Genomic DNA, 41101 nt, shown 5'->3' with positions numbered 1-41101 from the left:
GAGCCGTTCCGGGGCGAGCACCCAGGTGTCCTTGGAGCCCCCGCCCTGGCTGGAGTTCACGACCAGGCTGCCGCGGGGCAGCGCGACCCGGGTCAGGCCGCCGGGCAGCACCCAGATCCGGTTCCCGTCGTTGACGGCGAACGGGCGCAGGTCGACGTGCCGGGGGCCGAGCCGGTCGCCGGCGAGCGTCGGCGAGGTGGAGAGCTTCACGACCGGCTGGGCGATCCAGCCGCGCGGGTCGCCCAGCACCCGGGCCCGCAGCTCGGCGAGCTCCGCCTCGGTCGCCTGCGGCCCGATGACGATTCCCTTGCCGCCGGAGCCGTCCACCGGCTTGACCACCAGCGCGTCGAGGTTGTCCAGTACGTGCGCCCGCTGGTCGGGCTCCTCGAGCCGGAAGGTGTCGATGTTGCGCAGGACCGGCTCCTCACCCAGGTAGTAGCGGATGAGGTCCGGGACATAGGTGTACATCAGCTTGTCGTCGGCGACGCCGTTGCCGACCGCGTTGGCGATCGTCACGTTGCCGGCCCTGGCCACGTTCAGCAGGCCGGCGCACCCGACCATCGACTCCGGGCGGAAGTGCAGCGGGTCGAGCCAGTCGTCGTCGACCCGCCGGTAGATCACGTGCACGGGCTGCTCACCCTCGGTGGTGCGCATCGTGACCCGGTTGTTGCGCACCGACAGGTCCCGGCCCTCGACCAGCTCGACACCCATCTGCCGGGCCAGCAGCGCGTGCTCGAAGTAGGCCGCGTTGTAGACCCCGGGGGTGAGCACGACGACGGTCGGGTCGGCGACCTCGGGCGGAGCCGCCGCACGCAGGGCGTGCAGCAGATGCGTGGCGTAGTCGGCCACCGGACGCACCCGGTGCGTCGCGAACAGCTCCGGGAAGACCCGGGTCATCGCCCGCCGGTTCTCGATGACGTAGCTCACTCCGGACGGGACGCGGACGTTGTCCTCCAGGACCCGGAAGTCCCCGTTCTCGTCGCGGACGAGGTCGATACCGCTGACGTGGGCACGGACACCGTTCGGCGGGTCGACGCCGTGCGCCGCGCGGTGGAAGTGCGAGCTCGACAGCACGAGCCGGCGGGGCACGATGCCGTCCGCGAGCACCTCGGCGGGCCCGTAGACGTCCGCGAGGAACGCCTCCAGGGCGCGCACCCGCTGCACGACACCGCGTTCGATGACCTCCCACTCGTCCCCGGAGAGCAGCCGGGGTACCAGGTCCAGGGGGAACGGGCGTTCCTCCCCGAAGAGGTTGAAGGTGATGCCGGCGTCCCGGAAGGCCCGGTCCAACGCCACCTTGCGGGCAGCAAGGTCGGCGCTGCTCAGCGGCTGGAGCGCGTCGTGCAGGGCGGAGTACACATCCCGGGGGCGGTGGGTCGGGTCGAAGACCTCGTCCCACGCAGCCGCCGCAACGACCTCCGCCGCATACCCCTCGAACAGGTCGGCCACGGGCTGCAGCGTAGGGGTTCCGTGTTACCGCCGCATGACGGCATCGTCGCTGGTCAGACGATCTTCAGCACACGGCGCTTCGGTGCTGGTCCGCCGACTGCCCGCCGGCTGCCCGTCAGCTGACCGCGGACTGCGTGCCGGCTGCCCGTCAGCTGACCTCGGGCTGCGTGCCGGCCGCGTGCCGGCCGCCGAGCACCCGTCGGCCGTCGGGCGACGCCGGGTGGGCCTCACCGCCGGCCGGCGCCGGGCGTAGGCGAGTATGTACCTGCGACCGATGCGACGATGCACCGAATGACGCGGCGAAAGGCGAACGGATGACGACTCTGCTGGTGACCGGAGCTGCCGGATTCATCGGGTCCAACTTCGTCCGGTACTGGCTGGGCACGCACCCGGGCGACCGCGTGGTCGCGCTCGACGCGCTGACCTACGCCGGCTGCCGGGAGAACCTCGCGGACATCGAGGCGGGGATCACCTTCGTCCACGGCGACATCCGCGACCGCGACCGGATCGAGTCCCTGCTGCGTGAGCACCGGGTCGACGTCGTCGTGAACTTCGCCGCCGAGTCGCACAACAGCCTCGCGATCATCCGTCCCGGGGACTTCTTCTCGACCAACGTGATGGGCACGCAGGCGCTGCTGGAGGCGGCGCGCACGGTCGGTGTCGCGCGCTTCCACCAGATCTCCACCTGCGAGGTCTACGGCGACATGGATCTCGACGACCCGGGCGCGTTCACCGAGGACTCGCCCTACCTGCCGCGGACGCCCTACAACGCCGCCAAGGCGGGGTCGGACCATGCCGTACGCGCCTACGGGTACACCTACGGGCTGCCGATCACGATCACGAACTGCTCGAACAACTACGGGCCCTTCCAGTTCCCGGAGAAGGTCATCCCGCTGTTCGTGACCCGGGCGCTGCAGGGCGAGTCGCTGCCGCTCTACGCCTCGACGAAGAACCGGCGCGAGTGGCTGCACGTGATCGACCACTGCCGGGCCATCGAGGCGGTGCTCGAACGCGGCACGGTCGGCGAGACGTACCACGTCGGCAGCGGCATCGAGGCCGACATCGAGACCATCGCGGACATGATCCTCGGTGAGCTGGGCCTGCCGGCGTCACTGAAGACCATCGTGCCCGACCGCCCCTCCCACGACCGCCGCTATCTGCTCGACTCCAGCAAGCTGCGCACCGCGCTCGGGTGGGAGCCCCGGATCAGTTTCGCGGACGGGATGAAGGCGACGATCGGCTGGTACCGCGACAACGAGTCCTGGTGGCGCCCGCTCATCGGGCGCTCCCCGGTCACGGAGACCGCCTGGCAGAGCTGAGCGCCGCGGCCAACCGCCCGGCCCGTCGGCCCGCTCCGGACCCGGCCGGGCGGACGTCCGCGAACATGTGGTCACCGAGAGAGACCATATTGTTACACACCCGCCAGTTGGGTATCTCCCCTCGGCAAGAGTGTTCCCGGCTTCTGATCCCGGGTCGGGGGGAGCTGCCCCGTTTCCTCGGCCGCGCACGGATACCGCTGCGCGCCCGCACGGATCACCGGGAGACACGTCCGTATCCCGGCTGGTCAGGGGACGTGATGCGCAATGGCAACCGCGGTAACGGGCCCGACCGGGTTCCTCGGCCTCCGTCTCGTCCGGGCGCTGCTCGATCGCGATCATGACGAGCCGCTGATCCTGCTCGCCCACACGGGATCCACGGCGGCGATCGACCGGCTCTCCTGTTTCCTGACGGCCACCGGCGCCGGACCGCGCCGGACCGAGGAGCTGCTGCGCCGGGTCCGGGTCGTCGACGTCGACGTCGCACGGCCGCGGCTGGGGCTGACCGAGACCGCCTTCGGGGAGCTGGCCGGCCAGATCGACGTCCTGTGGCACTCCGCCGCGTCCACCAGCCTCAGCGGCGAGCTCGCGGATCTGCGGCGGGTGAACGTCGACGGCACCCGGCACGTCCTGGAGCTGGCGGCCGCCGGCGCGCGCCGGCCGGTCGTCCACCATGTGAGCACCGCGTTCGTGGTGGGCCGCAGATCCGATCCCGTCATCTACGAGGACGACCTGGCCCTGCCCGCGGACGGCTTCGAGACCGACTACGAGCACACGAAGTACGACGCCGAGGTGCTCGTCCACGAATGGTCGGCCGAAGCCGATCGCCCGGCCGTCGTGTACCGGCCGAGCATCCTCGTCACGGACCAGCCGCCGCGCCCCGACCTGCCTGAGCAGACGCTGACGGCCGTCACCCGGGCGATCGTGACGGTCGCCGCACTGGCCGTCGACCGGGGGCTCGGAACCGGCCCGCAGGGGCCGGGCCGTGTGCAGACCATCCGCATCGTGGGCAATCCGCGTGCCAGCTGGAACATGATGCCGGTCGAGGACGCCGCGCGGGACATGGCCCGGATCGCACAGCGGGTCCGCCCGCGCGGGGTGAGCACGTTTCACATCGTGCACGGCGAGAACCTGCCGGTCTCGACCCTGTGCGAGCTGCTGGAGAGCCAGCTCGCGCTGCGGATGCAGCTGGTCGCCGACTATCCGCGGGATCCGACCGCGCTCGAGGAGCTGATCTACCGGATCCCGGGGTTCCCCAGGTACCTGGAACACCGCCATGTCTTCGACGACACCCGGGCGCGGACCACGCTGGGTGAACGGACGTCCGACACCCGGGTCGACCGGGACTACCTGCTGTCCGCGATCGGCGCCGCGACCGCCCCGAAGACTCGCGACGCCCTGGGGGACCAGGACCTCGACCAGGCGCTGTCCGAGCGCCTGCGCGCCGCCCTCGCCCCGGAGGGCGCCCGATGACCGACCGACCGACGACCGGGCGACCGACGACCGGGCGACCGACGACGGGACGGCCGACGACCGGGCGACCGACGATCGGCGTGGCACGAGTCGGCGCACGTGGCACGGCCCCGGTCGGGACCCGCGGCGCGCCGCGACTCGGGACCCGCGGCGTGGCACGGCCCGGCATCCGCGGCGCGGCACCGGTCGGCCGGCCCTCGTACGGCCCGCCGACCTGGCAGCCGGGAACCCAGCCGGCCGCGTTCACCGGGCCGGAGCTGGCGGCGGCCGCACGCCTGGTACGCGAGCCCGCGCACCTGCTGTCGGTGCCCGGCCGGGGAACCGGACTCGGACTCGGAGTCGGCGGCCGGGTCGGCCCCGGCCGCGGATCCGGGCCCACGGTCGTCGCGACGCTGCCGCCGCTGTACCCGGAATGGCTGGGTGACCGCTCGTTCACCGAGGCGCACCAGGTGCGTTTCCCCTACATCGCCGGCGAGATGGCCACCGGAATCGCCACCACCGGCCTGGTCACGGCGATGGCCCGGGCACAGATGCTGGGGTTCTTCGGCTCGGGCGGGCTGGCTCCCGACCGGATCGAGGACGCCGTCCGCACCCTGGCCCGGGATCTGGCCGGCCGGTCGAACTGGGGCGTGAACCTGCTGCACTCGCCCGGCATCCCGGCGCTGGAGGAGGCCACCGCGGCGATCCTGCTGCGGCACCCGGTTCCCCGCATCTGCGCGTCGGCGTTCATGACGATCACGCCGGCCGTGGTCCGCTGCGCGGTGGACGGGCTGCGGCGGGCCCCGGACGGGAGGGTGGTTCGCGCCCGCAGGATCTTCGCCAAGATCTCCCGGCCGGAGGTGGCCGAGCAGTTCATGTCGCCCGCACCCGCGTCGGTGCTGCGAACGCTGGCCGCCCGCGGCGAGATCACCGCCGAGGAGGCGGAGCTGGCCGCCGGGATCCCGATCGCGCAGGACATCACCGTCGAGGCCGACAGCGGCGGGCATACCGACGGGCGCCCGCTGGGCGTGCTGCTGCCCGCGGTGCAGGCCACCCGGGACCAGGTCGTGGCGCGTTTCGGCTACCGCGAGCCGATCCGGGTGGGCGCGGCCGGCGGGCTCGGCACGCCCCAGGCGGTCGCGGCGGCATTCGCGCTCGGAGCGGCCTACGTGCTCACCGGGTCGGTGAACCAGGTGAGCGCCGAGTCCGGGCAGTCCGGGCCGGCGCAGGCGATGCTGGCGTCGGCCGGCATCGCCGACGTGGCGATGGCCCCGGCGGCGGACATGTTCGAGCTCGGCGCGAAGGTCCAGGTGCTGCGCCGCGGCACGATGTACGCGGCCAGGGCCGGTGCGCTCTACGACGCCTATCGCCAGTACCCGTCGCTGGAGGCGATCGACGGCCCGGCCCGGGCCAGGCTGGAGCGGGATGTCTTCGGCGCCACGTTCGACGACGTGTGGGCACGCACCCGCGACTACTGGCAGCAACGCGATCCCGGCCAGCTCGACCGCGCCTCGCACGATCCGAAACACCGGATGGCCCTGGTGTTCCGGTGGTACCTGGGCAGCTCCGGTCGGTGGGCGCTCGCCGGCGACACCGACCGGCGCGCCGACTACCAGATCTGGTGCGGGCCGGCGATGGGCGCCTTCAACGACTGGGTCCGCGGCAGCCACCTGGCCGATCCGGCCAACCGGTCCGTCGTCCAGATCGCGCTCAACCTGCTCGAGGGCGCCGCCGTGCACACCCGTTTCCAGCAGCTGCGTGCCTGTGGGCTCCCGATGCCGGTCGCGCGGTTCGCCCCGCGCCCCCTCGAACCGCGATAGGCCGACGTTCGCGACCAGACGGTGGGAACGGAACAGACGGCGACAGGCCGGCGGACAAGGAGGATGACCAGATGTCGGACGCCGAACGCGCCCCACAGCCCCCGATCGCGGTGGTCGGCGTCGGGGCCATCATGCCGGGATCGACCGACGCCGCGGGCTTCTGGACCTCGATCATCCGCGGCGAGGACCTGATCACGACGGTTCCGCCCTCCCACTGGCTGGTTGACGACTACTACGACCCGGACCCGACCACCCCGGACAAGACCTACGTCCGTCGCGGGTCCTTCCTGCCCACCGTGGCCTTCGACCCGACCCGGTTCGGCATACCGCCCAACATCATCCCCGCGACGGACACGGCCCAGCTCTTCGCGCTGCTGGTGGCCGACCAGACCCTTCGCGACGCCCTGGGCGACCGGTACGAATCCGCCGACCGCGGCGGCATCGGGATCATTCTCGGCAGCGGGAACCTGGAGCTGCTGACCGAGGTCTCCACCCGGCTGGGCCGGCCCACATGGCTGCGGACCCTGCGCGAGCTGGGCTACCCGCCCGAGGAGGCGGAGCGGATCTGCCAGCGCATGGTCCGGGACTATCCGCAGTGGCAGGAGGCCACCCTGCCGGGCGGACTGGGCAACATCGTCGCCGGCCGGGTCGCGAACAAGCTTGACCTGCACGCGGTGAACTACACCGTCGACGCGGCCTGCGCGAGTTCGCTGGCGGCGGTCTCCGCCGGCGTGAACGAGCTGGTCCTGGGCCGGGCCGACATGATCATCGCCGGTGGGGTGGACGCGCTGAACAACCCGACCACCTTCGTCAGCTTCTCCAAGACGCCGGCGCTGTCCCCGTCCGAGGACTGCCGGCCGTTCTCCGCCGCGGCGGACGGGACGCTGCTCGGCGAAGGCGTCGGCATGGTCGCGCTCAAGCGGCTCGCCGACGCGCAAAGTGACGGTGACCGGATCTACGCGGTCATCCGGGGCATCGGCTCCTCCTCCGACGGCCAGGGCCAGGCGATCTACGCGCCGGCGATCGGCGGCCAGGTCCGCGCCGTGCGGGCCGCCTACGCCGACGCCGGGTACGGGCCGGACACGGTCGAGCTGGTCGAGGCACACGGCACGGGCACACCGGTCGGAGATCGGATCGAGGTGAACGCGCTGTCCGAGGTGTTCGGGGCGAGCGGGCGTCCCGATCGGCGCTGGTGCGCGCTGGGGTCGGTGAAGTCGCAGATCGGGCACACGAAATCGGCGGCCGGAGCGGCCGGCCTGCTCAAGGTCGTGCTCGCCCTGCACCACCGGGTTCTCCCCCCGACCATCAAGGTCGGCGAGCCGAACGCCGACCTTGATCTCGAGTCCGGGCCGTTCTACCTGAACACCGTCAGCCGGCCGTGGCTGCGCACAGCCGCCTATCCGCGCCGTGGCTCGGTCTCGAGCTTCGGCTTCGGGGGCATCAACTTCCACATCGCGGTCGAGGAGGCCCCGGATCCGGTCGACCGGCCGGATGGCGGCGCGCCCGGGTCGCCCCGTTCCACCGAGTCGTCCCGTTCCACCGAGTCGTCCCGTTCCACCGAGTCGTCCCGTTCCACCGAGTCGTCCCGTTCCACCGAGTCGTCTCGTTCCACGGTGTCGACGTCCACGCACCGCTCCTGGCCCGGTCCCGGCAGCGAGCTGATCCTGTTCTCCGCCGACACCCCGGAAGACCTCCTGCGGGCCGTCCGCGCGGTCGAGGCGCGCCCGCCGGCCGAGGTCGCCCGCGAGCGTGCCGCGGACTTCGACCCTCGCCACCCCGCCCGGCTCGCGGTGGTCGCGAACACCGCCGAGTGCCTCACCGAGGCGCTCGACCAGGCGGCGAACCTGATCGCCCAGCGGCCAGGGCAGTCCTTCACCAACCCGCGGGGCGTGCACTACGCCGCAGGCGCTCCACCATCCGCGCGGCCGGTCTTCCTCTTCCCCGGCCAGGGCAGCCAGTTCAGCGGGATGGGCGTGGACGTGGCCGTGCGTTACCCGGCCGCGAAGGCGGTCTGGGACCGGTTCGGCGACCTGAAGATCGGCGAACCGGCGAACGGCGACCCCGTGAACGGCAGCGCGGCCGGCGGCAGCGCGGCGAACGGATCGGCGAACGGATCGGACACGCTGCGGCGGATCGTCTTCCCGCCACCGGCGTTCACCGCCGCCGACCGCGCGGCGCACCGGGACGCGCTGACCGCGGCCGCGCAGCCCGCCATCGCCGCCCACTCCCTGGCCCTGCTCGCGGTGCTGGCGTCCTACGGCGTCGGGCCGGCCGCGGTGGCCGGGCACAGCTTCGGTGAGCTCACCGCCCTGCACGCGGCCGGGGTCTTCGACGCGGACCAGCTCATCCGGCTCGCCCACTTCCGCGGTGAGCTGATGCGCCGGACCATCGCGACGACACCGGGCCGGATGCTCGCCGTGTCGGCCACGCGCGACGAGGTGATCTCCGTGATCGACGGGGCCGGGCTCTCCGAGGTGTGGCTGACGAACCACAACGCCCCCCGCCAGGTCGTCCTCTCCGGCTCCGGCGAGTGCCTGGAGGCCATGCGCGAACGGCTCGCCGCCGACGGTGTCACCACCCGTTGGCTGGACACGGCCACGGCCTTCCACTGCCCGCTGGTCCGCGCGGCCCGCGACCCGCTGCGACGATTCCTCGACGACGTGCCGATGCACCCGCCGCGGATCCCGGTGCACGCCGGGCTCGACGGAAGGCCGCACCCCGGCGACCCGGAGCTGATCCGCGACCGGATCGCCGAGCAGCTCACCTCACCCGTGCTGTTCCTCGACGAGATCGAGGCCCTGTACGCGTCCGGGGCGCGGGTGTTCGTCGAGGTCGGCCCCGGTTCCACGCTGACCGGGCTGGTCGGGCAGATCCTCGATGGCCGTGAGCATGTGGCCGTCAGCCTGGACCGCCCCGGGCAGGACGGTGACGCCTCGCTCCAGTCCGCGCTGGGCCTGCTGGCGGTGCACGGCGTGCCCCTCGACCTGCGTCCGGTCACGGACGCACCGCGACCCGCGACGCCGACCCGGAGGCCGGTGATGACGATGGAGATCGACGGAGCGAACTACGGGCATCTGGGCATGCAGACCGGGCCACGCGAGGCCCAGGCCTCCGCCAGCTCCGTCACGGTGCCACCGGCCGGGACCGGCAACGGGCACCGTCCGACGCGCGGCCTGTCCTCGCCGGCACCGGTCACGCCGCCGCAGCCGTCCCCGCCCCGGCGGAGCCGACGCCATCGCCGCAGGCCATGGCACCGCGGCAGACCACGGCGTCTCCGGAGACGATGGCACCGCCCGAAACGATGGCACTGCCCGAGACGATGGCACCGCCCGCGAGCGCGGCACCGCCCGAGAGTATGGCGTCTCCGGAGCCGATGGCACCGCCGGAGGCCATGGCACCGCCGGACGCGAGACCACTGCCGGAGCCCGTTTCGACGTCTGAGCCCATGGCGGTGCCCCGGGCGACGCCGATGCCCGGGACCGTCGACATGTCGGGATCGGCCTGGCCGGCCGCACTCGCCGAGGTGCACCGGCGGACCACCGAGGCGCACACCGCCTTTGCGCAGCTCATGACCGAGGCGCACCTGGAGTTCCTGCGCATGTCGGGCACGGCCTTCACCTGGTTGCTCGCCGGGCAGGACGAAGCGGTTGCCGGGGACGTCCTGTACACCGAGGCTCCGTCCGACCCACCGGCGCCCTCCGCCTCCGTCCCCGCCTCGACACCCGTCGCGGCCCCTGCCCAGGTAGCCCCGGGGCCGGCCGCCCCTGCCCAGGAAGCACCCAGCCCCGCGCCCATCGGCGCGCCGCCCGCCACCCCGACGAGCGCGGCACCGGGTGCGGCGGTGCGGCCACCGGAAACCAGCGAGCCCGCGCCGCCCACGGCGGCACCGGACCCCGAGGAGATCGCGCGGCTGCTGATCGACACCGTGGCCGAGCGGACCGGCTATCCGGTCTCGGTGCTCTCGCTGGACATGGAGATGGAGAACGACCTCGGCATCGACTCACTGAAGAAGATCGAAATCCTGTCCGCGCTGCGCCAGCACGCGGGCGACGCGGTGCTCGACATGAGCGAGGGCGACAACATCGCCGAGCTGGGCGCGGCCCGGACACTGCGCGACGTGGTGGAGCTGATCCGCCGGCACATCGACGAGGCTGCCGGGGGTGGAGCGGGGGGCGAAGCCGGAGCCGCGGCCGGAACCGGCCCGACGACGAACGAGGCGGCCGGCGGCCAGAACGCCCAGGTGGGGCAGTCGAACGGGCGGCAGCCGGCCCCCGACGACCCGGCCGCACCCGCCGCCGGGGGTGAGGCCCCCTTTCAAGGCGGCGGATCCGACGACGCGGCCGGCCTGACCGCCACGGTCGAGGCGCTCGTCCGGGCACCGGCCCCCGGGCTGGCGCTGCCGGGACTGGGCCTGGGACCCCTGGTGATCGTCGACGGCGGCAGCGGGGTGGCCGAGCCGCTGGCGCAACGGCTGCGGGCAGCCGGCCTCGACGCGACGGTCCGGGGCGGCGACCAGCCGAAGCCGGACGGCACGTTGCCCCGGGGCAGTGAGCTGCCCCCGGACGGGGCGTTGCCCGCCGAGACCGGCGGCCTGATCCTGCTCGGCGCGCTGGCCGAGCTCGATTCCACCAACCCGGCACAGCCGGCAGCGGTGGCGGCGCTGGCGGTTCAGGAGGCGTCCTTCCGCTGGGTGCGCGCGGCTGCCGCCACCGCCGCGGCCCGCGCCGGCGTCCTCGTGACCGTCCAGGACACCGGTGGCGACTTCGGGCTGTCCGGCCGCCACGGCGACCGGGCCTGGCTCGGCGGTCTGGCCGCGTTGGCCCGCGCCGCGGGCACCGAGTGGCCGGAGGCGTCGGTGAAGGCCATCGACTGTGAGCGGGGTGGGCGGGACGCCGGCCAGGTGGCCGCCGCCATCGCGCGGGAGCTGCTCTCGGGCGGCGCCGAACGGGATGTCGGGCTGTCGGCCGACGGCATCCGCGTCGCCGCGCGCACGGTGCCGGCCCCGCTCGCGACGTCCGGGGCAGACCGGACCGGGGAGAGCCCGCGGGCGGGGCTGCGCCTCGGCCCCGACTCGGTGGTGGTCGCCACCGGCGGGGCTCGCGGGATCACCGCCGCCGCCATGCTGGAACTGGCGCGGCGCTACCGCCCGCGGCTGGCGCTGCTGGGTCGCACCAGGCTGACGGACGAGCCGGCGGGCCTGGCGGCGGCGACGGACGAGGCCGGGCTGATCAAGCTGTTGGCGTCCCAGCGCGGTCCGGAGGTGGGACCGGCGCGGATCCGCGCCGAGGCGCGCGAGGTGCTCGCCGTCCGCGAGGTGCGTGCCACCCTCGCCGCGCTCACGGAGCTCGGTGTCCCCGCCCGCTACCTGGTCGCCGACGTGCGCGACGCCGACGCGGTCTCGGCGGCGCTCGGCGAGATCCGGCGGGAGTGGGGGCCGGTGACCGCGTTCGTCCACGGCGCCGGAACACTCGCGGACAAGCTCATCGCCGACAAGTCGGACGAGGCGTTCCACCGGGTTCTCGCCACCAAGGCCGGTGGCCTGCTGACCATGCTCACCCAGCTGCGGGACGACCCACTCGACCTGATCTGCCTGTTCTCCTCGGTGACCGGCTGGTTCGGGAACGCCGGCCAGTGCGACTACGCGATGGCCAACGCCACTGTGGATCAGGTGGCCTCGGTGCTCGCGGCGGGCGGGGATGCCGCGCGCCCCGGCGACGGCCGGGCGGGCGATCGCGGCGATCACGGCGATCACGGCGATCACGGCGATCACGGCGATCACGGCGATCACGGCGATCACGGCGATCACGGCGATCGGGTGGTCCGGTCGATCGCCTGGGGGCCGTGGGCCGGGGGCATGGTCGACCCGCTGCTCGCCGGCGTCTTCGCCCAGGCCGGTGTCGCGGCCATCCCGGTCGCCCGGGGCGCCGCCGCCTTCGCCGACGAGATCGCCCGGCACCGGCCGGATCCCCGGATCATGATCGCCGCGTCGGGCCCGAACGCCACCACCGTTGATCATCTGGAGGGCCTCGACCGGTCCGGCGACACGGCCGACGGTGACGGCTGGGCGAGGGCCGGGCTGCTGGGGCAGGTCACCGTGCGCCGGCAGACCCATTCCTGGCTGTCGGACCACAGCCCGGCCGGCACGGCGGTGGCGCCGCTGGCGCTGGCGCTCGACTGGCTGGCGCGGGGGGCACGGGCCAGCACCCGCGACGTCGAGTCCGGCCTGCTCCTGCGGGATCTGCGGGTGCTGCGCAAGGCCTCGCTCCCCCACCTGGCCGACCAGGGCCACCACCTGCTGGTCCGCGCCGACACGACCGAAGCGGCCGGCGCACCCGACCGGGCGGGCACGCCCGGCCCGCCGGAGCTGGTCCTGCGGCTGTACGGCGATGACGGCGCGCCCCGGTACTCCGCGCGGCTGACCCACCAGCCCGACCGCGGACGCGGGCCGTCCGGGGCGGCCGGCTCCACCGACGGTTCCTGGCCGACTCCGGACGGGCTGATCCCCGGCGGCGGGGATCACGACCAGACCCGCATCTACGCCGAGGACGCCCTCTTCCACGGCCCCCGTTTCCGGGCCATCACCCAGATGACGGCCATGTCCGAACAGGGCGCCGAGGCCGTCGTCGTCGGGGTCGACGCGCTGGACTGGGGCGGCGGCGCCGACTGGTATCTCGACGTCGCGGCCCTGGACGGCGGGATGCAGCTCGCGGGTGTCTGGGCGTGGCGGGTGCTCGGCGGCGCCCTGCCGGTGGCCGTCCGGGAGTGCCGCATCCACCAGCCCGGCCTGCTGACCCGGCCGGCCCGCGCGGTCGTGCTGGCGGCGGGGATGAACGGCGACAGCGTCACCTTCTGCGATGTCGCGGTCGTCGACGACGACGGTGCCGCCCGGATCGAGCTGATCGGCGTGGAGCTGGTCCTGCGGCCCGACCGGGTGAAAACCGCCCAGGGGGTTCGCCCACGGGTCCAGGGCTGACGTTGGCCCGAAGAGCTGAGGATTCTGGTCGTCAGCACGCCAGAATCCTCAGCTCTTGTCAGATGGCAAAGCCAGTCTGGACGGCGGCCCGCGGCCGCGGTCTAGTCGACGACGCGCAGCGCGGCCGGGACGTCCATCCGGCGCACGCGCCGCGCGGCCAGCAGGGGGCCGCCGCCACCGTCAGCACCCCGAGCAGCAGGCTGGTGGCCACCGTGCGCGCGGACAGGGTCGCCGGGATCCCGAGGTCGGGCAGGGTCTCGGCGACCAGCACCTCGACCGTGTACCGAAGCGCCCAGTAGCCGGCGAGCAGGCCCAGCAGCGTCCCGAGCAGGCCGACCAGCGCGCTCTCGGCCACGGTCAGGCCGAGCACGGTGCGCTCCGGCAGGCCGAACGCCAGCATGGTCGCGTGCTCGCGGCGGCGCTCCTCCATCGCGATCGTCATCGCGTTGTAGGCGATGAGCAGGGCGAGCAGGAGCACGACGAGCTCGGCGATCCGCAGGATGCCGACGAAGTTGCGCAACAGCGAGCGGATCTCCTCGGTACTCGCCGTGGCCGGCACGACGGCGCCCACGCCCGGGACGGCGAGGACCGCCCGGGTCGCCGCCTTCTCGTCGTAGCCGGGCGCGGGTCGGACCATCAGCGAGTTCGTCGCACCGGTGAGGTTGAACGCACCGGCGGACCCGCTGTCGAGGAACACCACCGAACGCACCGGGAACGCGTGGATGCCGGCCACCCGCAGCGGCGTGTCGACGGTCCGCAGCCCGCCGTCGGCCCGGGCCGGATGGCGCAGGGTCAGCGTGTCCCCGGGCTCGACACCCAGGTCCTCGGCGGCCTTCTGGGCGATGAGCAGTCCGCCGGTGGGCCTGCCGTGGGTCACTCGAGGGGTCCACATCGCGTCGTCGTAGGCGAAGATGTAGGTGAGCACGTTCACGCCGGCACCAGCGCCCGTACCCGTACCCGTACCCGCACCCGCGCCGGCGGGCAGGAGCTGCCCCGGCAGGGCCAGGCCGGTGTCGACCTCCGCGACCGCGGGCAGGCGGCGGACGGCGGCGACGGTCGGCCCGTCCACCGGTTCCACCGCGGGCAGCGTCACCCGCAGCCGGTCCGCGGCGCCGGTGGTCAGCTCCGCCTCGGCGCTGTCGGTCGTCCGGTTGAACGTGTCGAGCTGACCGGTGAACACGACCAGGGCGGTGATGGCCGCCGCGATGCCCAGGGCGGTCAGCAGCGTCCGGCGCGGGGTACGGGCCAGGTTGCGCACCGGCATCCGCCGAATGCTCCCGCCGGGGGACGGCAGCCGCCGCGCGGCCCGCACCAGCGCGCTGGAGCGGCCGGCGACCGCGCTGACCCGGATCGCGTCGACCGGCTCGGAGCGCACCACCCGCAGGACCGGCCCGACGGCGGCGAGCAGGGGAAGCAGCAGCCCGATGACCGCGGCGCGGGCGAAGATGGAGGGCTGGAAGTCGGTGTGCCAGTCGGGCAGCGGGCCGATGTCACGCATCAGCGAGCCCATGGCGGCGGCGACCAGGAGGCCGACGCCGAGGCCGGCGACGACACCGAGCACCGCCACCTGCACGCCGAGCAGCAGCGGCCGCAGCGCGAGCAGGCCGGGACGCACGCCGAGCGCCATGGCGATGCCGATCTCCCGGCGTTGGGCGTCGACCGCCCGGCCGATCAGGTTGAACGCGGCGAAGACCGCACCGGCCAGCACGAGGACGGCCAGCACGTCCCACAGGCGCTGGTCGCTGTCGATCGCGTCGTAGAGGAGCTGGTAGGACGCCAGTTCGTCCCGGTTCGTGACTGTGGCGCTGACGTCCGGGAAGCTCGCGGCCAGCGCTGCGGACAGTTGCGCCCGCACGGCGTCGACGTCGGTGCCCGGGCGGACGGTGAGCACCACGTCGTTGACCCGACCCGGCAGGCCGGCCAGCCGCTGCGCGGTCGGGAGCGAGGTGAACAGCGCGGCGAACCCGGTCTGGGTGATCAGGCCCGGCTGCTCCCCCGGCAGGACGAAGTACTCGGGCGACTGGCCCTGCCCGACATAGGTGACCTCGGTGCCGCCGCTGATCCGGACGGTTCCGGTCGCCGGCAGGTGGTTCGCCCGCCCGAACGTGCGATCCAGCACGCCGACGGGTCGCCCCTCCGCGGCCGCGGACGCGGACGCGCCGCCCGCGGCCGCGCCGAGCCCGTGGCCATCCTCGACCCCGACGGAGTCGACCGGCGGCGACGCGGTCAGGTCGGTCCCGACGACCTCGCCACGCGCGAGGACGTCCTGCCCGCCGGCGGCGACCTCGACCTCCGTCGGGAAGATCAGCCGCTCGACGACGCCGGCCACATCCGGCGCGCTCGGCAGGGAGCGGACGAGACCGGCGAGCCGGCCCTGCTCGACCGTGCTCCCGGCGTCCAGGTGCGCGCGCACGTCGTGGACGTGGAGCTGGGCGAAACTGGCGTCGTAGGACTGCCGCCGCCACTGCGAGGAGCTGGACAGCCCCGCGTACAGGCCGGTGCCGAGACCGATCGTGACGGCCAGCGCGAGCACCAGCAGCCAGCGCTGGCGCAGGTCCCGCCACGACCAGCGCACCCACAGCGCCACCGACCCGACCGCCGCCGACCGGTCCCCCGTCGATCCGACCCCCACGGCAGGCCCGCCTACCAGCGCAGGTCGGACACGGGGATGGACCCGTCGGGCGGCGGGCCGTCAGCCACGATGTGGCCACTGGACAGCTCGACCACCCGGTCGGCGACCCGGGCGATCTCCCGGTTGTGCGTGACCACCAGGACCGTGCGGCCCGCGTCGGCCTGTGCCCGCAGCAGGGCGAGGATCTGCACACCGGTACCGAAGTCCAGCTCACCGGTGGGCTCGTCGGCGAGCAGGATCGGGTTGCCGGTCGCCAGGGCGCGCGCGATGGCCACCCGCTGCTGCTCACCGCCGGAGAGCTGGTGGGGAAAATGGTCGGCTCGATGCCCCAGGCCCACCTCGGCCAGCAGCCGCTCGGTGGTCTCCCGGGCCTGGCCGCGACCGGCCGCGTCGGCGCCGAAGCGGACGTTCTCCCCCGCGGTCAGCGCCGGGAACAGGTTGAACGACTGGAACACGAAGCTCACGGTCCGGCGCCGGACCTCGCGGCGGCGGCGGCGGGAGGCACCGGCCAGGTCGGCCCCGTCCAGCGTCACCGTGCCGTAGGTGGGGGTGTCGAGGGCGCCGACGAGGTTGAGCAGTGTCGTCTTCCCACAGCCCGACGGACCGAGGATGACGATGAAGGCGGCGCCCTCCACCCGCAGGCTCACCCCGGCCAGCGCGGTGACCGCCGACTCACCGGCCCCGTAGCGCCGTCCGACCCCGTCCAGCGCCAGCCGGGCGCCGGACGTGCCGCTCCCGGGGCTGTCCGTATGATCCGCAGAATCCACGGAATCCGGGTGATCCGGGTGATCCGGGTGATCAGCGTCGCCACCGTTCCAGCGCACCGGCCCCCCACTCGCCAGCCTGCGAACCACTCACAGTAAGCAGACTTTACGTCACGCTGGGTAGTCGATGCTCGGGTGTGGCGGCCCGCTGTCGTCCCGGTCGGGTCAGGCTGCGGCTCAGCCTGGTCGGGCCGCGACCTCGGCGTAGAGGCGGGCGGTCCGCTCGGCCACCGCGGCCCAGCCGAACTCGGCGACGGCCCGCTCCCGGCCCGCCCGGCCCATCGCGGCGGCGCGGGCGGGGTCCGCGAGCACCTCGTTGACGGCCCCCGCCAGCGCCGTGGGGTCGTCCGGCGGGACGAGCAGACCCGTCGAACCGTCCGCGACGACCTCCGGGATGCCGCCGACCCGGGAGGCGACCACCGCGGTGGCGCAGGCCATCGCCTCCAGATTGACGATGCCCAGCGGCTCGTATACCGACGGGCAGACGAACACGGTGGCGTGCGAGAGCAGCTGGATGACCTCGGGCTTCGCGAGCATCCCCGACAGCCAGACCACGCCGCCGCGGCTGGCGCGCAGGCCGTCGACCAGCTCGGTGACCTCGCGGTGCAGGTCCTCGGTGTCCGGGGCGCCGGCGCAGAGCACCAGCTGGGCGGCAGGGTCGATCGCCGCGGCGGCGCGCAGCAGGACCGGCAGGCCCTTCTGCCGGGTGATCCGGCCGACGAAGACGACATACGGGCGGTCGGGGTCCACGCCGTACCGCTCGAGGACGTCGGTGCGCGGGTCGGGGGCGTACTCGTCGGTGTCGATGCCGTTGCGGATGACGTGGACGCGCGCCGGATCGACCGCGGGGTAGGCGTCGAGGATGTCGGTGCGCATGCCGTCGCTGACCGCCACGACGGCCGCCGCGGACTCGATCGCGATCCGCTCGCACCAGGACGACAGCGCGTACCCGCCGCCGAGCTGTTCGGCCTTCCAAGGCCGGCGTGGTTCGAGCGAGTGCGCGGTCATCACGTGCCCGATGCCCTCGACCAGCGAGATCAGGTGCCCCGCGAGGTTGGTGTACCAGGTGTGGGAGTGCACGACATCGGCACCGCCGGCCCGGTTGACCGCCGCGGCCATCGACAGGTCCATCGAGGCGATCCGCAGCGCGTCGTTCGCCCCGTCGAGGGCGGGCCAGGGCCGGTGCGCCCGCACCGCGGCCGTGCCGCTGCCGCCCCCGGCAGCGGACGGGAGCGGGTCACCCTCGTAGTGGACGGTCAGCTCCACCAGCCGGGCCAGCTCGCGGGCGAGGTACTCGACGTGTACCCCGGCACCGCCGTAGACGTTCGGCGGGAACTCCCGGGTGAGCAGCGCGACGCGCATCCGCTTCTCGATCCTCCGCAGGCTCGGCAGGTATCACAGGTTTCGACGGGACGACGGGACGACGGGACGCCGGTCAGTCGGCGATCGTGACGCCCTTGCCGACGACGGTCACGCCACCCGCACTGACCTGGTAGCCACGATCCAGATCGTGCTTCTTGTCGACCCCGACACTCGCACCCGGAGGTACGACGACGTTCTTGTCGAGGATCGCGTCCCGGACCACGGCGCGCCGGCCGATGACCGTGTTGTCCATCACGACCGCGTTCTCCACCGACGCCCAGGAGTTCACCCGGACGCCGGGTGACAGCACCGAGCGCCGCACGGTCCCACCGGACACGATCACACCGTTGCTGACGACGCTGTCGATGGCGACACCCACCCGCCCGGGCGCGTCGTGGACGAACTTCGCCGGCGGGACGGGCGGGACGTTGGTGTAGATCGGCCAGTCGCGGTTGTACAGGTTGAACACCGGGTCGAGCGCGCACAGATCCATGTGCGCCTCGTAGTAGGAGTCGAGCGTGCCGACGTCGCGCCAGTAGCCGCGATCGCGGGCGAGCGCCCCGGGCACCTCGTTGGAGGCGAAGTCGTACACCGCGGCCATGCCCCGCTCGACCAGCATCGGGACGATGTTCCCACCCATGTCGTGCAGGCTGTCGGGGTTCGCGGCGTCGGCGCGCAGGACGTCGATCAGCACGTCGGTGGTGAACACGTAGTTGCCCATGGAGGCGAAGATCTCGTCCGGGCTGCCCGGCAGCCCCGGCGGGTTCGCCGGCTTCTCCAGGAACTCGGTGACGGTGAGCCCGTCCGGCGCCGTGCTGATCACCCCGAACTCGCTGCCCTCCGAGCGGGGAACCCGCAGGCCCGCGACGGTGACACCGGCCCCGGTCTCCAGGTGCTGGGCGACCATCTGGCGCGGGTCCATCCGGTAGACGTGATCGGCGCCGAAGACGACGACGATGTCGGGTGCCTCGTCGTGGACCAGGTTGAGCGACTGGTGGATGGCGTCGGCGCTGCCGGCGTACCACTGCGGGCCGAGGCGCTGCTGCGCCGGCACCGGGGTCACGTAGTTGCCGAGCAGGTTGCTCATCCGCCAGGTGGTGGTGATGTGCCGGTCCAGGCTGTGGCTTTTGTACTGGGTCAGCACCGCGATGCGCAGATATCCGGCGTTGACCAGGTTCGACAGCACAAAGTCGACCAGACGGTAGATGCCACCGAAAGGCACAGCCGGCTTCGCCCGGTCAGCGGTCAACGGCGCCAGCCGCCGCCCCGCGCCACCTGCCAAAACAAGACCCAGCACCCGCGGGCTGCGCATTTTTCGGCCCGGCTTCCCCTCGTACGCCCGGATCCGGGATGGATCCGACCCGGCAGGGACCGGCCGTTCGGCAACCGGACAGGTGCTCTGGTTACGCCGATTTCCGGTCATCCCGGAGCCTACAAGGGCGTGAGGCCGCCAGTAGCTACACGTCAAAAGAGTTAACCGATCCAGCCGTCCCCTGTCATCGACGGGAGGACGGCTGGATCACACCGGCAGGGAGATCAGACGTTGAAGCCGAGCGCCCGCAACTGCTCGCGACCGTCGTCCGTGATCTTGTCCGGGCCCCACGGCGGCATCCAGACCCAGTTGATCCGGACGTCGTTGACCAGGTTGTCCGGCCCGTCGACCAGGGCCGAACGGGTCTGGTCCTCGATGACGTCGGTCAGCGGACAGGCCGCCGAGGTCAGCGTCATATCAAGGGTGACGGTGTTGTCGTCGGCGATGTCGATGCCGTAGACGAGGCCGAGATCGACGACGTTGATCCCCAGCTCGGGGTCGACGACGTCGCGCATGGCCTCCTCGACGTCGTCGAACGACGCCTTCTCCACGACCAGGTCCCGCTCGGCGGCCTGCGCTGCCGCAGGTGCCTGCGCCGACTCTGCGGCCGCGGGCGCCTCGCTCACGGGCGCCTCGCTGGCGGACACCGCGCCCGCGGAAACCGCGTCCGCGGTCTCCTCGGCGGTGGCGACGGAATCACTCATGGCTACTTCTCCTGCTCGGGGACGGCGGCCTGGACGGCGCCGGTGGCCTGCGCGGTCGCATCCTTCCAGGCCATCCAGGACAGCAGCGCGCACTTCACCCGGGCGGGGTACTTGGACACACCCGAGAACGCCACCGCGTCCTCCAGGACGTCCTCGTCACCTTCCTGGGTGCCGCGCGACTGCATCAGGGCCAGGAACTCACGTTCGAGCTCCAGCGCCGCCGCCACCGACTTCCCGATCACCAGGTCGGCCATCACGCTGGCCGAGGCCTGGCTGATCGAGCAGCCCTCGCTCTCATAGGAGACGTCCGCCACGACACCGTCGGCGACGCGGACCCGCAGGGTCACCTCGTCCCCACAGGTCGGGTTGACGTGGTGCACCTCGGCGTCGAACGGGTCGCGCAGTCCACGGTGGTGCGGGTTGCGGTAGTGGTCCAGGATGATCTCCTGGTACATCGAGTCGAGCTTCACCTCAGGAAGAACCTCCTGACCTGGTCCAGGCCTTCCACCAGGGCGTCGACCTCGGCGGTCGTCGAGTAGAGGTGGAAGGACGCCCGGGTCGTCGCGGGCACGCCGTAGCGCAGGCAGACCGGCCGGGCGCAGTGGTGCCCGACCCGCACGGCGATGCCCTGCTCGTCGAGGATCTGACCGACGTCGTGCGGGTGCAGCGGGCGGTCGTCGGAGTCACGCAGGACGAACGAGATCGCCCCACCGCGGTCCTGCGCCGTCGGCGGGCCGATGATCCGCAGGCCCGGCACGGCCGACAGCGCGTCGATGGCGTAGGCGGTGACCTCGTGCTCGTGCGCGGCGATGGCGTCCATGCCCAGCCCGGTCAGGTAGTCGACCGCCGCGCCGAGCCCGACCGCCTGGGAGATCATCGGCGTGCCGGCCTCGAAGCGGTGCGGCGGGGCCGCGTAGGTCGAGGCCTCCATGGTGACGACCTCGATCATCTCGCCGCCGCCGAGGAACGGGGGCATGACCTCGAGCAGCTCGCGCCGGCCCCACAGCACACCGATGCCGGTGGGCCCGCACATCTTGTGCCCGGTGAAGGCGAGGAAGTCCACCCCGAGCTCGACGACGTCGATCGGCATGTGCGGCACCGACTGCGAGCCGTCGAGCACGGTGAGCGCACCGACCTCACGGGCCCGGGCGACGATCTTCTCGACCGGGTTCACCGTGCCCAGGATGTTGGACTGGTGCACGAAGGAGACGACCTTCGCCCGCTCGGTGATGATCTCGTCGAGGTGGGCCACGTCGAGCCGGCCGTCCTCGGTCAGCCCGATCCAGCGCAGCGTCGCGCCGGTGCGCGCGCACAGCATCTGCCACGGCACCAGGTTGGAGTGGTGCTCCATCTCGGTGATGACGACCTCGTCGCCGGGGCCGAGGCGGAACCGTGCCGCCTCCGCCCCACCCGACACCGCGTTGCTCATCGCGTAGGCGACGAGGTTCAGCGCCTCGGACGAGTTCTTCGTGAACACGATCTCGCGGCGGTCGGTCGCGCCGACGAACGCGGCGATCTTGTCCCGCGCCTGCTCGTAGAGGGCGGTGGCCTCCTCCGCGAGCACGTGGATGCCGCGGTGGACGTTGGCGTTGTGCCGCTCGTAGTAGGCCCGCTCGGCGTCGAGGACGGCCAGCGGCTTCTGCGACGTCGCGGCGCTGTCGAGGTAGACCAGCGGCAGCCCGTCGTGCACGGTGCGGGCCAGGATCGGGAAGTCGCGACGGACCCGCTCGACGTCGAAGCCCGAGGTGCTCGCCGCGACGGTACCCGGCTGGCGGGTCTCGATGATCGTCATGACACCGCCGCCGGCTGCGCGATGACGTCCGTGGCCTTGACGTACCGGTCGTAGCCGGACTCCTCCAGCTTGGCCGCGAGCTCCGGGCCACCCGCGTCGACGATCCGCCCGCCCGCCATGACGTGCACGAACTCGGGCTTCACGTACCGCAGGATGCGGGTGTAGTGGGTGATGAGCAGGATGCCCGTCTCCCCCTTGGCCCGCACCGCCTCGATGCCACCGGAGACGATGCGCAGCGCGTCGACGTCCAGGCCGGAGTCGGTCTCGTCGAGGATGGCGATCTTCGGCGCGAGCAGCGCCATCTGCAGGATCTCGTGGCGCTTCTTCTCACCGCCGGAGAAGCCCTCGTTGACGCTGCGCTCGGCGAACGCCGGGTCCATCTCCAGCCCGGCCATCGCCTCCTTGACCTCCTTCACCCACAGCCGCAGCTTCGGCGCCTCGCCGCGCACCGCAGTCGCCGACGAGCGCAGGAAGTTCGACACCGAGACGCCGGGCACCTCGACCGGGTACTGCATCGCCAGGAAGATCCCGGCCCGCGCCCGCGCGTCGACGGACATCGACAGGACGTCCTCGCCGTCGAGGGTGACGGTGCCCTCGGTGACGGTGTACTTCGGGTGGCCGGCGATCGAGTAGGAGAGCGTGGACTTGCCGGAGCCGTTCGGCCCCATGATCGCGTGGGTCTCGCCCTTGCGGACGGTGAGGTCGACGCCGCGCAGGATCTCGCGCGGGCCGTCCGTGTCGGTCTCGACCGACACGTGCAGGTTGCGGATCTCGAGAACAGACACCGCTGTCGTCACCCTCGCTTCGGGTTCGTGTGAAGGTCGACGAGGACGTCGTCGCCGTCGATGGTCACTGGGTAGGTGGGCACCGGTTCGATCGCCGGCAGGCTGGTCGGCTCACCCGTGGTCAGGTCGAACTGGGAGCCGTGCAACCAGCATTCGATGAGGCCGTTCTCGACCTCGCCCTCGGAGAGCATCACCTCGGCGTGCGTGCACTCGTCCCGCACGGCGTAGAACCGGCCGCCCGACCGGACGACGCACACCGGCTGGCCGTCGATCTCCACGCCGAGCGCGGACTCGTCGGCCAGGTCGGAGGCGGCGCAAACGCGCCGCCAGCCAGAACCGCCGGCATCAGCGGCGCCAGTCGGGCCCGCGGTGCTGGCGGTGGTACCGGTGGTGCTGTTCGACGGGGTCATACGCCCACCGCCGCCAGCTCCGCCTCGACCCTCGCCATGATGCGCTCACGCAGCTCCGGGATGTCGATCCGGTCCACGATCTCGGCGAAGAAGCCCCGGACCACGAGCCGGCGCGCCTCGTCGGCGGGGATGCCGCGCGACATCAGGTAGAACAGCGACTCGTCGTCGAACCGGCCGGTGGCACTCGCGTGACCCGCGCCGACGACCTCGCCGGTGAGGATCTCCAGGTTGGGCACCGAGTCGGCGCGCGCGCCGTCGGTGAGCACCAGGTTGCGGTTCAGCTCGTAGGTGTCGGTGCCGACGGCGTCGGCGCCGATCATCACGTCGCCGATCCACACCGCGTGCGCCCCGTCGCCCTGCAGCGCGCCCTTGTAGGCGACCCGGCTGCGGCAGTTCCGCGCCTGGTGGTCGACGTACAGGCGGTGCTCCTGGTGCTGGCCGGCCTCGGTGAAGAACAGACCGTAGAGCTCGGCGTCACCGCCGGGCCCGCGGTACTCCACCGTCGGGTTGAGCCGCACCAAGTCGCCGCCGAGGGTCACGGTGAACGAGCGCAGGCGGGCGTCGCGCCCCACCGAGTAGGCGTGCGCCCCCAGGTGGACGGAGTCGTCGGCCCAGTCCTGGACGGTGACGAACGTCAGCGCGGCGCCGTGGCCGATGTACACCTCGACGTTGCCGGCGAAGGTGGCGCTGCCGACGTGGTCGAGCACGACGGTCGCGGTGGCGAACGGGCCCAGCTCGACGAGCACGTGCTCATAGCTGACCCCGCCGTTGCCACCCAGCCGGATGACGACCGGCTCGGTCAGCGCCGCCTCGGCCGGGACGGTGACGGACAGGCCGCCGTCGGACCGGGCCATGGCGAACGCCGCCGGGCGGTCGGCCGGGGTGAGCACGCGGCCGATCCGGGAGTCGGTCGGCGCCAGCCGCTCGATCTCCACGCCTTCCGGCGCGGAGACCTTCACGTCGATCGTGCTGTCGGCGGGCGGGCCGTTCAGCAGGCCGCGCAGGCGGCGCAGCGGGGTGAACCGCCACGCCTCCTCACGGCCGCCGGGTACTGCGTGGTCCTCGGGGTCACGGGACCGGACCGGACGCGGAGACGCACCAGCCTGCGCGGGAGGGCGTCCCGTGGCATCGATGACGGCCATCAGCCGACTGCGCCTTCCATCTGGAGCTCGATGAGCCGGTTGAGTTCGAGGGCGTACTCCATGGGCAGCTCGCGCGCGATCGGCTCGATGAAGCCACGCACCACCATCGCCATGGCCTCCTCCTCGGACAGACCACGGCTCATCAGGTAGAAGAGCTGGTCCTCGCCGACCTTGGAGACGCTGGCCTCGTGCCCGATGGAGGCGTCGTCCTCACGGACGTCGACATACGGGTAGGTGTCGGAGCGGCTGACCGTGTCGACCAGAAGCGCGTCGCACTTCACGGTCGACTTCGCGGAGTGCGAGCCCTCGTTGATCTGGACCAGGCCACGGTACGAGGTCCGGCCGCCGCCGCGGGCGACGGACTTCGACACGATGGTGGACGACGTGCGCGGCGCGGCGTGCACCATCTTGGCGCCGGCGTCCTGGTGCTGGCCCTCACCTGCGAAGGCGACGGAGAGCACCTCACCGTGGGCCTGCTCGCCGAGCATCCACACGGCCGGGTACTTCATCGTCACCTTGGAGCCGATGTTGCCGTCGATCCACTCCATGGTGGCGCCCTCGTGGCACGCGGCCCGCTTGGTCACCAGGTTGTAGACGTTGTTCGACCAGTTCTGGATGGTCGTGTAACGGCAGCGCGCGTTCTTCTTCACGACGATCTCGACCACCGCCGAGTGCAGCGAGTCGGACGAGTAGACCGGCGCGGTGCAGCCCTCGACGTAGTGGACGTACGCACCCTCGTCGACGATGATCAGCGTCCGCTCGAACTGGCCCATGTTCTCGGTGTTGATCCGGAAGTAGGCCTGCAGCGGGATCTCCACCTGCACGCCCGGCGGCACGTAGATGAAGGAGCCACCGGACCACACGGCGGTGTTCAGCGCGGCGAACTTGTTGTCGCCGACCGGGATCACCGAACCGAAGTACTCCTGGAAGATCTCCGGGTGCTCGCGCAGGCCCGAGTCGGTGTCGAGGAAGATGACACCCTGCTCCTCGAGGTCCTCACGGATCTTGTGGTATACGACCTCGGACTCGTACTGCGCCGCCACACCGGCGATCAGGCGCTGCTTCTCCGCCTCGGGGATGCCGAGCCGGTCATAGGTGGCGCGGATGTCCTCGGGCAGCTCGTCCCAGTCGGCGGCCTGCTTCTCCGTCGAGCGGACGAAGTACTTGATGTTGTCGAAGTCGATGCCGGACAGGTCCGCGCCCCAGGTCGGCATGGGCTTGCGCTCGAACAGCTTCAGCCCCTTGAGCCGCAGATCCGTCATCCAGGACTGCTCGCTCTTCTTTGCCGAGATGCTGCGCACGACTGCTTCGGAGAGGCCGCGTTCCACGTCGACGGCGTAGGCGTCCGTGTCTGCCCAGCCGAACCGGTAGGAGCCAAGGCCCTCAAGGGCGGTCTCGGCAGAGGTGGTCATAGAGAACCTTCCGAAATATTGGATGGTTGTGATGTCTGCCCGGACGGGGCCATGTCGGGCGATGCACCCTGTGCTGACCTGGCCGGCGCCGGACCGGGCTCGGCGGCCGCGGCGCCCCCCGCTGACGATGGGGGGAGCACCGTGATCGCCTCCACGGGGATCACCGGGATGTGCGTGGTGCAGACGCCGTCGCCATGGGCGATCGTCGCCAGCCGCTGCACGTGGGTGTCGAGCAGGCGCGACAGCATCGCCGTCTCGGCCTCGCACAGGGCCGGGAACTGCTCGGCCACGTGCTGGACGGGGCAGTGATGCTGACAGATCTGGGTGCCTGACGGCAGCTCGGAGACGCTGGCGGTGTACCCGGCCTGGGTCATGGCCGCGGCGATCGCCTCCGGGCGTTCCGCCGGCGGGACCGCGACGACCTCGTCGCGGATCTGGCGTTCCAGATCGACCCCGCGAGCCCGGGCGAACTCGGCCACCGCGTCCGGGCCGCAGGCCTTCGCGAGGAAGCTCAGCGCGTTGGCCGCGAGATCGGAGTAGGCCGTCGGCCCAGCCCGGTGCCCGGCCTCGGTCAGCGCGTAGCGCCTGGCCGGACGACCCCGCCCGCGTGGGCCACGGGCCACGGCCGAGGCGGTCGTGATGGTGCCGTCCGAGGTCATCGCGTCCAGGTGCCGGCGGACGGCCGCGGGTGACAGGCCGAGCTCCTGCGAGAGATCGGCGGCCGTCGACGGGCCGCGCTCGAGCAGAAGGCGCACGACACGATCACGGGTGCGACCGTCGGTCACGCCCGTGGACGCCGCACCCGTAGGGGCCTCCTGCTCGGATTTCACAACACCAGTGTGCCCTATTTCCGTGACGCGGTCGAACCGAGGAGCCCCAGATCACCCGTCACCCTCGCGACGCCCTTCATGACGCCGGATCACCAAGAGCTGACAGGGCGTCTCCATCGCAACGGAACCGATCACCCGGTACCCACCCAGAACCGGCCCATCCGGGGGATGGGAGACTTCGCCTGGCACGCCACGGCACAGGAGGGCGACCTGCAGATGCGGACGATTCGCGCTATTGACCGCGACCGTGACCCCGATGACCGCGGCGGCGACCTTGACAGCGCGCCGCGGCCAACCGCCCCGCGACCGGCGGCCTCACGACCCGCCACCCGGCGGCCGGCCGGGCCAGCCGGGTCGGCGGCACTGCGACCTGCCCCACAGCGACCAGCCCCACTTCGGGTGGGCACGAGCGGGCCCGGCCTCGTTACCCGGCGAGCCGCCGGCCGGGTCATGGCCGTCGTAGCGGCGATGGTCCTGGCCCTCGCGGCCTGCGGCGGCGAGGAGACCAACGGCCTGCAGGACGCGTCCGCGGCCGAGGTGGGAACGCGGTCCGTCGAGGCGTTGAACTCCGCCGACAGCGTGCACGTCGTCGGCACCGCCCAGGACCCGTCCGCCGAGGGGTCGACCCGCTACGACCTGGTGTTGTCAGGCTCGTCGGCCCGGGGCACCATGACCTCCGGCTCCGTCGTCACCGAGATCGTGAAGGTCGCGGACGACACCTACACGAAGGGCAGCCGCGCCTACTACGAGTCGATCGGCGAAGGTGACGCGGCGGACCTGCTGGCCGACCGCTGGGTCCGGCTCCCGGCGGAGGACGCCGAGCAGTACCGCCTCTTCACGATCGAGGGGTTCGCCATGGCCATCGGCGAGTACGTGGCGGCGCTGGACGGCAAGGTCACCACCGAGGACGTCGCGGGCCGCCGCGCGGTCGCGGCCGGCAGCGCGGAGGGAACCCGCCTGTGGGCAGCCAACACCGGCGACCCCGTCCCGCTGCGCCTGGACATGCTGGACGGCGAGCAGGGCCGCATGGAGTTCTCCGACTACGGCACCAAGGTCTCGATCACCGCACCGGCCGGCGCCGTCGACCTCGCCTCACTCTCCTGATCGGTCGTCTGCCGATCCGTCCCTGATCGGTCGTCTGCTGATCCGTCGTCTACCGTGGTCGTCCGGCGTGGTCGGGCCGTCCGCGACGGTCACCGGCCTCGGCCTCGGCCTCGAAGGAGCGCGGCGATGCTCGTGGCGGCAGTGGACCAGGGGACCAGCGGCACCACGGTCTGCCTGCTCGACGGTGAGGCCAGCGTCGTCGGCCGCGGCCACCGCCCGGTCGGTGTCTCCTTCCCCCGCCCCGGCTGGGTCGAGCAGGACCCCCAGGAGCTGCTGGGCAGCGTCGTCGCGGCGGTCGCCGACGCGCTGGCCGACGCGGGGCGGCGTCCGTCCGACCTGGCCGCGATCGGCATCACCAACCAGCGCGAGACCACCGTGCTGTGGGAGCGCAGCACCGGGCGGCCGCTGTACCCGGCCATCGTCTGGCAGGACCGGCGCACGGCGGGGGCCTGCGAGCGCCTGGCCGCGGCCGGTCACGGCGAGCTCGTCCAGGAACGCACCGGCCTGGTGCTCGACCCGTACTTCTCCGGGACGAAGGCCGCCTGGGTGCTCGACCACGTGCCGGGCGCCCGGCGGGAGGCCGCGGCGGGCCGGGTCGCGTTCGGGACGGTCGACTCCTGGCTCGTCTGGCGCCTGACGGGCGGTCGGGCCCACATCACCGACGTCACCAACGCCTCCCGCACGATGCTTTTCGACCTGGCCCGCGGCGACTGGTCACCCGAGCTGCTCGAGCTGCTGGACGTGCCGCCCGAGCCGCTGCCGCGGATCGTGCCCAGCTCGAAGGTCTACGCCCACACCGACCCCGAGGTCTTCCTCGGCGTCGAGGTGCCGATCGCCGCGGTCGTCGGTGACCAGCAGGCGGCGCTGTTCGCCCAGGGCTGCTTCGACCCCGGACAGGCCAAGAACACCTACGGCACCGGGTCGTTCGTGCTGGTGAACACGGGCCCGGCGCTGCCGCCCCCGCAGTCCTCCCTGCTGCGCACCGTCGCCTTCGGGCTCGACGGTGAGCCACCGGCGTACGCGCTGGAGGGTGCGATCCTGTCGACCGGGTCCGCGGTGCAGTGGCTGCGGGACTCCCTCGGCGTGATCTCCGACAGTGCCCAGACCGCGCCGCTGGCCGCGTCGCTGGAGAGCAACGACGGCGTCTACTTCGTCCCCGCGCTCGCCGGGCTCGGCGCACCGTACTGGGATCCGCGGGCCCGCGGGATGATCATCGGCCTCACCCGGGCCACCGGCCGGGCGCACCTGGCCCGGGCGGTGCTCGAGGCCATCGCCTACCGGACCAGGGACGTCGTCGAGGAGATGGCCGCCGGCGCCGGCGTGACCGTCACCGAGCTGCGGGCGGACGGCGGCGCGGCAAGCAATCCGTGGCTGATGCAGTTCCAGGCCGACATCCTCGGGATCGAGGTGGACGTCCCGGAGAACACCGAGACGACCGCGCTCGGCTCGGGCTACCTCGCGGGGCTGGCGACCGGCCTGTACTCGGGGCGCGACGAGCTCGACGCCCGGCGGCGCACCGCGGTCAGGTACCGGCCGTCCATGAGCGCCGACCGGCGCGAGGAGCTGTACGGCCAGTGGCTGCGCGCCGTCGAGCGCTCCCGGGGCTGGGACCGCGACTGACCGGCCCCGCCCGGCCCCGCCCCGCCCGGCCCGCGACTGACCTGGCCGGCCCGCGGGCGGGCCATGAGCTGGTGGGCGGACGGGCGATCCGCCCGCGTTTAACCGAGTTCCCACACGACGGACCATCATGTCCCACACCCGGACAACGCCGCAGGACCACTTAAAGACAACGGTAGATCGCGCCGAATTGAGAAAAGCGGCTGTCCGGCGACGCGATTTTTGCCAACCTTGTAACAGGGGGCGGTTGGCGTCTCCTCGCCGCGCACCTAACCCCCGGACGGAGACCGTGACCGACGCGGACTACGCCCTGGAACTCGGCCGCCGCCTGCGGGCGGCCCGCAACCGACGTGGCCTGTCCCTCCTCGACGTCCAGGAACGTACCGAAGGCCGGTGGACCGCCGGGACCCTCGGCGCCTATGAACGCGGCAGCCGCACCCTGCGGGTGCACCGGCTCGTCGAGCTCGCGGAGCTCTATGACGTGCCGGCCACCCTGCTGGTCCCGCCGCCGGTCGAACGCCGGGAGACCGACGACCTGCCCCCGCTCGTCATCGATCTGCGCAGGCTGCGGAAGCTGCCGCCGACGCGAACCGGCCCGCTGCGCCGGTGGATCGCGATCGTGCAGGTGCTGCGGTCGGACAGTTCCCGCGATGTGCTCCGCCTGCGGCGATCGGACCTGCAGTCGCTGTCCCGCCTGTACAGCACCACCCCGGCCGTCCTCTACGAACGCCTCGGTGCCTGGGGCACGTTGATCGAGCCCGACGACGCGGCACCCACCACCGTGCGCCGGCGGTCGCCCGTGGTCCGGCCGGCACGCTCCCAGCCCCGTCACTGAAGCGATCGGCTCACGCCGAGCACCCCCGCGCAGTCCGTAGGATCAGCGGCGTGACCGAGGTCCTGGCAGTCGAGCTGACCGAGCTGGTCAAGACCTACCGGCGGGCAGCGGGTGCGTCGGGCGCGGGGCAGGCACGTCCGCGGTACCTGAAAGCGGGTGCGGCGCAGGCGCCGGCCGGGTCACCAGCCCCCTCGAGGCGTGGCCGGTCCCGCGGCCGTGCCCGGGCCGCCCACGACGCCCACGACCGCGTGCCGGACGACACGACCAAGCGTGATGAGGGCATCCCCCCGCCGACCGAGGTACGCGCGGTCGACGGGCTGTCGCTGGGCGTCTCGGCCGGGTCCGTGACGGCGGTCCTCGGGCCGAACGGCGCGGGCAAGACGACCACCATCGAGATCTGCGAGGGCTTCCGCTCCGCCGACAGCGGCGGCGTCCGCGTGCTCGGGCTGCACCCGGTGCGCGACGCGGCCGCGCTGCGCCCGCGGGTCGGCGTGATGCTGCAGGCCGGCGGGATGTACCCGGGTGCCCGCGCCGGCGAGATGCTGCGCCTGATCGCCGCGCACCATGCCCACCCGCTCGACACCGGCGCGCTGATGGAACGGCTCGGGCTGGCGGAGGTGGCGGGCACGCCGTTCCGCCGGCTCTCCGGCGGCCAGCAGCAGCGGCTCTCGCTCGCGATGGCCGTCGTCGGCCGCCCGGAGCTGGTCTTCCTCGACGAGCCCACCGCTGGTCTCGACGTCCAGGGCCGCCGTGACACCTGGGAACTCATCGAGGAGCTGCGCCTGTCCGGCGTCACGGTGGTGCTCACCACCCACGCCATGGACGAGGCCGAGCGCCTCGCCGACCAGGTCGTGATCGTGAACCGGGGCCGGGTCGTCGCGGCCGGTTCGCCCGCCGAGCTCACCCGCGGCGGCGCCGAGGGCCAGCTCCGCTTCCGCGCCCCGGGCGGCCTCGACGTCGCGCGCCTGCTGCTCGCCCTGCCCGACGGCACGACCGGCTGGGAGAACCCGCCCGGCCACTACCTGGTGCAGGGCACCGTCGACCCGCAACTGCTCGCCGCGGTCACCGCGTGGTGCGCCAGCAACGGTGTGCTCGCCGAGGACCTGCGCGTCGAGCAGCGCACCCTGGAGGACGTCTTCCTGGACCTGACCGGGACGGAGCTGGAGTGAGATGAGTGTCATCGAGGCCACACCGGCCCCCGTGCTGGATCTCCGCCCGGCGCCCGGAGCCGCGTCCCGCGGGCGGATGCTGGCCGCGCAGACCCGGCTCGAGCTGACCCTCACCCTGCGCCGCGGCGAGTCCGTGCTGCTCACCCTGATCATCCCGATCGGGCTGCTCGTCTTCTTCGCGGCCGTGGACGTCCTGCCCACCTCGCAGGCCGCGCAGCGCTCGGTGGACTTCCTCGTTCCCGGCGTGCTGGCACTGGCCGTGATGTCGACCGCGTTCACCGGGCAGGCGATCGCCACCGGATTCGAGCGCTCCTACGGCGTCCTCAAGCGGCTCGGGGCATCTCCGCTGCCGCGGTCGATCCTGCTCGCCGGCAAGACGCTGGCCGTGCTCGCGGTGGAGATCGTCCAGCTGGTCCTGCTCGTCGCGGTCGGGTTCGCGGTCGGCTGGGAGCCGCACGGCTCGGCGGCGGGTGCCGGCTGGGTCGTCCTGCTGGTCCTGCTCGGGACGGCAGCCTTCTCCGGGCTGGGACTGCTGATGGCCGGCACGCTGCGGGCCGAGGCGACACTCGCCGCGGCCAACGGGGTGTACCTGCTGCTGCTGCTGATCGGCGGGGTCGTGTTCCCCCTCGAGGAGCTGCCCGGCTGGATGCGGGTGGTGGCCGAGGGGCTGCCGACCGCGGCGCTGTCCGACGGGCTGCGCGCGGTGCTCGCCGAGGGCGCCGGGCCCGGCGCCGGCAACCTGATCGTGCTGGCGGCGTGGTCCGTCGGTGCCCTTGGGCTGGCTGCCAGGTTCTTCCGCTGGGAGTAAGGCGGGTGGCACCCCGGCAGTGGCGGCGCACACCCCGTCGGCCGGCACCCGGCGGATTACTATGGCCGCGATGCCATCTTCTACCACTCGTCGGAGCAAGCCCCGCGCCGGCGGCGACGCCAGCCCGGCCGGCACCCACCAGCCCCGGGCGAGCCGTGCGGCCCGGGCAGCGGGCACCGGCCGGCTCCCGGTGATCGGGCTGCGCACGTTCCGGCGCCTCACACTGGCCAGCGTCGTCCTGCTCGCGGCGATCGTCGTCACCGGCGGTGCCGTGCGGTTGACCGGCTCCGGGCTCGGTTGCCCGACCTGGCCGCAGTGTGGTGACGGCTCGTTCACCCCCCACTCGGCCTACGCGATCAACGGCGCGATCGAGTTCGGCAACCGGCTTATCAGCATCGTGGTCGGCCTCGTCGTGCTGGCCCTGCCCATCGCGGCGCGCCTGCTCCAGGAGAAGCGGCGCGATCTGCTGCTGCTCTCGCTCGGGCTGTGGCTGGGCTTCCTCGGCCAGGCGGTGCTCGGTGGCATCACCGTCCTGGTCAAGCTGCATCCGGCGACGGTGGCCGCGCACTTCCTGCTGTCGATGGTGCTGCTGTTCAACGCCGTCGCCCTGCACCGCCGGGCCCGGCAGGCCGACGGGCCGACCCCGCTGGCCGTCCGGCCGGAGCTCGCCTGGCTGGCGCGGGTCGTGGTCGTGGTCGCCGCGGGCGTCCTCGCCCTGGGCACCGTCGTCACCGGCACCGGCCCGCACAGCGGCGACAGCGAGGACACCAAGCGGTTCGGCTTCGACATCGTCAACGTCGCGCAGCTCCACGCCGACGGCGCGATGGTCCTCAGCGGCCTCACCCTCGCCATGATCTTCGCGGTGCGGCTCGCTCCCGTCCCCGCCGAGGCCCGGCGCAGCGCATACGCCCTGCTGCTCACTGTCGTCGCCCAGGCCGCGATCGGGTTCACCCAGTACTTCCTCGGCATCCCGGCGCTGCTCGTCGGCCTGCACATGGCCGGCGCGACGATCATGTGGATCGTCACCATCCAGCTCTGGCTGGCGATGGGCGAACGGGCCCCGGCCACCGAGACGGCCTGGGCCGGCTCCGCGGCGCGCGTCCCGGCTCCCGCACCCGCCACCGCGTGACAAGCACCGCCTGACACCACCCCGCCGGAGCCTGCGAGCCTGCGAGCGGCTGCTCCGGAGCGGCTGCCCCGGAGCGGCTGCTCCGGACCGACTCAGGGCGAGACGAGCGGGGTCCCGCCGGAGGTGGGCTCGTCGGCGCCGGCTGCCGGCCGCTCGTACCAGACCGTCCGACGGACGTAGTCGATGTGGCTGATGATGATCCGCACGACCCGCCGGGACACGTCGTCCACGTCATAGGCGGCGACGGGGCTGTTCATCCGGCTGCCCCTGGCCTCGCCGGTGGCCAGGCCGACGGCGGCGAGGACGCGGTCGGGGCGGGGCAGGCAGGAGACCACCGCACCGGTGTCGACCCCCTCCGGATGTTCGTGGGCCTCGCGGATCACCACCGCGGGGAAGCCGAGCAGGGACGCCTCCTCCGTCACCGTCCCGCTGTCGGAGACCACACACAGCGCGGCCCGCTGCAACGCGATGTAGTCCGCGAACCCGAAGGGCCGGCAGAACCGGACGAGACCGTCGACCGACGGCGCCCGCCCCGTCGCCTCCAGCGCGTCGAGGCGCGCCCTGGTCCGTGGATGGGTGGAAACGATGACCGGCACCCGGTAGCGGGCGGCCAGCCCGTTCAGCGTCTCCAGCAGGCCGGCGAGCAGCTCGGGACGGTCGACGTTCTCCTCCCGGTGCGCGCTGACGACCAGGTAGTGGCCCGGTGTCACGCCCAGCGTCGTGAGCGCCTCGGAGGCCTCGACCAGCGGCAGGTAGGCGTTCAGTACCTCCTTCATCGGCGAGCCGGTGACGAAGATCCGCTGCGTCGGCAGGCCTTCCGCCAGCAGGTTCCGGCGGGCATGCTCCGTCGAGGCGAGGTTGACATCGCTGAGATGGTCGACGAGCCGGCGGTTGATCTCCTCGGGCACGCGGTCGTCGAAACTGCGGTTGCCCGCCGCCATGTGGAACACCGGGATGTGCCGCCGCCGCGCCGCGATCACCGCCAGCGTGGTGTTGGAGTCGCCGTAGAGCAGCAGGGCGTCGGGGGACTCGTCCGCGAAGACCGCGTCAGCGCGGGCGATGACCCGGCCGATGGTCTCCGCCGGGCTCGCTCCGACGGCGTCCAGGAAGTGGTCCGGTTTGCGGATGCCCAGCTCGTCGAAGAAGACCTGGTTGAGCTCGTAGTCGTAGTTCTGCCCCGAATGGACCAGGCATAGGTCGACCACCCGTTCGAGGGCGACCATCACCCTGCTGAGCTTGACGAGCTCAGGCCTGGTCCCGACCAGGATCATGACCCGCGGCCGATGCTCGGCGGGGCCGCGGCGCACCGTCGGCGCGGCTGACGGCTCGCCCACGATCTCCGTACGCAGCCCGTGCTGGGGGACGGTCGCGCGGGCCGCCGAGGCCTGCCGCTGGGCGGCCTGCCGGTCCCGGTCCCGGTCCGGGGACAGTCGGCGGCTGGGAACGGTCGGGACGGTCGGCGCCGCCGGACCGGCCGGGCCGGCGGGGGTGAACGGGGTCGACGGCGCCGTCGGCACGGTCGGACCGGACCGGCTGACAGTGCCGTCCCCGCCCGCACCGTCCGCCGTGCCCACCAGGCCGCCTGGGCGCGGCCCGGACCTGGCCACCGGAATCCGGTGCGGCAGCTGGGTCCCCGGCTCGGCCGCACCACCCAGCCCAGCCGAGTCATCGCGCCCGGCCGAATCACTGCGCCCGGCCGAATCATTCAGCACACCCACGTCGTCCAGGGCGTTCAGTCCCTCCAGGACACCCCGGGCACCTGTGCCGCCTCGGGCCGGGGAATCGGGGGATTCCGGGGCGCCCGCATCCACATCCGCGTCCGCAGGCGCGACCGCACCGTCCGGAGCGGAGCGCAGCGGGTCCGACCACACGGAACCCGACGCCGCCGCACCGCGCTGGCGCTGCGACCTCCCACCGGGGAGCAGCCCCCGGAGGAAGCCCGTCCGGGCCGGCTCCTCGCCGTCCCCGTTGTCGGTGCCACCCGTCGTTCTCGACACGTCGTTCTCCTCTCTACCGGAGAAGTCCACTGTCACCGGAGAAGATCTACTGGCTCGGTCCACGGTTCAGGCGTCGGCGCGCACTCCGTTCGACGCCGACGCGCCCGCCACCGCCGATGCCTCGGCCGGTGCAGGAGCAGGGGCAGGAGCAGAGACAGGGGCAGGAGCAGGAGCAGGAGCAGGGGCCGACGTCGCCGTCGGCAGCGACGTCGGCGTCAGGCGGCCGGCTGATGCCGCCCGGCGCACTCCGGGCACGTCCGCGACGTGCGAGGAACCGCGTCTGGAGCCCCCCTCGATCTCGCGCCGCTCGATCGCGGTCGCCAGCTCGTCCACCATCGCCGCCCAGGCCGGCGGCCGGTAGCCCGTCACCGACCACAGCCGACGTGCAGAGAGAGCCCGGTTGCGCACCTCGTCGTCGCTCGGAACGATCTCCAGGTTGTGTCGGCCGAGCCGGTCAGCCAGCATCGTGAGCAGGTCGAACTTGGTGATGGGCTCGGAGGCGAGGTGCCAGACCCCGCTCAGGTCCGGATGCCCGACCAGGGCGAGATGCACGAAACGGGCGAACTCCGCGGTGGTGACGCCGCTGTAGACGACCCGGCGATACCCCGGGATCCGGCCGGTGGCGGACAGGAACCACTCGACCAGGCCGGCGGGAACGGCGGCCGTCTCCAGCCCCAGCACCGACGTCCGCAGCGTGAGTGTGCCCGGCTCGGTCAGCTCACCGAGCAGCTTGGTCGTCCCGTGGGCGTCGACCGGATCCGGGACGTCGTCCTCGTGGTACTCGCCCAGCCGCCCGGAGAACACACAGTCCGTGGAGACATGCACGAGCCTCGCACCCGCGGCGCCGCACAGCCGGGCGAGCCGGTGTGGGAACAGTGCATTGACCTCGATCGCCGGTTGCACGCCTTGTTCACCCACCCGCCGGGCGGTCAGGCCGACCGCGTTCACGACCGCGTCGGGGCGCGTCGCCGCGAACACGTCGACCAGGCTCTCCGGGTGGCGCACGTCCACTCCGCACAGGACCCGGTCGGCCGGCGACGGCGAGCTCGGAGCGTGCGCCCGGACAGTCGCGGTGACGTCGTGGTCGCGGACGAGCCTGCGCACCAGCTCGCCGCCGAGCATTCCGTCGCCACCGAGAACCAGTACGCGCATCCACTCCTCCTCCTCCGACCGTGGTCCCGCCAGGGGCGACACGCCGGATGGTCGGTCTCCGGCCGTTTTGGTCTCCGCCGGTTGGCTGCCAACCAGCCAACGCCAGGCAAGTATGACTCTAGGTAGTCAATTGATCGCCATCCGAGGTGGTGACGCGCCGAGACCAGCCGGCACCAGACACCAGAGACCGCACATCACGACCCGCATCACCCATCACCACCCGCGCGGGTCAGCGACACCCGAGGCGCGCCGAGCGGAGATGCCGGACACAGACCAGGATGGCACTACTCTCTGCACCTGAGCGCAAACTCTGCGGGTATGCAAGGTCTCGAACCGACCGCCCGCGCGGAGCGGGACGGAGAACGGTGGGAACAGGTCGGTGGACCGCCGCAACAGGACAGGTCACCACGCTGCCCGGGCGCGACCGACGCCTACGCCACCTCCGCAACAGCCACGGCGAGATCTGGGTGAACATCACCTCGTCGCACCTGGTGCTCGCGGACTTCGTGAACCTCGACCCGTCCTACTCGCCCGGGCTGGTCGGCGCGTATCCCGCGCTGGGGTGGGCCCGCGCCCTGCACCGCGCGCTACGCGCCTCGCGAACGCTGAGCCTGCTGCGCCGGACGGGCACGGCCGCCTGGCGGGCGGTCCGGTGGCCACGGCTGGCAGCCACGCTCACCCGTCACCTCCCGCGCAGGCCCGCACGCCCAGGCCGGCCTGGACGAGGCCGCGGCCGTGGCTGGGCCGTCCGCCGGCAGTGGGAGGCCAGCCGGACGGCGGTTGTCGTCCGGCACCGGCCGGGCCGGCGACTGCCGTTGGCCGACAGCTCGGTTGATCACATCCTCTGCGCGCACGTCGTGCAGGAGCTGCCGCCGCGCGTCGCCGGCAGGGTGCTGGCGGAGTGCGCCCGCATCCTGCGTCCCGGTGGCACCCTCCACCTCGTACTCCCGGATCTCCGCCAGGCAGTGGACCGCTATGTGCGCGGTGAGATCGACGCCGACGAACTGGTCGCCTGGCAGCGGCTGAACGACGGGCACCGACCGGCCGACAGGCGCCGCGGTCGGCACCCGCGGCGCCGTGGACCGGCCGACCCGCAGAACCGCTGGCACTACGACGAGCACACCGCGCAGCGCCGGCTGGTCGCCGCCGGATTCCACCTCTCGCGCACGCCCACCCCCAGCACCGGGCTGGTCGAGACCGATCCGATCTCGCTGCATCTGGTGGCCGTCCGGCCCTGAGCGGCCGACCGGATCAGCCCACATCACGTGCCGGATCGGACGGGTCCGGATTCGGGCTGGCTCGCACGACGTTCCGTGCACCTTGGTGGACGAACCGCACAGTCCAATACGTCCGCCACATAGACTTGTTGTCCTGGTTCAGCCCGCGGCGACCATCACATCACCGTTGCAGACGAGCAGCATTGCTATTCATTGACTTATTGTCTGCATTTGCCGGCATCAGCTGGCTCCCGGTGTGGTGAGAGGGGCGAGATGGAGGAGGCCGGCACGCGGCCTGTCGGAGATCCATCCAGCCCGATGGCACCGGTGGCCACGGAAGGCGAGCGGATCGTCCCCGACGACGCGGCCCTCGACGGCGCGTTGCGGAGCGACGCGGCTCTGGACGACGCATTCCCCGACGATGTGGCTCTGGATGACGCGGTCCTCGACGAACCGCTGACCACCGCGCCGGTAGTCGCACCGAAAGCCGAGACCGACGAGGCCGGCCTCCTGCCGAGACGACCAGAGCCAACGGAACCACAGGAACTACAGGAACTACAGGAACCATCGGAACCGTCGGCACCGCAGCCTGGCCGGGCCCCCTCCGGCGGATCCGCCGGCCTCGGCGAGCGAACCAGCTCGGCGTCGACGGCATCGTCCGCCCCGCCCCGCGCGGCCCGCTGCGGCGCGCCCTGCTCGTCCTGACCTCGCTGCTGTCGCTGGTGGTCATCGCCATCACCGCCACCGGTTGGCTCGTCGTGACGTTCTACGACCGCCGGATCGACCGCGAGACCATCGCGCCACCCGCCGACATGACCGTCACCCGGCCACCGTCGGCACCCGTCGGTTCCGAGACCTGGCTGCTTGTCGGTTCCGACATCCGCACCGGGTCGGACGCGGCGAAGGTCGGCGGCGCCCGGTCGGACACGATGATGATCGCCCACCTGGCGTCCGACGGCACGACCCAGATCGTGTCGATTCCCCGTGACCTGCGGGTACCCATCCCCGCCTGGACGGATGACGACGGCGACCGGCACCGCGCGCGCACCGACAAGGTGAACGCGGCCTTCAGCGCGGGCGGCCCCGCACTGCTCGTGGCGACCCTCGAACAGGTCGCCGGCGTGCGCATCGACCACTACGCCGAACTGGACTTCAACGGCTTCCAGCAGATGACCGCCGCGATCGGCGGAATCGACGTCTGCCTCAACGCGTCGACCTTTGTCGAAAGACATACGCTGGACAACGGCCGGACCGTCCGGTCAACGAACCTGAACGATCCCAGCTCCGGATTCGTCGGGCAGGTCGGGATGAACCATCTCTCCGGTGAGAACGCGCTGGCGTTCGTTCGGCAACGGCACGGGTTCGCCGACGGGGACCTGTCCCGAATCCGCCGTCAGCAGGCCTTTCTCGCGGCCATGTTCCGCACGGTGCTGAGCGAGAACGTGCTGCTGAGCCCGTCCCGGCTGACCTCGTTCCTCGGCGCGGTGACCCAGTCGGCGCTGCTGGACGACGAAACCGGATTCCCCGAGCTGCGCGAGCTCGCCGAGCGGATGCGCGGCATGACCACGGGCGCGGTGACCTTCTCCACCGTACCGATCACCGGGCAGATCAACAGCCCCGTCTTCTACTTCCTCTACGACGCCACCGCGATGAGGCAGTTCTTCCGCGACATCACCGGCAGCACAACGCTGTTCGAACCGTCCGACGATCCCGTCGACCCGCTTGATCTGAGCGCCGAGATCACACCGAGTGCGACTGCCGCCGCGGCCGGCTCGGCGCCGGCGGCCTCCGCTCGGCCCCGGGCAACGGTCACCTCGTCGGCGCCGCCGCAGGCCACCGCCACCCCCACCCCTGACACCGCTGGCGCGACGGTCGGGTCCGACCCGAATGCGGAGACCTCGTCCCAGCCCCAGGCCACGGTCACTCCTGCTGCCACCGGGTCGAACGGCCAGCCGGACTCCGGTGGCTGGCCCCAGCCCTGGCCCACGGCGCTGACCGGCACAACCACACCCGCCGGGACCGTGAGCTGGGCCAGGGCCGCCGCCTTCGGGTCGAGCGTTGCCGCGACCGGCGGAGCGACCCCGACCGGCGGGGCGACCCCGACGAACCCCTCCCCGACGGCGTCCGGGGCGCAGGAAGCGCCGGTGACCGCAGCAGCCGCCTGCATCTACTGACTCCAGCCGCTGGCACCCGCCGCCGGCCGACTCCAGGGGATGGCACCTGCCGGCGCCGGCCGCCGCCGGGCGCTGGTCCTGCTGCCGACACCGCGGTGCCGTGGCTCCAGCACCCCTGCGGCCAGCCGCCCCGCTACCGTCAGGACATGCCAGCCGCCTCCCCTGCCCCTGGCCACGCGCCCGGCCCCGGCTCCGGTCCCGCACCGGTCACCAACGCGCAGCGCCGGGCATGCGCCGACCGGCTCCGGGCGGCGTGCGCCGACGGACGGCTTACCTTCGGCGAGCTCAGCGAGCGGACCAACCGGGCCTGGGCGGCTCGTACCAGCACCGAGCTCGAACGAGCCGAGGCCGATCTGCGCGCGGGACACCCCGAGGGTGCGGAAGCCCGGCGTGCACCGCAGGCCCCTACCACGCGGATGGTGACCCTTCTCGGTGACGGCCGCCGTTTCGGGCGGTGGCGGCTGGCCCGCCGGACCGTGATCGTCAACGGCCTCGGCAACTGGGCCCTCGATCTGCGCGGGGCGCTGCTGGACGAGCGGATTCTCGCGGAGGCCACCGTCGACCTGTGCTTCGTCTCACTGGTCGGGGATCTGACCATCAGCGTTCCCGACGGTGTCGGCGTCGACGTGAGTGGCCTCGTCGCGCTCGGCGACCGCCACGTGGACCTGGCCGTGGTCCCGACCCGCCCGGGCATGCCCCGGCTGCGGCTACGCCTGGCTGGCCTGATCGGCGACCTGCGGATCACGAGCGGCTCACTGCTCGGGCGCCCCGGTCAGGAGCACGGACGAGGAGGAGCCGGGGCAGCGGGCCAGCCCACGGGGCTGGTTTCGTCCGCGCGCGTCTGGTCCCGCCGCGGCTAGACTTCGCACTGATATTCTCGATCATGTCTTCCGGAGCACCGCGGGTACGAGCACCGCACGCTCGACCTGTGTCGGCTCGGGCGATGTCGGCTCCGAGTGGCCGGAATGCGGAGCGGCCACGGCGACCTTCTAATCGGAAGGAGCGGACGCGGATCCCGCGGACCAGATCGGTGAGGGAGGGCTCGACCGATGCTTGACCCCAGAGACCTCTATGAGATCAGAAGCGAGCTGGACGACCTGGGCCGCCCCATCCTGATCGAGGCGATGACAGGCGTCGTCGACGCCGGCGGCGCGGTGGGTCTGGCCAGCGAGCACCTCACGACGACTCTCGACCACGAGCGGATCGTCACCTTCGACGTCGACCAGCTCATGGACTACCGCTCCAGGCGGCCACCGATGGTCTTCTACGAGGACCACTGGGAGAGCTACGAGGATCCGGTGCTGGCCATCGAGCTGCTGCACGACGAGGCGGGCACGCCCTTCCTGCTGCTCTCCGGTCCGGAGCCCGACCTGCACTGGAAGCGGTTCACCAGCGCCGTTCGGGCGATCATGAAGGATCTCGGGGTCCAGATGTCGGTCGGGCTCAACGCGATCCCGATGGCGGTTCCGCACACCCGGCCGTGTGGCGTCACAGCGCACGCGACCCGCAAGGAGCTGCTGGTCGGCAACGACCCGTGGATCCGCCGGGTCTCGGTACCCGGCAGCGCCGGGCACCTGCTGGAGTACGAGCTCGGCCGGGCCGGGGCCGACGCAATGGGCTTCGCGGCACACGTCCCGCACTATCTGGCTCAGGCGACCTACCCGGCGGCGACGGAGGCGTTGCTCAGCGCGGTGTCGAGAGCGACCGGGCTGCTGCTGCCGCTGGACGGGCTGCGGTCCGCCGC

Annotated in this window: 31 protein-coding genes; 16 read left to right on the top strand and 15 right to left on the bottom strand. The window is 72.6% G+C overall.

Annotated features, from left to right (window positions below; genetic code table 11):
• Positions 1-1449: circularly permuted type 2 ATP-grasp protein (locus FREUN1FDRAFT_RS22175; RefSeq protein ID WP_006542436.1), on the bottom strand; the 1449-nt coding region annotated here is incomplete at its 3' end.
• A 314-nt stretch (positions 1450-1763) separates the two neighbouring features.
• On the opposite strand from FREUN1FDRAFT_RS22175, the gene rfbB reads away from it, so the two are divergent.
• The 5 genes from rfbB (at position 1764) to FREUN1FDRAFT_RS44105 (ending at position 13010) form a co-directional block, all read left to right on the top strand.
• Entirely contained in the window at positions 1764-2768 is a 1005-nt protein-coding gene (gene rfbB / locus FREUN1FDRAFT_RS22170) for a dTDP-glucose 4,6-dehydratase (protein WP_006542435.1), read from the top strand.
• Between the two features lie 264 nt (positions 2769-3032).
• The gene (locus tag FREUN1FDRAFT_RS22165) at positions 3033-4238 is read left to right on the top strand and encodes an SDR family oxidoreductase (RefSeq protein ID WP_006542434.1); all 1206 of its coding nucleotides are present in this window, start codon (positions 3033-3035) and stop codon (positions 4236-4238) included.
• A complete protein-coding gene (locus FREUN1FDRAFT_RS22160) occupies positions 4235-6037 on the top strand; it encodes a PfaD family polyunsaturated fatty acid/polyketide biosynthesis protein (RefSeq protein ID WP_006542433.1) in 1803 nt (600 codons plus the stop codon). Before FREUN1FDRAFT_RS22165 ends, FREUN1FDRAFT_RS22160 begins: the two co-directional genes overlap by 4 nt.
• A gap of 71 nt (positions 6038-6108) precedes the next feature.
• The gene (locus tag FREUN1FDRAFT_RS44110) at positions 6109-9609 is read left to right on the top strand and encodes a type I polyketide synthase (protein ID WP_006542432.1); all 3501 of its coding nucleotides are present in this window, start codon (positions 6109-6111) and stop codon (positions 9607-9609) included.
• Positions 9507-13010: an SDR family NAD(P)-dependent oxidoreductase gene (locus FREUN1FDRAFT_RS44105; protein WP_157475159.1), complete on the top strand. Its 3504-nt coding sequence runs from the start codon at positions 9507-9509 to the stop codon at positions 13008-13010. Before FREUN1FDRAFT_RS44110 ends, FREUN1FDRAFT_RS44105 begins: the two co-directional genes overlap by 103 nt.
• Before the next feature lie 58 nt (positions 13011-13068).
• On the opposite strand, the gene FREUN1FDRAFT_RS22150 is transcribed toward FREUN1FDRAFT_RS44105, so the two are convergent.
• The 12 genes from FREUN1FDRAFT_RS22150 to FREUN1FDRAFT_RS22095 form a co-directional block, all read right to left on the bottom strand.
• On the bottom strand, positions 13069-15642 hold the full coding sequence (locus FREUN1FDRAFT_RS22150) for an ABC transporter permease (protein ID WP_006542430.1): 2574 nt from the start codon (positions 15640-15642) through the stop codon (positions 13069-13071).
• A gap of 11 nt (positions 15643-15653) precedes the next feature.
• Positions 15654-16409, bottom strand: a complete 756-nt coding sequence (locus tag FREUN1FDRAFT_RS22145; RefSeq protein ID WP_050795975.1) for an ABC transporter ATP-binding protein — start codon at positions 16407-16409, stop codon at positions 15654-15656.
• 174 nt (positions 16410-16583) lie between these two features.
• Positions 16584-17768: a glycogen synthase gene (gene glgA / locus FREUN1FDRAFT_RS22140; protein WP_006542428.1), complete on the bottom strand. Its 1185-nt coding sequence runs from the start codon at positions 17766-17768 to the stop codon at positions 16584-16586.
• Between the two features lie 73 nt (positions 17769-17841).
• Positions 17842-19080 carry a glucose-1-phosphate adenylyltransferase gene (gene glgC, locus FREUN1FDRAFT_RS22135; protein ID WP_035952963.1) on the bottom strand — a complete coding sequence of 413 codons (1239 nt, stop codon included), beginning with the start codon at positions 19078-19080 and terminating at the stop codon, positions 17842-17844.
• A 224-nt stretch (positions 19081-19304) separates the two neighbouring features.
• Positions 19305-19784, bottom strand: coding sequence for a metal-sulfur cluster assembly factor (locus FREUN1FDRAFT_RS22130; protein ID WP_006542426.1), 480 nt, complete (start codon positions 19782-19784; stop codon positions 19305-19307).
• A gap of 2 nt (positions 19785-19786) precedes the next feature.
• Positions 19787-20254 carry a Fe-S cluster assembly sulfur transfer protein SufU gene (gene sufU / locus FREUN1FDRAFT_RS22125; RefSeq protein ID WP_006542425.1) on the bottom strand — a complete coding sequence of 156 codons (468 nt, stop codon included), beginning with the start codon at positions 20252-20254 and terminating at the stop codon, positions 19787-19789.
• Positions 20251-21576: a cysteine desulfurase gene (locus FREUN1FDRAFT_RS22120; RefSeq protein WP_006542424.1), complete on the bottom strand. Its 1326-nt coding sequence runs from the start codon at positions 21574-21576 to the stop codon at positions 20251-20253. Before FREUN1FDRAFT_RS22120 ends, sufU begins: the two co-directional genes overlap by 4 nt.
• Entirely contained in the window at positions 21573-22361 is a 789-nt protein-coding gene (sufC, locus tag FREUN1FDRAFT_RS22115; protein WP_035952975.1) for a Fe-S cluster assembly ATPase SufC, read from the bottom strand. Before sufC ends, FREUN1FDRAFT_RS22120 begins: the two co-directional genes overlap by 4 nt.
• Positions 22362-22369: 8 nt before the next feature.
• Entirely contained in the window at positions 22370-22771 is a 402-nt protein-coding gene (locus FREUN1FDRAFT_RS22110) for a non-heme iron oxygenase ferredoxin subunit (RefSeq protein ID WP_006542422.1), read from the bottom strand.
• Positions 22768-23913, bottom strand: coding sequence for a Fe-S cluster assembly protein SufD (gene sufD / locus FREUN1FDRAFT_RS22105; RefSeq protein WP_006542421.1), 1146 nt, complete (start codon positions 23911-23913; stop codon positions 22768-22770). Before sufD ends, FREUN1FDRAFT_RS22110 begins: the two co-directional genes overlap by 4 nt.
• Positions 23913-25325 carry a Fe-S cluster assembly protein SufB gene (gene sufB, locus FREUN1FDRAFT_RS22100; RefSeq protein ID WP_006542420.1) on the bottom strand — a complete coding sequence of 471 codons (1413 nt, stop codon included), beginning with the start codon at positions 25323-25325 and terminating at the stop codon, positions 23913-23915. Before sufB ends, sufD begins: the two co-directional genes overlap by 1 nt.
• Positions 25322-26155 (bottom strand): metalloregulator ArsR/SmtB family transcription factor, encoded by an 834-nt coding sequence (locus tag FREUN1FDRAFT_RS22095; protein WP_006542419.1) that lies wholly within the window; start codon positions 26153-26155, stop codon positions 25322-25324. Before FREUN1FDRAFT_RS22095 ends, sufB begins: the two co-directional genes overlap by 4 nt.
• A gap of 450 nt (positions 26156-26605) precedes the next feature.
• Here FREUN1FDRAFT_RS22095 and FREUN1FDRAFT_RS22090 point away from each other — a divergent pair, with 450 nt between their 5' ends.
• The 6 genes from FREUN1FDRAFT_RS22090 (at position 26606) to FREUN1FDRAFT_RS22065 (ending at position 32817) form a co-directional block, all read left to right on the top strand.
• Positions 26606-27259 carry a hypothetical protein gene (locus tag FREUN1FDRAFT_RS22090; RefSeq protein WP_006542418.1) on the top strand — a complete coding sequence of 218 codons (654 nt, stop codon included), beginning with the start codon at positions 26606-26608 and terminating at the stop codon, positions 27257-27259.
• A 126-nt stretch (positions 27260-27385) separates the two neighbouring features.
• The gene (gene glpK / locus FREUN1FDRAFT_RS22085) at positions 27386-28879 is read left to right on the top strand and encodes a glycerol kinase GlpK (RefSeq protein ID WP_006542417.1); all 1494 of its coding nucleotides are present in this window, start codon (positions 27386-27388) and stop codon (positions 28877-28879) included.
• 286 nt (positions 28880-29165) lie between these two features.
• Positions 29166-29711 carry a transcriptional regulator gene (locus tag FREUN1FDRAFT_RS22080; protein ID WP_006542416.1) on the top strand — a complete coding sequence of 182 codons (546 nt, stop codon included), beginning with the start codon at positions 29166-29168 and terminating at the stop codon, positions 29709-29711.
• Positions 29712-29761: 50 nt separating this feature from the next.
• Positions 29762-30880 carry an ABC transporter ATP-binding protein gene (locus FREUN1FDRAFT_RS22075; RefSeq protein ID WP_006542415.1) on the top strand — a complete coding sequence of 373 codons (1119 nt, stop codon included), beginning with the start codon at positions 29762-29764 and terminating at the stop codon, positions 30878-30880.
• 1 nt (position 30881) lies between these two features.
• Entirely contained in the window at positions 30882-31688 is an 807-nt protein-coding gene (locus FREUN1FDRAFT_RS22070) for an ABC transporter permease (protein WP_006542414.1), read from the top strand.
• 61 nt (positions 31689-31749) lie between these two features.
• Positions 31750-32817: a heme A synthase gene (locus FREUN1FDRAFT_RS22065; RefSeq protein ID WP_006542413.1), complete on the top strand. Its 1068-nt coding sequence runs from the start codon at positions 31750-31752 to the stop codon at positions 32815-32817.
• Between the two features lie 92 nt (positions 32818-32909).
• Here the strand turns inward: FREUN1FDRAFT_RS22065 and FREUN1FDRAFT_RS40695 are convergent, their stop codons facing one another.
• Both FREUN1FDRAFT_RS40695 and FREUN1FDRAFT_RS22055 read right to left on the bottom strand, forming a co-directional pair.
• Positions 32910-34814, bottom strand: coding sequence for a UDP-N-acetyl glucosamine 2-epimerase (locus FREUN1FDRAFT_RS40695; protein WP_006542412.1), 1905 nt, complete (start codon positions 34812-34814; stop codon positions 32910-32912).
• 66 nt (positions 34815-34880) lie between these two features.
• Entirely contained in the window at positions 34881-35966 is a 1086-nt protein-coding gene (locus FREUN1FDRAFT_RS22055) for an SDR family oxidoreductase (RefSeq protein WP_006542411.1), read from the bottom strand.
• Between the two features lie 365 nt (positions 35967-36331).
• Here FREUN1FDRAFT_RS22055 and FREUN1FDRAFT_RS22050 point away from each other — a divergent pair, with 365 nt between their 5' ends.
• The 5 genes from FREUN1FDRAFT_RS22050 to FREUN1FDRAFT_RS22030 form a co-directional block, all read left to right on the top strand.
• Positions 36332-37204, top strand: a complete 873-nt coding sequence (locus FREUN1FDRAFT_RS22050; protein ID WP_232295333.1) for a class I SAM-dependent methyltransferase — start codon at positions 36332-36334, stop codon at positions 37202-37204.
• A 306-nt stretch (positions 37205-37510) separates the two neighbouring features.
• Complete coding sequence (locus FREUN1FDRAFT_RS22045) at positions 37511-37888, top strand: hypothetical protein (protein ID WP_157475155.1); 378 nt, start codon at positions 37511-37513, stop codon at positions 37886-37888.
• 17 nt (positions 37889-37905) lie between these two features.
• The gene (locus tag FREUN1FDRAFT_RS22040) at positions 37906-39357 is read left to right on the top strand and encodes an LCP family protein (protein ID WP_006542408.1); all 1452 of its coding nucleotides are present in this window, start codon (positions 37906-37908) and stop codon (positions 39355-39357) included.
• A gap of 146 nt (positions 39358-39503) precedes the next feature.
• Positions 39504-40217 (top strand): DUF1707 domain-containing protein, encoded by a 714-nt coding sequence (locus FREUN1FDRAFT_RS22035; protein WP_006542407.1) that lies wholly within the window; start codon positions 39504-39506, stop codon positions 40215-40217.
• 189 nt (positions 40218-40406) lie between these two features.
• Positions 40407-41101, top strand: a 695-nt coding sequence (locus FREUN1FDRAFT_RS22030) for a PAC2 family protein (RefSeq protein WP_006542406.1), incomplete at its 3' end; no start/stop codon positions are given.

The organism is Parafrankia sp. EUN1f, from assembly GCF_000177675.1.
Classification (GTDB): Bacteria; Actinomycetota; Actinomycetes; order Frankiales; family Frankiaceae; genus Parafrankia.
This window is presented reverse-complemented; position numbering and strand designations above follow the sequence as displayed.

What these genes read in the sequence shown, in the direction of transcription:
- rfbB (WP_006542435.1), top strand. Translation starts at nt 1,764, where the DNA reads ATGACGACTCTGCTGGTGACCGGAGCTGCCGGATTCATCGGGTCCAAC.
- FREUN1FDRAFT_RS22165 (WP_006542434.1), top strand. Translation starts at nt 3,033, where the DNA reads ATGGCAACCGCGGTAACGGGCCCGACCGGGTTCCTCGGCCTCCGTCTC.
- FREUN1FDRAFT_RS22160 (WP_006542433.1), top strand. Translation starts at nt 4,235, where the DNA reads ATGACCGACCGACCGACGACCGGGCGACCGACGACCGGGCGACCGACG.
- FREUN1FDRAFT_RS44110 (WP_006542432.1), top strand. Translation starts at nt 6,109, where the DNA reads ATGTCGGACGCCGAACGCGCCCCACAGCCCCCGATCGCGGTGGTCGGC.
- FREUN1FDRAFT_RS44105 (WP_157475159.1), top strand. Translation starts at nt 9,507, where the DNA reads ATGCCCGGGACCGTCGACATGTCGGGATCGGCCTGGCCGGCCGCACTC.
- glgA (WP_006542428.1), bottom strand. Translation starts at nt 17,768, where the DNA reads ATGCGCGTCGCGCTGCTCACCCGGGAGTTCCCGCCGAACGTCTACGGC.
- glgC (WP_035952963.1), bottom strand. Translation starts at nt 19,080, where the DNA reads ATGCGCAGCCCGCGGGTGCTGGGTCTTGTTTTGGCAGGTGGCGCGGGG.
- FREUN1FDRAFT_RS22130 (WP_006542426.1), bottom strand. Translation starts at nt 19,784, where the DNA reads ATGAGTGATTCCGTCGCCACCGCCGAGGAGACCGCGGACGCGGTTTCC.
- FREUN1FDRAFT_RS22120 (WP_006542424.1), bottom strand. Translation starts at nt 21,576, where the DNA reads ATGACGATCATCGAGACCCGCCAGCCGGGTACCGTCGCGGCGAGCACC.
- FREUN1FDRAFT_RS22110 (WP_006542422.1), bottom strand. Translation starts at nt 22,771, where the DNA reads ATGACCCCGTCGAACAGCACCACCGGTACCACCGCCAGCACCGCGGGC.
- sufD (WP_006542421.1), bottom strand. Translation starts at nt 23,913, where the DNA reads ATGGCCGTCATCGATGCCACGGGACGCCCTCCCGCGCAGGCTGGTGCG.
- sufB (WP_006542420.1), bottom strand. Translation starts at nt 25,325, where the DNA reads ATGACCACCTCTGCCGAGACCGCCCTTGAGGGCCTTGGCTCCTACCGG.
- FREUN1FDRAFT_RS22090 (WP_006542418.1), top strand. Translation starts at nt 26,606, where the DNA reads ATGGCCGTCGTAGCGGCGATGGTCCTGGCCCTCGCGGCCTGCGGCGGC.
- glpK (WP_006542417.1), top strand. Translation starts at nt 27,386, where the DNA reads ATGCTCGTGGCGGCAGTGGACCAGGGGACCAGCGGCACCACGGTCTGC.
- FREUN1FDRAFT_RS22070 (WP_006542414.1), top strand. Translation starts at nt 30,882, where the DNA reads ATGAGTGTCATCGAGGCCACACCGGCCCCCGTGCTGGATCTCCGCCCG.
- FREUN1FDRAFT_RS22065 (WP_006542413.1), top strand. Translation starts at nt 31,750, where the DNA reads ATGGCCGCGATGCCATCTTCTACCACTCGTCGGAGCAAGCCCCGCGCC.
- FREUN1FDRAFT_RS22055 (WP_006542411.1), bottom strand. Translation starts at nt 35,966, where the DNA reads ATGCGCGTACTGGTTCTCGGTGGCGACGGAATGCTCGGCGGCGAGCTG.
- FREUN1FDRAFT_RS22035 (WP_006542407.1), top strand. Translation starts at nt 39,504, where the DNA reads ATGCCAGCCGCCTCCCCTGCCCCTGGCCACGCGCCCGGCCCCGGCTCC.